The 55,209-nt window shown below is 51.4% G+C and carries 65 protein-coding genes and 4 pseudogenes (2 of these 69 only partly in view); 13 read left to right on the top strand and 56 right to left on the bottom strand.

Annotated features, from left to right (window positions below; genetic code table 11):
- The 4 genes and pseudogenes from potF to nfsA form a co-directional block, all read right to left on the bottom strand.
- Positions 1-822 carry the 5' portion of a spermidine/putrescine ABC transporter substrate-binding protein PotF gene (potF, locus tag K6K13_RS08600; protein ID WP_222160417.1) on the bottom strand. The gene continues 288 nt to the left of window position 1, outside the view, so 822 of the gene's 1,110 nt are visible here — the first part of the coding sequence; it begins with the start codon at positions 820-822; the stop codon falls past the left edge of the window.
- A gap of 384 nt (positions 823-1,206) precedes the next feature.
- Positions 1,207-1,686, bottom strand: a complete 480-nt coding sequence (locus tag K6K13_RS08595; RefSeq protein ID WP_222161021.1) for a YbjN domain-containing protein — start codon at positions 1,684-1,686, stop codon at positions 1,207-1,209.
- Between the two features lie 89 nt (positions 1,687-1,775).
- Positions 1,776-2,672 (bottom strand): annotated as a pseudogene (gene rimK, locus K6K13_RS08590) (30S ribosomal protein S6--L-glutamate ligase).
- A gap of 18 nt (positions 2,673-2,690) precedes the next feature.
- Positions 2,691-3,402: pseudogene (nfsA, locus tag K6K13_RS08585) on the bottom strand (oxygen-insensitive NADPH nitroreductase).
- A gap of 263 nt (positions 3,403-3,665) precedes the next feature.
- Between nfsA and K6K13_RS08580 the strand changes: the two are divergent.
- On the top strand, positions 3,666-3,929 hold the full coding sequence (locus K6K13_RS08580; protein WP_195312865.1) for a GrxA family glutaredoxin: 264 nt from the start codon (positions 3,666-3,668) through the stop codon (positions 3,927-3,929).
- Between the two features lie 63 nt (positions 3,930-3,992).
- On the opposite strand, the gene K6K13_RS08575 is transcribed toward K6K13_RS08580, so the two are convergent.
- Entirely contained in the window at positions 3,993-4,361 is a 369-nt protein-coding gene (locus tag K6K13_RS08575) for an inner membrane protein YbjM (protein WP_222160416.1), read from the bottom strand.
- A gap of 361 nt (positions 4,362-4,722) precedes the next feature.
- On the opposite strand from K6K13_RS08575, the gene K6K13_RS08570 reads away from it, so the two are divergent.
- Both K6K13_RS08570 and deoR read left to right on the top strand, forming a co-directional pair.
- Complete coding sequence (locus K6K13_RS08570) at positions 4,723-6,411, top strand: aspartate:alanine antiporter (protein WP_222160415.1); 1,689 nt, start codon at positions 4,723-4,725, stop codon at positions 6,409-6,411.
- A gap of 239 nt (positions 6,412-6,650) precedes the next feature.
- Positions 6,651-7,424, top strand: coding sequence for a DNA-binding transcriptional repressor DeoR (gene deoR / locus K6K13_RS08565; protein WP_222160414.1), 774 nt, complete (start codon positions 6,651-6,653; stop codon positions 7,422-7,424).
- On the opposite strand, the gene K6K13_RS08560 is transcribed toward deoR, so the two are convergent.
- From K6K13_RS08560 to K6K13_RS08545, 4 genes are all read right to left on the bottom strand, one after another.
- The gene (locus tag K6K13_RS08560; RefSeq protein WP_222161020.1) at positions 7,421-8,590 is read right to left on the bottom strand and encodes a serine hydrolase; all 1,170 of its coding nucleotides are present in this window, start codon (positions 8,588-8,590) and stop codon (positions 7,421-7,423) included. The genes deoR and K6K13_RS08560 overlap by 4 nt on opposite strands.
- A gap of 431 nt (positions 8,591-9,021) precedes the next feature.
- A complete protein-coding gene (locus tag K6K13_RS08555; protein ID WP_222160413.1) occupies positions 9,022-9,681 on the bottom strand; it encodes a methionine ABC transporter permease in 660 nt (219 codons plus the stop codon).
- A complete protein-coding gene (locus K6K13_RS08550) occupies positions 9,674-10,690 on the bottom strand; it encodes a methionine ABC transporter ATP-binding protein (RefSeq protein ID WP_222160412.1) in 1,017 nt (338 codons plus the stop codon). The genes K6K13_RS08555 and K6K13_RS08550 overlap by 8 nt, the downstream gene beginning before the upstream one ends.
- Before the next feature lie 88 nt (positions 10,691-10,778).
- The gene (locus tag K6K13_RS08545) at positions 10,779-11,630 is read right to left on the bottom strand and encodes a MetQ/NlpA family ABC transporter substrate-binding protein (RefSeq protein WP_222160411.1); all 852 of its coding nucleotides are present in this window, start codon (positions 11,628-11,630) and stop codon (positions 10,779-10,781) included.
- Positions 11,631-11,880: 250 nt separating this feature from the next.
- Here K6K13_RS08545 and K6K13_RS08540 point away from each other — a divergent pair, with 250 nt between their 5' ends.
- On the top strand, positions 11,881-12,498 hold the full coding sequence (locus tag K6K13_RS08540) for a glutathione S-transferase family protein (RefSeq protein ID WP_222160410.1): 618 nt from the start codon (positions 11,881-11,883) through the stop codon (positions 12,496-12,498).
- A gap of 41 nt (positions 12,499-12,539) precedes the next feature.
- On the opposite strand, the gene K6K13_RS08535 is transcribed toward K6K13_RS08540, so the two are convergent.
- The gene (locus K6K13_RS08535) at positions 12,540-13,673 is read right to left on the bottom strand and encodes a PQQ-dependent sugar dehydrogenase (protein ID WP_222160409.1); all 1,134 of its coding nucleotides are present in this window, start codon (positions 13,671-13,673) and stop codon (positions 12,540-12,542) included.
- 231 nt (positions 13,674-13,904) lie between these two features.
- Here K6K13_RS08535 and rimO point away from each other — a divergent pair, with 231 nt between their 5' ends.
- A complete protein-coding gene (gene rimO / locus K6K13_RS08530) occupies positions 13,905-15,242 on the top strand; it encodes a 30S ribosomal protein S12 methylthiotransferase RimO (RefSeq protein WP_222160408.1) in 1,338 nt (445 codons plus the stop codon).
- Positions 15,243-15,419: 177 nt separating this feature from the next.
- Complete coding sequence (gene sanA, locus K6K13_RS08525; protein ID WP_222161019.1) at positions 15,420-16,193, top strand: outer membrane permeability protein SanA; 774 nt, start codon at positions 15,420-15,422, stop codon at positions 16,191-16,193.
- 40 nt (positions 16,194-16,233) lie between these two features.
- Here sanA and yeiB read toward each other — a convergent pair whose 3' ends face one another.
- Together yeiB and folE are read right to left on the bottom strand one after the other, a co-directional pair.
- Positions 16,234-17,400 (bottom strand): DUF418 domain-containing protein YeiB, encoded by a 1,167-nt coding sequence (gene yeiB, locus K6K13_RS08520; protein ID WP_222161018.1) that lies wholly within the window; start codon positions 17,398-17,400, stop codon positions 16,234-16,236.
- 68 nt (positions 17,401-17,468) lie between these two features.
- Positions 17,469-18,137: a GTP cyclohydrolase I FolE gene (folE, locus tag K6K13_RS08515; RefSeq protein ID WP_222160407.1), complete on the bottom strand. Its 669-nt coding sequence runs from the start codon at positions 18,135-18,137 to the stop codon at positions 17,469-17,471.
- A 748-nt stretch (positions 18,138-18,885) separates the two neighbouring features.
- On the opposite strand from folE, the gene K6K13_RS08510 reads away from it, so the two are divergent.
- A complete protein-coding gene (locus K6K13_RS08510) occupies positions 18,886-19,986 on the top strand; it encodes a glycosyltransferase family 9 protein (RefSeq protein ID WP_222160406.1) in 1,101 nt (366 codons plus the stop codon).
- A 237-nt stretch (positions 19,987-20,223) separates the two neighbouring features.
- On the opposite strand, the gene K6K13_RS08505 is transcribed toward K6K13_RS08510, so the two are convergent.
- From K6K13_RS08505 to K6K13_RS08300, 42 genes and pseudogenes are all read right to left on the bottom strand, one after another.
- Positions 20,224-20,889, bottom strand: coding sequence for a tail fiber assembly protein (locus tag K6K13_RS08505; protein WP_350338151.1), 666 nt, complete (start codon positions 20,887-20,889; stop codon positions 20,224-20,226).
- Positions 20,886-21,287 (bottom strand): phage tail protein, encoded by a 402-nt coding sequence (locus K6K13_RS23725; RefSeq protein WP_434064607.1) that lies wholly within the window; start codon positions 21,285-21,287, stop codon positions 20,886-20,888. The genes K6K13_RS08505 and K6K13_RS23725 overlap by 4 nt, the downstream gene beginning before the upstream one ends.
- A 51-nt stretch (positions 21,288-21,338) precedes the next feature.
- Positions 21,339-21,956, bottom strand: a pseudogene (locus tag K6K13_RS23175) (tail fiber domain-containing protein); the annotation flags it as partial.
- A gap of 358 nt (positions 21,957-22,314) precedes the next feature.
- Complete coding sequence (locus tag K6K13_RS08495) at positions 22,315-22,908, bottom strand: YmfQ family protein (RefSeq protein WP_222160404.1); 594 nt, start codon at positions 22,906-22,908, stop codon at positions 22,315-22,317.
- A complete protein-coding gene (locus K6K13_RS08490; protein WP_222160403.1) occupies positions 22,905-24,047 on the bottom strand; it encodes a baseplate J/gp47 family protein in 1,143 nt (380 codons plus the stop codon). Before K6K13_RS08490 ends, K6K13_RS08495 begins: the two co-directional genes overlap by 4 nt.
- The gene (locus tag K6K13_RS08485) at positions 24,037-24,489 is read right to left on the bottom strand and encodes a phage GP46 family protein (RefSeq protein WP_222161016.1); all 453 of its coding nucleotides are present in this window, start codon (positions 24,487-24,489) and stop codon (positions 24,037-24,039) included. The genes K6K13_RS08490 and K6K13_RS08485 overlap by 11 nt, the downstream gene beginning before the upstream one ends.
- Positions 24,486-25,064, bottom strand: coding sequence for a phage baseplate assembly protein V (locus K6K13_RS08480; protein WP_252120455.1), 579 nt, complete (start codon positions 25,062-25,064; stop codon positions 24,486-24,488). The genes K6K13_RS08485 and K6K13_RS08480 overlap by 4 nt, the downstream gene beginning before the upstream one ends.
- A complete protein-coding gene (locus K6K13_RS08475; RefSeq protein WP_222160402.1) occupies positions 25,061-26,119 on the bottom strand; it encodes a phage baseplate assembly protein in 1,059 nt (352 codons plus the stop codon). Before K6K13_RS08475 ends, K6K13_RS08480 begins: the two co-directional genes overlap by 4 nt.
- Complete coding sequence (locus K6K13_RS08470) at positions 26,116-27,519, bottom strand: DNA circularization protein (protein WP_222160401.1); 1,404 nt, start codon at positions 27,517-27,519, stop codon at positions 26,116-26,118. The genes K6K13_RS08475 and K6K13_RS08470 overlap by 4 nt, the downstream gene beginning before the upstream one ends.
- A 66-nt stretch (positions 27,520-27,585) precedes the next feature.
- Positions 27,586-28,062, bottom strand: a complete 477-nt coding sequence (locus tag K6K13_RS08465; RefSeq protein ID WP_222160400.1) for a hypothetical protein — start codon at positions 28,060-28,062, stop codon at positions 27,586-27,588.
- A gap of 12 nt (positions 28,063-28,074) precedes the next feature.
- The gene (locus K6K13_RS08460) at positions 28,075-30,207 is read right to left on the bottom strand and encodes a hypothetical protein (RefSeq protein ID WP_222160399.1); all 2,133 of its coding nucleotides are present in this window, start codon (positions 30,205-30,207) and stop codon (positions 28,075-28,077) included.
- A 138-nt stretch (positions 30,208-30,345) separates the two neighbouring features.
- Entirely contained in the window at positions 30,346-30,615 is a 270-nt protein-coding gene (locus tag K6K13_RS08450) for a phage tail assembly protein (protein WP_252120454.1), read from the bottom strand.
- A 1-nt stretch (position 30,616) separates the two neighbouring features.
- Complete coding sequence (locus K6K13_RS08445) at positions 30,617-30,985, bottom strand: phage tail tube protein (protein WP_222160397.1); 369 nt, start codon at positions 30,983-30,985, stop codon at positions 30,617-30,619.
- Between the two features lie 9 nt (positions 30,986-30,994).
- Positions 30,995-32,485: a phage tail sheath subtilisin-like domain-containing protein gene (locus K6K13_RS08440; RefSeq protein ID WP_434064596.1), complete on the bottom strand. Its 1,491-nt coding sequence runs from the start codon at positions 32,483-32,485 to the stop codon at positions 30,995-30,997.
- Positions 32,485-32,652 carry a DUF2635 domain-containing protein gene (locus K6K13_RS08435; protein WP_222160396.1) on the bottom strand — a complete coding sequence of 56 codons (168 nt, stop codon included), beginning with the start codon at positions 32,650-32,652 and terminating at the stop codon, positions 32,485-32,487. Before K6K13_RS08435 ends, K6K13_RS08440 begins: the two co-directional genes overlap by 1 nt.
- 3 nt (positions 32,653-32,655) lie before the next feature.
- A complete protein-coding gene (locus K6K13_RS08430) occupies positions 32,656-33,201 on the bottom strand; it encodes an ATP-binding protein (RefSeq protein ID WP_222160395.1) in 546 nt (181 codons plus the stop codon).
- Positions 33,198-33,557: a head-tail joining protein gene (locus K6K13_RS08425; protein ID WP_222160394.1), complete on the bottom strand. Its 360-nt coding sequence runs from the start codon at positions 33,555-33,557 to the stop codon at positions 33,198-33,200. The genes K6K13_RS08430 and K6K13_RS08425 overlap by 4 nt, the downstream gene beginning before the upstream one ends.
- Before the next feature lie 2 nt (positions 33,558-33,559).
- Positions 33,560-33,910, bottom strand: a complete 351-nt coding sequence (locus K6K13_RS08420; RefSeq protein WP_222160393.1) for a hypothetical protein — start codon at positions 33,908-33,910, stop codon at positions 33,560-33,562.
- A gap of 1 nt (position 33,911) precedes the next feature.
- On the bottom strand, positions 33,912-34,961 hold the full coding sequence (locus K6K13_RS08415) for a major capsid protein (protein WP_222160392.1): 1,050 nt from the start codon (positions 34,959-34,961) through the stop codon (positions 33,912-33,914).
- A gap of 97 nt (positions 34,962-35,058) precedes the next feature.
- Complete coding sequence (locus K6K13_RS08410; protein ID WP_222160391.1) at positions 35,059-35,463, bottom strand: head decoration protein; 405 nt, start codon at positions 35,461-35,463, stop codon at positions 35,059-35,061.
- On the bottom strand, positions 35,463-36,038 hold the full coding sequence (locus K6K13_RS08405; RefSeq protein ID WP_222160390.1) for a hypothetical protein: 576 nt from the start codon (positions 36,036-36,038) through the stop codon (positions 35,463-35,465). Before K6K13_RS08405 ends, K6K13_RS08410 begins: the two co-directional genes overlap by 1 nt.
- 1 nt (position 36,039) lies before the next feature.
- A complete protein-coding gene (locus K6K13_RS08400; RefSeq protein WP_222160389.1) occupies positions 36,040-36,909 on the bottom strand; it encodes a S49 family peptidase in 870 nt (289 codons plus the stop codon).
- Positions 36,906-38,543, bottom strand: a complete 1,638-nt coding sequence (locus K6K13_RS08395) for a phage portal protein (RefSeq protein WP_222160388.1) — start codon at positions 38,541-38,543, stop codon at positions 36,906-36,908. The genes K6K13_RS08400 and K6K13_RS08395 overlap by 4 nt, the downstream gene beginning before the upstream one ends.
- Positions 38,543-38,806 (bottom strand): gpW family head-tail joining protein, encoded by a 264-nt coding sequence (gene gpW, locus K6K13_RS08390; RefSeq protein WP_222160387.1) that lies wholly within the window; start codon positions 38,804-38,806, stop codon positions 38,543-38,545. Before gpW ends, K6K13_RS08395 begins: the two co-directional genes overlap by 1 nt.
- 8 nt (positions 38,807-38,814) lie before the next feature.
- Positions 38,815-40,938 carry a phage terminase large subunit family protein gene (locus K6K13_RS08385; RefSeq protein WP_222160386.1) on the bottom strand — a complete coding sequence of 708 codons (2,124 nt, stop codon included), beginning with the start codon at positions 40,936-40,938 and terminating at the stop codon, positions 38,815-38,817.
- Complete coding sequence (locus K6K13_RS08380) at positions 40,880-41,437, bottom strand: hypothetical protein (protein ID WP_222160385.1); 558 nt, start codon at positions 41,435-41,437, stop codon at positions 40,880-40,882. The genes K6K13_RS08385 and K6K13_RS08380 overlap by 59 nt, the downstream gene beginning before the upstream one ends.
- A 249-nt stretch (positions 41,438-41,686) precedes the next feature.
- A complete protein-coding gene (locus K6K13_RS08375) occupies positions 41,687-42,328 on the bottom strand; it encodes a hypothetical protein (RefSeq protein ID WP_222160384.1) in 642 nt (213 codons plus the stop codon).
- 145 nt (positions 42,329-42,473) lie between these two features.
- Positions 42,474-42,698: pseudogene (locus K6K13_RS23720) on the bottom strand (hypothetical protein); the annotation flags it as partial.
- Positions 42,699-42,793: 95 nt separating this feature from the next.
- A complete protein-coding gene (locus K6K13_RS08365) occupies positions 42,794-43,480 on the bottom strand; it encodes a Rha family transcriptional regulator (protein WP_222160383.1) in 687 nt (228 codons plus the stop codon).
- 163 nt (positions 43,481-43,643) lie between these two features.
- A complete protein-coding gene (locus tag K6K13_RS08360; protein WP_222160382.1) occupies positions 43,644-44,069 on the bottom strand; it encodes a lysis protein in 426 nt (141 codons plus the stop codon).
- The gene (locus K6K13_RS08355) at positions 44,066-44,593 is read right to left on the bottom strand and encodes a lysozyme (RefSeq protein ID WP_222160381.1); all 528 of its coding nucleotides are present in this window, start codon (positions 44,591-44,593) and stop codon (positions 44,066-44,068) included. The genes K6K13_RS08360 and K6K13_RS08355 overlap by 4 nt, the downstream gene beginning before the upstream one ends.
- On the bottom strand, positions 44,593-44,847 hold the full coding sequence (locus K6K13_RS08350) for a phage holin (RefSeq protein WP_222160380.1): 255 nt from the start codon (positions 44,845-44,847) through the stop codon (positions 44,593-44,595). Before K6K13_RS08350 ends, K6K13_RS08355 begins: the two co-directional genes overlap by 1 nt.
- 196 nt (positions 44,848-45,043) lie before the next feature.
- The gene (locus tag K6K13_RS08345) at positions 45,044-45,532 is read right to left on the bottom strand and encodes an antiterminator Q family protein (protein ID WP_222160379.1); all 489 of its coding nucleotides are present in this window, start codon (positions 45,530-45,532) and stop codon (positions 45,044-45,046) included.
- Between the two features lie 300 nt (positions 45,533-45,832).
- A complete protein-coding gene (locus K6K13_RS08340; RefSeq protein ID WP_222160378.1) occupies positions 45,833-46,195 on the bottom strand; it encodes a RusA family crossover junction endodeoxyribonuclease in 363 nt (120 codons plus the stop codon).
- Entirely contained in the window at positions 46,192-46,482 is a 291-nt protein-coding gene (locus K6K13_RS08335; RefSeq protein ID WP_222159418.1) for a DUF1364 domain-containing protein, read from the bottom strand. The genes K6K13_RS08340 and K6K13_RS08335 overlap by 4 nt, the downstream gene beginning before the upstream one ends.
- Positions 46,483-46,484: 2 nt before the next feature.
- A complete protein-coding gene (locus K6K13_RS08330) occupies positions 46,485-47,000 on the bottom strand; it encodes a phage N-6-adenine-methyltransferase (RefSeq protein ID WP_222160377.1) in 516 nt (171 codons plus the stop codon).
- A complete protein-coding gene (locus tag K6K13_RS08325; RefSeq protein ID WP_222160376.1) occupies positions 46,997-47,452 on the bottom strand; it encodes a YbcN family protein in 456 nt (151 codons plus the stop codon). Before K6K13_RS08325 ends, K6K13_RS08330 begins: the two co-directional genes overlap by 4 nt.
- A 9-nt stretch (positions 47,453-47,461) precedes the next feature.
- Positions 47,462-47,629: a hypothetical protein gene (locus tag K6K13_RS08320; protein WP_222160375.1), complete on the bottom strand. Its 168-nt coding sequence runs from the start codon at positions 47,627-47,629 to the stop codon at positions 47,462-47,464.
- Between the two features lie 22 nt (positions 47,630-47,651).
- The gene (locus K6K13_RS08315; RefSeq protein ID WP_222160374.1) at positions 47,652-49,028 is read right to left on the bottom strand and encodes a replicative DNA helicase; all 1,377 of its coding nucleotides are present in this window, start codon (positions 49,026-49,028) and stop codon (positions 47,652-47,654) included.
- Positions 49,025-49,840, bottom strand: coding sequence for a replication protein (locus K6K13_RS08310; protein WP_222160373.1), 816 nt, complete (start codon positions 49,838-49,840; stop codon positions 49,025-49,027). The genes K6K13_RS08315 and K6K13_RS08310 overlap by 4 nt, the downstream gene beginning before the upstream one ends.
- A 184-nt stretch (positions 49,841-50,024) precedes the next feature.
- Positions 50,025-50,303: a CII family transcriptional regulator gene (locus K6K13_RS08305; RefSeq protein ID WP_222160372.1), complete on the bottom strand. Its 279-nt coding sequence runs from the start codon at positions 50,301-50,303 to the stop codon at positions 50,025-50,027.
- Between the two features lie 105 nt (positions 50,304-50,408).
- Entirely contained in the window at positions 50,409-50,618 is a 210-nt protein-coding gene (locus tag K6K13_RS08300; RefSeq protein ID WP_222160371.1) for a transcriptional regulator, read from the bottom strand.
- Positions 50,619-50,728: 110 nt separating this feature from the next.
- On the opposite strand from K6K13_RS08300, the gene K6K13_RS08295 reads away from it, so the two are divergent.
- Entirely contained in the window at positions 50,729-51,325 is a 597-nt protein-coding gene (locus K6K13_RS08295) for a helix-turn-helix domain-containing protein (RefSeq protein WP_222160370.1), read from the top strand.
- A 760-nt stretch (positions 51,326-52,085) separates the two neighbouring features.
- Here the strand turns inward: K6K13_RS08295 and K6K13_RS23165 are convergent.
- Positions 52,086-52,169, bottom strand: coding sequence for a CII family transcriptional regulator (locus K6K13_RS23165; protein ID WP_252120500.1), 84 nt, complete (start codon positions 52,167-52,169; stop codon positions 52,086-52,088).
- 295 nt (positions 52,170-52,464) lie between these two features.
- Positions 52,465-52,701: a transcriptional regulator gene (locus K6K13_RS08285; RefSeq protein ID WP_222160369.1), complete on the bottom strand. Its 237-nt coding sequence runs from the start codon at positions 52,699-52,701 to the stop codon at positions 52,465-52,467.
- Between the two features lie 102 nt (positions 52,702-52,803).
- On the opposite strand from K6K13_RS08285, the gene K6K13_RS08280 reads away from it, so the two are divergent.
- From K6K13_RS08280 to bet, 5 genes are all read left to right on the top strand, one after another.
- A complete protein-coding gene (locus K6K13_RS08280; RefSeq protein WP_222160368.1) occupies positions 52,804-53,178 on the top strand; it encodes a helix-turn-helix domain-containing protein in 375 nt (124 codons plus the stop codon).
- A 477-nt stretch (positions 53,179-53,655) separates the two neighbouring features.
- The gene (locus K6K13_RS08275) at positions 53,656-54,021 is read left to right on the top strand and encodes an antitermination protein (protein ID WP_222160367.1); all 366 of its coding nucleotides are present in this window, start codon (positions 53,656-53,658) and stop codon (positions 54,019-54,021) included.
- 213 nt (positions 54,022-54,234) lie between these two features.
- Positions 54,235-54,417: a hypothetical protein gene (locus K6K13_RS08270; RefSeq protein ID WP_222159472.1), complete on the top strand. Its 183-nt coding sequence runs from the start codon at positions 54,235-54,237 to the stop codon at positions 54,415-54,417.
- Entirely contained in the window at positions 54,410-54,718 is a 309-nt protein-coding gene (locus K6K13_RS08265) for a hypothetical protein (protein ID WP_222160366.1), read from the top strand. The genes K6K13_RS08270 and K6K13_RS08265 overlap by 8 nt, the downstream gene beginning before the upstream one ends.
- Positions 54,715-55,209, top strand: partial view of a phage recombination protein Bet gene (bet, locus tag K6K13_RS08260; protein ID WP_222160365.1) — the 5' portion only. It continues 246 nt past the right edge of the window; only the first 495 of its 741 coding nucleotides appear in the window; it begins with the start codon at positions 54,715-54,717; its stop codon lies beyond the right edge, outside the window. The genes K6K13_RS08265 and bet overlap by 4 nt, the downstream gene beginning before the upstream one ends.

Below are 55,209 nucleotides of genomic sequence, written 5' to 3'. Positions count from 1 at the left end.
TGCCAGAGCGCCTTGCTTCGGAATGCTGTAGCCGATGTTCACACCGTTATTTGCTTCTTTGGCGCGGTTAGCCGCCTGTTTCACGTCTCCGGCCCAGCCGATAGCAACGCAAATGTCGCCGTTGGCCAGATCGTTAATGTACTGCGAAGAGTGAAAATAGCGGATGCTCGGGCGCAATTTCAGCAACAGGTCAGTCGCACCTTTGCTGTAATCATCAGCCTTGGTGCTGTTCGGATCTTTCCCCTGATAATTCAGCACCGTCGCGAAAATCTCTTCTGGTGCATCCAGGAAAGCCACGCCACAGCTTTTCAGTTTTTCAAGATTCTCCGGCTTCAACACCAGATCCCAATTATCGATTGGCGCATCTGCACCCAACGCAGCTTTGACTTTATCGATGTTAAAACCGATCCCCGTGGTGGCCCACAGATAGGGAATCGCATATTTGTTGTCAGGATCGTGCTGAGCAATCAGCTTCATCAGCTCAGGATCGAGGTTTTTGTAGTTAGGCAGCTTGCTTTTATCCAGCGGCTGGAAAACGCCGGCGGCAAGTTGGCGCTCAAGAAAGCTGGCAGAAGGCACGACCAGGTCAAAACCGGTGCTGCCTGCCATCAATTTGCCTTCCAACACTTCGTTGGAGTCAAACACGTCATAAACGACTTTGATGCCTGTTTCTTTCTGGAAATTGCTCAGGGTGTCCGGCGCAATGTAATCTGACCAGTTATACACATGCAGCGTTTTTTCTTCCGCAGATGCGGTGACGGACGCGGCCATCATCAAGCCGGCAACAACACCCGAGAGCCATGTTTTACGTTGGGTGAACATCCGTTCCTTCCTCCATACCAGGGGTGAATCATGGAATAAAATCCGTATCAGGACGATACCGGACACATACCTGAATTTTTCGCGCCGACGGACGGGGATGTTGAATGGCTATGCACTAAAAATAATCATAGTACACACAGACATAAATGCATTGTCATCGCCTGACGGTCACAGGAAGTTAGCATAACCGCCTCGTGTTCGCGGTGCTATATGTACAACGTAAAAAACGGCTTTTATCGATTAATTATGCAGGAGTTGGCGCGGTGAGCGGGAAGTCTTTACTCTGGGCGGTGGAATATATCGAGAAAAAGATTTTTAGCAGAATAAACCAAAGGTAACGGAAAAATAAGAAAAAATGATTGCTGCCCACAGGCAGCAACAGAATCAATGCAGACTGTGTGACAGAGTGCGCGCAGGAGAGGTCTCTTCTTCTTCACCGAGAAACAGCATATTGTTAGCACAGGCTTCCAGAATAACCATGGAGATCTGCTCTTCTGATTGCTGCATAAAGTGGCGGAACTGCTCAATGACCACGCCGGCCGCCACATCGAGAGTCTGACAAACGATAAGCTTTGGCAGATTATCGTCTTGCACATCAAGAAAGGCTTTCACCGTCAATGAACTGGCATTAATTTGGCTCAGGTTACCCGCCAGCGAAATCAAGGCGCTGGGCTTCACCTCGGCCAATGCAGAAAATAAAACAACGCCGTCTACCAGATCGACCTTGGCATCGAAAATGCCATCGAAATTCTGCATATGGGGCAAATGCAACGCCTGACAGGAGTCACATTCAAAATAGAGAATATTGAGTTGATCCAACCACCGCCGCAGCAGATTCAGATCCGGAACGATGAGTGAATCCATCATAGTTTGCCTCATTTGCACCTGTAACGTAAAAACCTTACTAGCTTACGTAAAATTTGCGCGCGATACCAATAGAAAAGCGGGATTGCCTATCTTGCTGGCGATACTCCGTTGCATGCATGCTGCTCAATGAACGCCATCATCATGTCGGCAATATCCAGTTGGGTGGTTCGTTCAATCCCTTCCAGACCGGGAGAGGCGTTTACCTCCATCACCAGCGGCCCACGCGTTGCGCGCAAAATATCCACGCCCGCCACGCTCAACCCCAGCGTTTGCGTCGCTTTCACCGCAATGGCACGCTCACGCTCAGTGATAATGACTGGGCGCGCGGTGCCGCCGCGGTGCAAACTGGAACGGAAATCCCCTTCTTTGGCCTGACGTTCGATGGCCGCGACCACTTTATCGCCAATCACCAGACAGCGGATATCTCTCCCCTGCGCCTCGCGCACATACTCCTGAACCAGAATGTGTGCATTCAGGCCGCGAAACGCATCAATCACGCTCTCAGCCGCCTGACGCGTTTCCGCCAACACCACACCAATCCCCTGAGTGCCCTCCACCAGTTTAACCACCAGCGGTGCACCGCCCACCATATCGATCAAGTCGCTGGTATCGTCCGGTGAATGCGCAAAACCGGTAATAGGCAAATCGATACCCTCGCGCGCCAGCAGTTGCAGCGAATGCAACTTGTCGCGCGCACGGGTGATTGAGAGCGCATTGTTCAACGCAAAGCTTCCCAGCATTTCAAACTGGCGCAACACTGCGGTGCCTTAAAAGGTAATTTGCGAGCCGATGCGTGGAATTACCGCATCGTATTTTACCAACTGGCGGCCGCGATAATGCACCGTGGGCGCAGCAGAGTTGATGTTCATGTAGCACGAGAGCGGGTCAATAATATCGACAACGTGCTTGCGCGCCTCTGCGGCCTCACGCAGCCGCATGCAGGAGTACAGACTGCCGTCCCGAGATAAAATGGCGATCTTCATCAGTTCCTCACCCACGCTTTAGCGGATTGCCCAACCTTGCTGATGCAAATAGTCCAGAATAAAGGGCCTCAGCTCTTTTTGCAGCGTGCGCACTCCAGGTATCGCGGCGACGATTACTGCCACGCTGTTGGTAGTAATCGCCCAATTGCTGGTCATACTGTGCCAGCGCGGCCTTATCTAAGGGTTGATAGCCATTCTCATGCACCACCAGCGAAGCGGGCAGGCGCGGTTTGAGGTCAGGCATCGCCGCAGGGTAGCCCAGACAGAGACCAAACAGCGGCAGCACCTGCTGTGGTAACGACAACAGCGTAGTGACATCGGCAATGTGATTACGAATACCGCCAATGAACACGCCACCCAGCCCCAGAGATTCCGCCGCAATCAGTGCGTTCTGCCCCATCAACGCCGTATCCACGCATCCCAGCAACAATTGCTCTGCCATCCCGATTTGCGCCTGCGGAAAAATGTCCAAGTGACGATGGAAATCGGCGCAAAATACCCAAAACTCGGCGGCGTCGGCCACATGCTGCTGATCGCCACAGTAATGGGCTAACGTCTGGCGCAGCGTGGGATCGGTAATGCGAATAATGGAGCTGCATTGTAAAAAACTCGAGCTGGATGCGCTCTGGGCAGCGGCAATAATGGCGCCGCGCGCCTCCGGCGCAATAGGCTGTGTGCTAAAAGCACGAATGGAGCGATGGTTTTGCAGCAAATCGATAGTTGGCGTCACACTTCGTGTCCTTATGATGGTATGTCCTGAAGGCAGCGGGATAGGTTCTGTGAACCAGATAGCCAGGCGCTTAACAGGCAGTATAAGCCAGCCGTCGCAACTGACCAATGCTGCTCAGCGTATGTTATGCGGCTTGATAGCCATCACATATTAATGTAACAGGAATTTACTGCTTTTTTTTCATAGCGGATGGGGGCATAGTACCCACACAGAAAGACGAGAATACTATCGTTTACAGCCTTTTGTTTTGATAAGGAGTTAACATGTTTGCTGTTATTTTTGGCCGCCCTGGCTGCCCTTACTGTGTTCGCGCCAAAGCGCTGGCAGAAAAACTGACTGAACAACGTGACGACTTCAGTTTCCGCTACGTTGATATTCACGCAGAAGGGATCACTAAAGATGACCTGTCTAAAACCGTGGGTAAGCCCGTTGAGACGGTTCCACAGATCTTTTTGGACGAAAAACACATCGGCGGTTGCACCGATTTCGAAGCCTATGCCAAAGCGAATCTGAACCTGTTTCAGTAAAACGGCAACGCCTCGACAACACCCTGACCAAAGGCGCACTCTGCGCCTTTGGTGTTTTTATCTTTAGCGAAAATAGCGCTGGCACGAAACATAGACGAACAAAAAGCCCAGCGCGCCCATCAGACTCCAGAACACCGCACTCATCACGTAAGCCAGTTCCTGCCAGAACGCGTTCATCGGCGTGCGCCAAAAGTGCAGGATAATCAGGCATAGCGGCATGGCCATCAGTGCGCCGAGAAAGGGATAACGCAAACGACCACGCGCTGATAAACCGCTGGCTACAATGCCGGGCAACAAAAATAACAGCATTCCAGGCTCTCCCCGAAATCCCGTTTCCGTTGCGGAAAAGACATCCATTTTTTGACTCAAAAACACCACGGTAAACAACAAAAAACAGCAGGTTGCACCGACACACCCCTTATTGCTTCCCATATTCGCCTCTCTTTGCCCCACACCCACGTCGCAAGACGAGGTCGAGTGAGGCGTATTTAATCGGAACAACATCGGAATATCCCTGATATAACAACAAGCAAGGCGGCATCACTTTTTATAAAATAAAGGCTGGCTGTAACACAAACACCCAACTAAAATGGCAGCACTCTTGCTACGCGTCGGGCAATTTATTTTTAGAAAACGGGTGACACCTGTGCCGAATCACGCATTTTCCTTGCCGGATTCTTCACGCCCTGTTCCACTATTGCCCTACAGTGAGTATTCTGAGTGAATGGCAATAAATTTAGCCCTTACCTTCATTAATATCAAGAACTTACTAGTAAACAACACGTTACAGGTCATGAATATAAACGTCGCTGAGTTGTTAAACGGGAATTACATACTGCTGTTATTTGTGGTGCTTTCGTTGGGGCTATGCCTGGGGAAAATACGGCTAGGCAGCGTTCAACTGGTTAATTCTATTGGTGTTTTAGTGGTGTCGTTATTATTGGGGCAGCAACACTTTGCCATAAATACCGATGCGCTGAATCTTGGTTTTATGCTGTTTATTTTTTGCGTTGGCATCGAAGCAGGGCCCAATTTTTTCTCTATTTTTTTTCGTGACGGTAAAAACTATTTCGCCCTGGCATTAGTGTTGGTCAGTTCAGCGTTGGTGCTGGCACTGCTGTTGGGTAAGCTTTTCGGCTGGGATATAGGGCTGACGGCAGGCATGCTGGCTGGGGCAATGACCTCAACACCCGTACTGGTCGGGGCGGGCGATGCGCTGCGCAATGCCAACAGCGTCAATCCGCAGCTCAGTGTCGAGTTGGATCACCTGAGCCTTGGCTATGCGCTTACCTATCTGGTCGGGTTGGTGAGCTTGATCTTTGGCGCACGCTACCTGCCAAAACTGCAACATCAGGATTTGCCAACCAGCGCGCAACAAATCGCGCGTGAACGCGGTCTCGACCCGGACAGCCAACGTAAAGTGTATCTGCCCATTATCCGTGCTTATCGCGTCGGGCCAGAGCTGGTGGCCTGGGCTGACGGGAAAAACCTGCGCGAACTGGGCATTTACCGGAAAACCGGCTGCTCCATAGAGCGTTTGCGCCGTAACGGCATTCTCGCCACGCCCGATGGGGACGCGACCTTGCAACTGGGCGATGAAATTGCGCTGGTGGGTTATCCCGATGCCCATGCGCGCCTCAACTCCAATTTCCGTGACGGCAAAGAAGTGTTCGATCGCGATCTGCTTGATATGCGTATCGTTACCGAAGAAATTGTGGTCAAAAACAACAACGGCGTCGGCAAACGCCTTAGCCAGTTGAAACTGACCGACCATGGCTGCTTTTTAAATCGCATCGTGCGCAACCAGATTGAAATGCCGATCGATGACGGCGTGGTGCTGAACAAAGGGGATGTGCTACAGGTGAGCGGCGATGCGCGGCGGGTGAAAAGCATCGCCGATCGCATCGGATTTATTTCCATCCACAGTCAGGTTACCGACCTGCTCGCGTTCTGCGCTTTCTTTATCATCGGCATCATGGTCGGGCTTATCACCTTCCAGTTCCGTAACTTCAATTTTGCGATTGGCAGCGCAGCCGGGTTGCTGTTTGCCGGGATCATGCTGGGCTTCTTACGCGCCAACCACCCGACCTTTGGCTATATCCCACAGGGTGCGCTGAATATGGTAAAAGAATTCGGTCTGATGGTGTTTATGGCAGGTGTTGGCCTGAGCGCTGGCAGCACCATCGGCACCAGTTTTGGCTCGGTGGGGATACAAATGTTGTTTGCCGGGCTGGCGATCAGCCTGATACCGGTAGTTATCTGTTTCCTGTTTGGCGCCTATGTACTACGCATGAATCGAGCGTTGTTGTTTGGCGCCATTATGGGCGCGCGTACCTGTGCGCCCGCCATGGATATCATCAGCGATACCGCACGCAGTAATATCCCGGCGCTCGGCTATGCGGGCACTTATGCCATCGCCAACGTGTTGCTGACATTGGCCGGTTCGTTGATTGTCATTATCTGGCCTGAACTGCCGTTTTAAGCGGTTTGAAAAAAATTGTCACTATTCTTTAAATAAAACCGAACTTTTTCGCATGCAGAGCGTCTGAATAAGTGCTGCTGCTTTTCTTTGAAATCCCCTTATTGAGGAGCCCGTCGTTCCCGCCTTTTTAGGTTCAAGAATGATGGGCCTTTTCTTTTCTTACCGACCAGACTTCTCTTTGCGACCCGATTCTATTGGATGGTACTATTTACGCCGGACTCACAGGGGATAACCACACGATGGAAACACGGCGCGCAGCACGGATTAACAAACTGACTCAGGCATTGAAAAATGGCGATCGGCTGCACTTGAAACAAGCGGCAGAATTGCTGGGCGTATCCGAAATGACCGTGCGCCGCGATCTGAACGCCACGTCAGCCAGTGTGATTCTGTTGGGCGGCTATGTGGTCAACGATCCACAGAGCAGCGCTATCGGTCACTATTTTGTGTCCGATCAGCAGAACCAGCAGGTGCAGGAGAAACGTGTGGCGGGCCGTCTGGCGGCGCAACTGGTCGAGGCGGGTGATACCGTTTTTTTTGACTGTGGCACCACCCTGCCCTTTGTTATCGATGCTATCGACGAAGATCTGCCTTTTACCGCGGTCTGCTATTCCCTGAACACCTTCCTGGCGCTGCAAGCCAAACCCGCTGCCAAAGTCATTTTATGCGGCGGAGAATTCCACCCCGATAATGCCATTTTCACGCCGCTGACGCGGCAGAGCGAATTGGACCCGATCTGCACCAACAAAGCCTTTATCTCTGCGGCAGGGGTCGATCTCAAGCGGGGAGCGACCTGTTTTAATTTTGCCGAACTGGATATCAAACACCGGGCGATGGCGCTATCGCAGCGCGCTATTCTGGTGGCCGACAGCAGCAAGTTTGGCCGAATACAGCCTGCCGCTATCGGCGCATTGACGCAGTTCGATACGCTGGTGACCAACTGCGCTCCGCAAGGCACCTATCAGGATTTCACGCTAGACAATGGCATTATGCTGATCTATCCCGGTTGTTAAAACCAGCCACCAAACCATTTGGTCAGGGTTAACCAAATGGCATCCCATAGCCGCCCGAACAAACCGGCCTCAGGCACTTCATCCAGCACCACCAGCGGTCGCTGGGCGATCACTTTGCCATCCAATTGGAAATCCACAGTACCGACGGCCTGATTTTTTGCCAACGGGGCCTGTAAATGTGGCGATGTCAGAGTAAAACTGGCTTTCAGATTGCGCATTTGCCCTTTAGGCACCGTGAGTGCAACATCGTCTGCAACTCCTAACCGCGCTTCACTCCGCGCGCCGTACCAGACACGCTGGGTGGTAAACGTGGTATTGGCCTCAACCGGCGTGACCGTTTCGAAGAAGCGGAAACCCCAGGTCAGCAGCTTTTCACTATCGCGAAAACGAATGGCATCCGTCGGTGCGCCCAGTACCACAGAAATTAACCGCATATTGCCTTCCGTTGCGGAAGCCACCAGATTATGTCCCGCACCGTTGGTATGTCCGGTTTTGATGCCATCAACATTCAGGTTGCTGCTCCACAACAAACGGTTGCGATTGGGCTGTTTGATGTTATTAAAAGTGAACTCTTTTTCTTTATGCAGGGCGTACTCTTCCGGTACATCGCGAATCAACGCCTGCCCCAACAGTGCCATATCACGCGCCGTACTGTATTGGCCGGCGGCATCCAATCCGTGCACGGTGAGGAAATGGGTATTGGTGAGGTTAAGTGATTTGACGTAATAGTTCATCAGGCTGACAAACGCATCCTGACTGCCAGCCACGTAGTCGGCCAACGCAATGCTGGCATCGTTGCCCGATTGAATAACGATGCCTTTATTCAGTTCCAACACCGGAATTTTATCGCCGGGTTTCAAAAACATCAGCGACGATCCTCGCAGCGCCGGATTACCCGTTGCCCAGGCATCTTTACCGACGGTAACCAGATCGTCGGGTTTAATTTTTTCCGTTTTTATCGCCTGACCGATAACGTAGCTTGCCATCATTTTCGTCAGGCTCGCGGGGTCCAGTCGCTCATCCGCTCGCTGTTCCGCCAGCACCACGCCACTGTGGTAATCCATGAGAATAAAGGCTTTGGCCTCAATCTGCGGTGCAGCAGGTGCCTGTTCGGCATATACGTGTGGGGTTAGCGTCAGCCACAGCAGCGTTGCGCTGCATAGCATCAAGCGGGAGCATGCGGCCTTGGGAAATCGAGCCTGGGGGAAATGGGCCGTAGTGTTCATGCGTCCTCCATGTCGTAAGTCGTGCAGTTAATCTGATCAGATTTCGATATTTTTTGCAACGAATGGCAATAAGCTGTGTACCCTAAATACGTCGAGTTACAGGAAGGCGACAAGGGAGCTAATCCCAATGAGCTTACATAAGTAAGTGATTCGGGTGAACGCGCGTCGCCAACGCACCTGTAACTTGAAGTATGACGGGTATAGACGTTACCGTCCGCCGCCCGACATTAAAACGCCCTACTCTGTAAAGATACTCAAAGAAATGCAAACGTCTAGAAAATACGCTGATTTATAAATACGTTATGAGAGTTTTCTCATGGAAGGTAGGGAAAACCGGCAAGCGGTACGGACCGCTCGCCGGTAACAGACTGTTAGCGACGATCGCGTTTATCCGCGCGCTTGGCAAACCAGTCACCCAGCATCTGCACGACTTGCACCAGAATAACCAGCGCTACCACGGTCACCACCATCACCTGCGTTTCATAGCGGTAATAACCAAAGCGGATCGCTAAATCACCGACGCCACCACCGCCCAAAATGCCTGCCATCGCAGAGTAGCCAATCAGGCTGACCAGCGTGATGGTCAGTCCACGCAGCAAACCTGCCTTGGCTTCCGGCAACAGTACGGTCGCAATAATGCGCATTGGGCTGGCGCCAAACGCTTCCGCTGCTTCAACAATGCCGGGATCGACTTCGCGCAGGGCGCTGTCCACCAGACGCGCATAAAACGCCATCGCAGCCACCGACATCGGCACCGATGCCGCCACCGGGCCGATGGTGTTACCCAGCAGAATTTGGGTAAGCGGCAACAGCAGCACCAGCAGGATGACAAACGGGATAGAGCGGATGATGTTGACCAAAATGGTGCTAGACAAATACACCGCACGGTTTTGCCAAAACAGGTTTCTGTCGGTGACAAAAATCAACAGGCCCAACGGCAGGCCACCGACAATGGCGCACAGCGTTGCAATGCTGACCATCTGGAAGGTTTCACCAAACGCAACGGTCAGGTCGAGCCAAAAATCACCCATGTAACACCTCCACGCGCGCGGTGCGGGTCTGAACATAATGGATAGCGGCGGCCAGTTGTTCGCTGTCCGTCGGGTGGGTCAGCAACACCACCAGAATACCTAATGCACGGTTGCCGATATACTCAATCTTACCGTGCAAAATATTGACCGAAACGCCATAACGCACCGCCACATCGGATAACACGGGCTGCTCGGCGGAATCGCCGATAAACAGAATTTTCAGCAACGTGCCTTGCAGTTCCTCTTTCAGACGCGCGGGCAATTCCAGATTCAGCGTGTGGGAGACCAGTTGTTGCGTGAACGGATGTTGGGGTGCAGCAAACACATCGAACACATCACCCTCTTCCACTACGCGGCCTTGCGTCATCACCGCCATGCGATCGCATACGGTTTTGATGACGCTCATTTCATGAGAAATCAGCACAATGGTGATGCCCAGGCGCTGATTAATCTCTTTGAGCAGCACCAGAATGGCGGCGGAGGTTTCCAGATCGAGCGCCGAGGTTGGCTCATCGCACAGCAGCACTTCGGGATGGTTGGCAATCGCGCGTGCAATACCGACGCGCTGTTTCTGCCCACCGCTCAGGCGGGAAGGATAAACATCGGCCTTATCACACAATCCGACAAGGCTCAGCATTTCAGGCACGCGCTGGGCTATTTCCTGCGCAGATTTGCCCGCTGCTTTCAAACTGAACGCGACGTTTTCCGCTACAGTACGCGTTTGCATCAGGTTGAAATGCTGAAAAATCATGCCAATGCCCTGACGGGCACGACGCAGCTCACTGCCGCTTAAATCACTGATCGTGACACCATTCACCGTGACACTGCCGCTCGTCGGGCGTTGCAACAGGTTAATGGTACGCAACAGGGTACTTTTTCCCGCACCGCTGGTGCCCACAATCCCGAAAATTTCACCCTGCTGGATACGCAAACTGACGTTATCCACCGCCGCCGTTGCGCCCGCTTTGCCCTGCGAAAAATTCACGCTAATCGCGTTGAGTTCTATCATCACCTATTCTCTGTTTTATCCCAGCCAAAAATATTATCCCGGCCAAAGGCCGGGATAATAGCACGCTGTCGCAGTCGCTTATACCGACTTACTGTGCGGCACGCGCCTTCATCCATTCTGGCTTCTGGAATTCACTGAACACGCTGCCCGGTGCGTTGATCGCAGCAGCATACTCCTCGGATTCCACGGCGGCTTTGATATCTTTGGCAAACGGTTTATCAATATCGTCCGCACGCACGGCAATCACGTTTTTCAGGTTTTCGTCCAACGTTTCCAGCTTGAGAGCAGTAGACAGTTTCAGTCCGGCGGCAAACGCAAAGTTACCGTTAACCAACGATGCGGTTACGCTATCCAGCGTGCGCGGCAGTTGGGCTGCTTCCAGCGGTTTGAATACCAGACCACGTGGGTTATCAACAATATCTTTTTCTGATGCTTTGGTGGCATCAAGCTCCGGTTTGATGGTGATCAACCCAAGCGATTGCAAAAAACGCAGTCCGCGTGCCAGATTGGTCGCATCGTTGGACAGGGTAATCACATCGCCTTTTTTCAATTCGTCCAACGAGTGGATTTTTTTAGAGTAGAACCCCATGCTCGCCGTCGGCACGATGATCAGTTTCTCCAGCTTCAAGCCTTTGTCAGCTGCAAACTTTTCCAGATAGAGTGAGTGCTGGAACAGGTTGGCATCGATACTGCCGTTCGCCAGCGCCAGGTTGGGCTGCACGTAGTCGCTAAACTCACGTACCACCACTTTATAGCCCTTTTTCTCGAGCTGCGGTTTGATGGTCTGATTTACCATGTCGCCATAAGGACCGGGTGCCACACCAAACGTCAGCGTCTGCGGATCGGTGCTGGCCAATGCCGTGGAAGTGCCCGCCACAAACGGCAGTGCGGAAAGAAGCGCCGCGCCCAGCAACGCGCGAAAACGATGGGTCAAAGTCATTGTGGTTTCCCTGTTTTATATTGTGTACTGCATTATGAAAAATCCGCTTTGGGATGATAAAGATTAAATTGGCATATCTTTATGTCGGCGACACGTTAGCACAGGCAAGGCAGGATCAAAACAGCATGCTAATCAGGACGATAATTCCCTTTTCTTATCTCCCGCGCCGTTGAAAAAACGGTATAGTGGTCAGTGCTGTTGCTGCCGGGGCGTGAAGGCGCGTCCTCCCATTCGTCATCAGAGGGTTATCATGCTTACTTTATGGGGCCGAGAGAATTCGAGTAATGTCAAAAAAGTCCGCTGGCTCGCCGCAGAACTGGGGTTGAGTTATCAGCACATTCCAGCAGGCGGTCAGTTTGGCCGTAATCGCGAGACGGATTATCTGGCCATGAACCCCAAAGGGCTAATCCCCTGCCTGCAAGACGATGACCTGGTGTTGTGGGAATCCAACACCATCGTTCGTTATCTGGCCGCAAAATACGGTCAGCAGAGCCTGTATCTGGCCGATCATGGTCAGCGCGCCAATGCAGAAAAGTGGATGGACTGGGCAATATCGTTGGCCGTACCGTTTGGCAGCGTATTTATTGGCCTGGTGCGCACTGCGCCTGAACAGCGTGATGTTGCCCTGATTGCCAAACAGAAAGCAGAGTGCGAACGCCTGCTGGCTATCGCTGACGATGCGCTCTCCCGTCAACCCTGGCTGTCCGGGCCGGCATTCGGTATTGGCGATATTCCTCTGGGATGTATCGCATATGGCTGGTTTAACATGGACATCGAACGCCCGTCATTGCCACATCTGGAACGCTGGTATCAGCAGTTGACCGCGCGCCCCGCCTTCCGCGACACGGTCATGCTACCGTTAACTTGATGCGATTTATCCGGCGTCATTCTTTAACGGATGTGCGCCGGTTATTGCAGCCCGACACGTAGTAATTTGCCATCGCTGTCATCGGTCAGCAGGTACAGGTAACCATCCGGTCCCACCCTGACGTCGCGGATACGTTCATTACGATCCGTCAGCAAGCGCTCCTCAGACAGGATTCGATCGCCTTCCAGCGTTAAACGGATCAGATTGCGTTCTGCCAACGCGCCGATAAACACAGAATTTCTCCACTGCGGGAAGCGCTCGCCCTGATAAAATGCCATACCGCTGATACCGGGTGATTTTTCCCACACGTGCACCGGATCGGCCATGCCCGGCACGCGGGTTCCCTTCGCTTCCGGAATTTTCAGCCCAGAGTAGTTGATACCGTGCGTCGCCAGCGGCCAACCGTAGTTTTTACCGGCGGCGGGAAAGTTGATTTCATCACCACCGCGCGGACCATGCTCGTGCTCCCACAGCGTTCCGGTAACCGGGTTAAAGGCCAGCCCCTGCGGATTTCGATGGCCGTAAGACCATATTTCCGGTCGCGCCCCGGCCTTGTTCACAAAGGGATTATCGGCTGGGACTTTGCCTTCGGCCGTCAACCGCACAATCTTCCCTTGCAGCTTATCCAGATCCTGCGCGGTGGGGCGTTGGTTATTTTCACCGAGCGAGATAAACAGCATACCGTTTTTATCGAAAGCCAACTTGCCGCCAAAGTGATTGCCGCTGGAGAGTTTGGGCTGTTGGCGGAAGAACACGGTGAACTGATCCAAACGACGATAATCCTCAGATAAACGCCCATAGCCCACGGCAGTGCCGGCGTTACCGTCATCGCCCACTTCGGCAAAACTCAGGTAGATACGCCGACTTTGCGCAAAATCCGGGGCCAGAGCGACCTCCAGCAAGCCCCCCTGAGATTTGGCAAATACCGCCGGTACGCCCTCAATCGGTGCGGAAAGCCCTTTTCCCTCCTGCCAGTGCCGCAATTGTCCGGCGCGTTCGGTGATCAGCATGCCGTTATTTCCCGGTAAAAAAGCCAGTGACCAGGGGTGGTTCAGTTTATCTTGCAACTCGGTCACCGCAGGCTGCGCCGCCAGCAACGGCGTGGCAACAGTAAGTGCAAGCAGCAGCAAACCGCGAGCAAAGGCAGTAACGATGAGGGTCAATGAAAACAGCATGGTAGGGCTCCTTGGCAAGGCATTTCACTAACTGTAGGCAGCACGGTCACGGCACGCAAAAAAAGCGGGGGCGTTTTACTTTTCTTGACGTTAGCGCGACCAGAATACGCAAAACACGCGCCAGATAGCGCATGTCGCCACGTTCTCGCATTACCCCCACACTTAGCTGTATAATGTTTGTCGTATTGTCATTAAAATCCCGCGCCATTGATGCAAAGTGAGTAACGTTGAATGTCCCACACAAAAACACCTGCCGCCGCGCCGAAAGTCGGTTTTGTCAGTCTCGGTTGCCCGAAAAACCTGGTCGATTCCGAGCGTATCCTGACCGAATTGCGTAATGAGGGCTATCAGGTTGTGCCAACCTACGATGACGCCGAAGTGGTTATCGTCAATACCTGTGGTTTTATCGACAGCGCGGTGCAAGAGTCGCTGGAAGCCATTGGCGAAGCGCTGAACGAAAACGGCAAAGTGATCGTTACCGGTTGCCTTGGTGCCAAAGAGAACCAAATCCGCGAAGTGCATCCAAAAGTGTTGGAAATCTCTGGGCCGCACAGCTATGAGCAGGTGATCTCGCATGTGCATCATTATGTTCCCAAACCGGCGCACGATCCCTTTACCAGTCTGGTACCGGCGCAGGGCGTCAAACTGACCCCCAAGCACTATGCCTATCTGAAAATTTCTGAAGGCTGCAACCATCGCTGCACCTTCTGTATCATCCCGTCGATGCGTGGCGATTTAGATAGCCGCCCCATTGGTAGCGTGCTGGATGAAGCCAAACGTCTGGTCGAAGCCGGTGTAAAAGAGCTGCTGGTGATTTCGCAGGATACCTCGGCCTACGGTGCTGATGTGAAGCAGCGCACTGGATTTTGGAACGGACAACCGGTAAAAACCAGCATGGTCAGTCTGTGTGAACAGCTTGCCTCACTGGGTGTGTGGGTGCGGTTGCACTATGTTTACCCCTATCCACATGTGGATGACGTGATTCCGTTGATGGCCGAGGGCAAGATCCTGCCCTATCTGGATATTCCGTTGCAGCACGCCAGCCCAAAAATTCTCAAGCTGATGAAACGCCCCGGTGCGGTAGAACGTACGCTGGAGCGCATCAAACAGTGGCGTGCGATCTGTCCCGAGCTGACACTGCGCTCCACCTTTATTGTCGGCTTTCCCGGTGAAACCGAAGACGATTTCCAAATGCTGCTCGATTTTCTGAGCGAAGCGCGGCTGGATCGCGTGGGCTGCTTCCAATACAGCCCGGTAGAAGGCGCAACTGCAAACGCCCTGCCGGATCAAGTGCCGGACGCTGTCAAAGAAGACCGTTTCCACCGCTTTATGGCACTGCAACAGCGTATCTCCGCAGAACGCTTGCAGGAGAAAATCGGCCGCACAGTGCGCGTGCTGATCGATGAAGTGGATGACGAAGGCGCGATTGGACGCAGCATGGCCGACGCACCGGAAATCGATGGCAGCGTCTACCTTAACGGCGAAACCAGCGTCAAAGTGGGTGATGTTGTGCAGGTGCTTATCGAACACGCCGATGAATACGATCTGTGGGGCAGCCGGGTAAGCTAACCGGATCTCACACCGCACAAACCGGCCCGTTGGCCGGTTTTTTTTGCCTGCTTTTCGCGCAATCGCACAACAATCAATCAATAATCGGCTATTAGCTTGGCTATGGCTTGCTTACGCCAGACGGGTAAAGTAGCCTTTGCTCATGATCATTTTTCTCATTTTGATACCCGTATGAGCATATGGAAACGCCTGATCGTCGGTTCAGGTATTGTTCTTTGCGTATCATTACTGTCAGCATTCGCTCTGGACCGGTGGATTGGTTGGAAAACGGCCCCCTACATCTATGACGATTTAGCGACGCTGCCGGAGCGTCAAGTGGGCGTAGTGCTGGGCACGGCAAAATATTACCGCGTTGGCGCATTGAATCAGTACTACCTGTTCCGTATTCAGGGGGCTATCAATGCATACAACGGCGGGAAAGTCAGCTATTTGCTGCTCAGCGGCGATAACGCGCTGCAAAGTTACAATGAGCCGATGACCATGCGGCGCGATTTGATCGCGGCGGGCATTTCACCCAGCGACATTGTGTTGGATTACGCGGGATTTCGCACGCTGGACTCGATCGTGCGCACGCGCAAAGTGTTTGATACCAACGATTTCACCATTATTACCCAGCGCTTCCACTGCGAACGCGCGCTGTTTATCGCTATGCATATGGGCATTCAGGCACAGTGTTATGCGGTACCCTCACCGAAAAACATGATGACGATCCGCTTGCGTGAGGTGGGTGCCCGGCTGGGGACGCTGTTCGATCTCTACATTCTCAAACGCGAACCCCGCTTCCTGGGCCCGCTTGTGCCCATCCCGGCAGAGCATAAAATTGCCAAGGATGAGCCTGATTATCCTGCTGTCCCCCCCGAATTGCTCAGCACGTTAGACAATCCGCCCGCTGAAAAAGCGCATGACGGCAGCGCCGACGCGAATGGCGCGTCGGCGCCACAACAGCCGTAATACCGGTGCCAACGCTAGCAGACGACGTTATCGGGCCAGATTAACGCGAAGGCCCGGCAATCAGCCTGGTTAAACGCCGCCATCCCCATTCCAGTGGGCCTTGTTCAAAATTACGCAGCCAGTAGTGCGCCACTACACCGTTAATCAGCCAGATAAACGGCACGATACCCAGCAATTGCAAACGGTCGAACTGCATAAAACCGCCCCAGTGATAAAAGAACCGTGTACAGATCAGCGTCTGCAACAGATAGCTGCTTAACGCCATCCGTCCGATGTCACCTATCCAGGAGGACACTCGCCATTGCCGCAGCGTTGACCAATACCCGTAGCAGAGCGCCAGATAACCGATGCCCTGAATGGGCGCGGCAATATCGCGAGGAATTTGCAGCAACAGCCCACTCCAGCGATACTCCCAGGCAAGATGCCACTGTAACACTATGCCGACAGCGTCAATCAGCAGTCCCCCAGCGATGAACCACAGCGCAACCTTGCGATAATGTGCCGTGCTGAATTCACCACGTAGCCAACCGCTGCGCATTAACCCCGCACCCAGCAGCAATGAGCCTGCCAGCATCCAGCCATATTGCACACCCAGCGACAATAAACTCTCGACCAGCAGATCCACACGATTGCGCCACGCTTCAACGCCACCCAGTTGGAGCCAATAGGCTTCATACGCCATGTCAGCGTCACCTGGCAACCAGTAACGCCCCGGCTCCGGGCTGAGAATCTGGCTTAACACCACCAGCATGCCAACGCCTACGGCGTACATCACCACGCCCATACGCATCAGCATGCGGCTACTGTCCGCCTGTCGGATCAGGGTAAAGCAAAGCAGTCCGATCAGGCCGTAATCCAGCAAGATATCGCCATCCCACAGGAAAATACCGTGCAACAACCCAATAAGCATCAACCAGAACAGACGAGCATGCACCCACCGCGTACCGCGCGGCAGCAGCAACTGTAAGCCTGCACCAAACAACAGAGCGAACACGGTCAGAAACTTCGCCTGCGCCAGCAGATCCATCACAGCCCAGGTCAGGGCATCATGCAATGCAGGGTAACCGGCATAAGCGGGATTGAGATAAGCGGCCTTGGGCAGGCCGAATGCGGTGATATTGAGCAATAAAATGCCCAATACGGCAACGCCGCGCACAAAATCCAACGTGGCGATACGGCGAGACGATGACGGAGAGAGAGGCTTCATAGGCGTTTGTGCCAATCCAAAGGGCCGCATGCCGCCAACAGCCACACCCGGTGGCTGCGGCACAACGATCAGTGCTGGTGGTGACGCACAGCGCGCAAGAATTCCTGACGCGTATTCTGGCTCGATTTGAACAGGCCACCCAGCGAAGTGGTAGTGGTCGCACTGGTTGCATCACAAATACCGCGCGCTTTGACACAGTAGTGCACAGCATCAATCGATACTGCAACATTGCTGGTACCCAGCAGGGTTTGCAGCGCGACAAGAATCTGCTGGGTCAAACGCTCCTGTACCTGCGGACGCTGTGCAAAAAACTGCACGATACGGTTGATCTTCGACAGGCCAATCACCCCTTCCTTCGGGATATAAGCGACAGTTGCCTTGCCATCGATGGTAACAAAATGGTGCTCGCAGGTGCTGGTCAGTGTGATATCTCGCACCGTCACCATTTCATCCACTTTCATTTTGTTTTCAATGATGGTGATTTTAGGGAAATTGGCATAGTCCAGCCCGGCGAAAATTTCATCCACATACATTTTTGCGATGCGATGGGGGGTTTCGGCCAAACTGTCATCTTGCAGATCGAGGCTCAGCAGATTCATGATTTCGGTCATGTGTTCGGCGATGCGTGCCTTGCGAGTGGCGGCATCCAGCAGCGCGCCGCGCAGCGGGGTTTCCAGACCGCGCGCCAGCAACGCTTCATGAACCAGCGCCGCTTCGCGACTCAACGTGGGGGTCATTCTCTTTCTTCTCCGGCAGGTGTGACATTCCAAGCGCGTTCACTCTAGAGGAGTGACGCAGGATTATCCAGTGATTGTACTTAACGGGAGAGAAAAAGTGAAAGCTTGATGATGTAGATTTAAAGCGGGTTTAAAGCAGAGTGTTAGCGCAAGACGAACCATGCCAGCGTGCTGATGTGAGTTGTTTTGCGCTAATTTTTTGTCCCATATATGCCCCATAGCCATCCTTGGCATTCACACGTCACAATCTGGCACAGTACGACACGTGCACGGCACTCAGATCTTAGTGGTTGGAATCGGTTGACTATTGGTTTCATTGATAGGTAAAATCGCTCGACCTTATAGCCGAGCAGCGTGGGCTTTTGCTTAACTTTATATTTAACAATTAATCAACAAAGCCTCCGGCTTCCTGTCCCGTGTGGGGCATGATAAAGTTATTGGCCGAGAAAAACGGTGAGCCTTGAGAGGGGCAAGCGATAAGCACGGTTCTTCTTTAACAAGGCTTTGTTGAATAAACAGATTTTATGCTGGCAGCCCAGTGAAACAACGGAGCCTCGCAACGCAAAATCATGCAGTTAGGCCTCATGAGAAAACTGTACACCTGAGGTGACGAGCTTTTTCTACCAAAACTTGCTTGGCAAAACAGCATGATTACCTATTATTCAACAAAGCCTGTCAAGGAAAAACAGGACAGAGAACTGATAATATTCAACTTAATTAGAGAAATATTTGAAAAATGAATTTTTATTTGGAATTAAGAAAATTAAATAGACAAAGAAACATTAAAACAAAAGCATTAAAGAAAAAACTAAAAATTTTTTTTCTTAAGCTATTCTATCGAAAAAAAAGCACGTTTATTAAAAATGATTACAAAAATATATGTATATTTATGCATTCTCAGGCCATTGGAGATGCTATTGTAACATCAGGTATAATTAAAGCACTTAGAGATAATGATTTTAAGGTTTACGTAATAATACCTCCCAAGATATCATTCTTATTCATAGATATGATCAAAATTGATGGTTTTTTTATATATCAAAAAAATGATTTTAAGAAAATCAGAAAATTATTAAAGTTTAACATTGATTTGGTTATTGATCTTGCTGACTTTGATACATTTTCTTATTACAGACTTAAAACGCTATCATATATAAAACCAAAACACGCAATCAGTTTTAATCAACCTCAAAATACGATATTTGACACGAATATTATCACGCATAAGTCTGAGCACATTACAACAAGAATGATAAGCATCATTAAATTTTTTTCTATTGATAGTAAGTGCCAACCTTACCTCACATTCAATGAACATTATGTTTATGATGCATATATCTTTTCTCAGCAAATTAAAATGAAAAACGAAAAAATAATTATATTCAATCCATTTGCATCCCAAAGAAACCGTAGTTTATCGACTAATCAAATTAATATAATACTAACTTACTTAAACACATTGGTAGGATATAAAACTATTGTTTTTAATTTAGGTAACGAAATAAATAATCGTTTGATGAAGAGCATTGAGATTAATCCTTTCGAGGATGCAGAGCGCTCATTCGCTCTTGTTCAATATGCAGACATTGTTATTACAGTAGATACTGCAGTTGTTCACCTTGCTAGTGCGCTGAATAAGCGGCAATTCTGCATTTATAATAATCGTTTGTTTAATTCTGTTTTTGAGAATAATATAGTGTGGGGGCCTAATAGTAACAAAGCCACTCAATTGACAACAACTCAGTTTTTAAAAACTGAGATAGGGGATGATATAACATCATTTGATACTTCAATTCTAATAAAAGCATTAAGAAAAGAGTTAAATAAAATACAAGAATTTAGATCGTGACTCAGATTGTTTGATAATAGAAGATAGTCATATGCCATTGAGTTTTCCTGTCATGTATCATTTCTTATTTTTCTAAAACAGATTCGGGTAAATAGTATGATTCAATATCATTCAACAGAGTCAATTACATTTTAAATGTGTTAACGGCATAGAAATAATAAAGTGAGATAAAATAACTCGGCCAGTTCGCGCAGAGGCACTGATGACTGTCCCGGCTCTTTGAGGGGGCCGGGGCAGTTATGGTGCCGACGCTAATTCCCCGTTTTTTTCACCTTCAGGCGCTTCCGGCCATTCAATATCCGACGCTGTATCCAACTCGAGGCGGTTTAGCAACACGCGGTAGGTTTTCCACGCGACAAGCTGCGCCCTTTCTGCCTCAGTGGCCATATCGAGGTCTGTTGCATCCTGTAGCGGCTGAATACGCGCACTCGCAACGGTCAGCCGTGAAGCTAATTCCTGCTTTGCCGCCTGCTGCGCCGCTTGGACTTCTGCTGTGTGTTGGGCGGCTTTGTCTGTTACCCATTTCTTGTCGTTCCAGGTATCAAATTCCGTTGCCGGAGACAGTAGCGTTACCGCTTCGGGGAGCTCACCCATTTCCGAGACAGTCGAGGCTTCACGTGTCCCGGTGTTGTAAACGGTTTTACCCCGATAATCGGGTACATGCTCCCAAGACAACCCGTCAAGGCTGCGCCGTAATGCCTGACCCGCCGGCGGCAACACCGGTTTATCGGGGTAACTGTGCGCAGGTAAACCTACGTCCGCCATCAGATATTCATCACTGGCACTCAAGTATTCCCGTGTGTCCGGATGCACATGATAGACCGTGATCCAGCCAGCCTTTTTGCTGAGGCCGTTTTCGCCTAATTCGGCAGTCTCAATATCCGTTGAATAGTGGCTCATCATGCTGCTCTCACAATGTAGTTAAAGGCGATATTGCGCGGGCGGGTTTCGTTAGCGGTTCGTGTTTGTAGCGAGGAATCAAACACCCCGCGTGCGCCACTTCTCGCACGTGTTGATACCGCGTCGAAATTAACCGTCGCGGTGCTGTCGATGTATAACGCCCCGGAGGGAGGATAATCGATAGCTCCATCAGCCGCCATATCGTCTAGAACCCATTTTGCTGTTATCGGTTGCATCGCATCATTCTGCGCCGAGAGCAGTGAACGCCCCGTATCAACACCGCGCCCATCATCCCAGCCACGAATAAACTCGCCGCGCAGGTCGGGCAGCTTGCCGGTGGGGTAGAGAGAGGCTAAAACCGGATAGGTGGTTTTGTTAAAAATTTGCCCTTTGCATTTCAACCATCCAGAAGGGGGATCTTCGCCTGGGAACGGCAGCGGAATACCCGCCAGTTCATTGGCGGTGAATACCTGCGCCCATGCAGACCAGGGCGCACTCCCAAAATCCCGACGACTGCGAATATAAAGCGGGGCATGAGCACCACTGGTGCCGATCCAGCCCATCAGCAATTCACCCTCCCCGCCAGCCGATGCGCCTTTGAGATGGATAACATTACCGTAAGGGATCGGATAACCATTGTTGTAGGCTTCATACAGCTGGATACCGGGCGTACCCTGATCGTTGCCACTTAATGCCGGAACCAGGCCACGGGATACCAGCGTATTGACACTAATGTCAGCCGAACCGTCAAACGGCACGCCGTTAATCTTTCGCGCCGTTGCCAGTTTGGTTGCAGTGGCGGCGTTGCCCGTGGTAGCTTGACTACCGGCAGCATTAACGCCGGGAAGGTTAATGTTGGCCGTGCCATCAAAAGATACGCCACCAATGGTTCGCGCCGTTGCCAGCTTGGTGGCTGTATCTGCCGCCCCACCATCGGCAGTCGCAGTAACAGTGATGTTTGCTGTACCGTCGAACGCTACACCATTAATCGTTCTCGCTGTCGCCAGTTTAGTCGCGGTAGCAGCATTACCCGATGTTGCTTGCGTGCCAGACGCATTAACACCAGGGAGGTTAATATTAGCTGTGCCGTCGAAAGATACACCGCCAATGGTTCTTGCCGTTGCCAGCTTGGTCGCAGTGGCGGCATTACCGGTGGTAGAAAGAGTGCTGAATATTTGTTTCAACGCCGTCAGTACCTGTGTATCATCTGACGCATCAAGTTCATTGCCAGCCTCTTCAATGATATTGGCGAGTTCTTCCTGCATTGCATTAAAAGCAGCCGCACGTAAGCGTGTTGCTGAAATACCGCTAGCAACATTGCCGTCAGTATATTTCCCGTCTTGAGCCGTACTCTCTACCTGCCCTATTCTCAGCATGGGTTATCCTCACTTATTGATAAGCGATTGAAATGTGACGTAGTGGTGTTAACTACTCGTAATTAAAAATAAGTCGTAAATGGGAGGGGGCTATTTTGGTGATCGCACATTCAAGTTGCTTATTTCCCCATGATGCCAACGGGTCAGTGCAATAGGCTCCACCCGCAACAGCATATTTCATCGTGGTCAGCGGGGAATTGATGCGCCAGGTAAACGGCCACTCATCGCCATTAAGCGCATCACCGCATACCGTCATGCCTGACATGGCAGGCCGAAATTGCGAAATAGTGATGGTGTAGCCCAATGCAGCGGCTACCTGGATATAATATTGACGGCTGAGCCCTCCGGTACTGATTAACTTGGACACCACCGCCAGTTGGCGATCGCTGATCCCACCGATTTCACCAATTGCGCAATCGTCTGGCAGACCCAAGGTATTTTCCCATTCAGTGAGCAGGATCGTCGCAGCAGAAGGGAATGCGCCCACCAGCAATCGCTGAGCATCATCATCTGAACGTGCGAACGAACGCGCCAGCGCCCGGATCACGGCAGCCTGCACGGTTGTTGACTCGCGCGGCCAGGCGCGCCCCTGCGGTAATAGGTTTTGTAGCGCGCCGCTATAATCTGTTTTCGAGAATAGACTCATATAAAATCTACCTGGCCTAGGACCGGGATTTCCCCCACACCCAGTACAATATTGGCGGTCGGTGCATTGAGAATGTATCCCGCGGTTCCCGTGACATCACCGATGCTTTGATTGATATCCGACAAGTACACTTTGCCGGTGCCGTCTGGATTGGCATTATCAAAAAAAACGTCCGTTAGTGCATCCTTGATCGCCTGTACCGTGGTGCTGTCAGCACTGGTTAAACCCGAAATCTCAAAATCAATAATGCGCTTCACCGGGGCACAAACAAAAACTATCGCGGTATCGGTCTGGCGCGGGTAGATGTAATCAGCAACAGTAAGCTGGTCACCCGTTGCATTGATCGCTCCCCAGTCCTCCAAAGGCGAAATACCGTCTGTCCCAACTGGAAAGCCCTCATTGTTGTTCTCATCACACATGATATAGACCCCTACGGTTCCCGCACCGCTCAAACGCCGTTTTACCCAGGCGCGGGTGACACCTGACACGGCCAGCGCCCATTTTTTATAATCGGCATCGCTCCCACCTTGGGGGGCGTTTTGGTAGGCATAGAGTACGCGGGAGCGGAAAACCTCTTCATCTTCAATATCCGTACCTCCGGTAGCAGCCGTGTTTAGGGTCACCGTGGAGTCAATGCCCAACCATGAAATATCCAGGGATAGCAAGGTACCGGCATCCGCGTTACCCTTATCGCCACCGGTGGTTGCATCTTCTTCCGGGTCGAGCAGCACAGCAGTAATGCTCCCGCCAGCCGTGCCATCACTGCCCAGAGTGATCGCTTTATCCAGGGTGTACTGATAGCCATCGCTGCGGTTGAGGATGGCGCCGGCAGTCACCGTTGATCCCTTGGAACCGGTGAACACCACGGATGAGCAGGTCGCCGCCACCGCCGCTTTACGGTAGATAGCTTTCAGTGCCCCCCAGGCGGCAAGGTATTCATCCGTGGCGGTATAGGGCACAGCCTGTTTGGCAATCCAGTCCAGATAACCGTAATGCAACCAGGCCATACCCGCGTCGGCATCTGACAGTACCCGCAGATTGGAGAACCGCAGTAGTGCACCAATGTCCTGTAATTCAGATTCGACAAATGCTTTGTTTCGTTCACGTAGCTCTGTCAACGTCGGGCGGTTAAATGGCATTGTTGATTTGCTCCCATACCCATGAGAATTTTATTGATGTGCTGGTTTGGTCAGGCATTTGATAAGTGATCGTTAGATATAATCTGGCCGGATAGACAATCTGAGCTTCAACGCTGAACGCAGAGACCACACCATCATCAATTAGCCACTGCAACGCCTCGGTGGTGTAATCTTCTGCCCGTTGTGCGGTGTTGGTGGTTAGTTTTTGTCGATTAAGTAGCCACAGCCGGGAGCCAATGTTATCAGTAGACCCCGTGTCGCCCCACCAACCGCGCCGCGCTTCGCCATCATAATCGTCATCACTGCGCGCCTGGCGGTCAGTGAACAAACTGATCAGAATGGCGGTTTGGAGGTCATCGCCACTGGCCAGATCGCCCATTGAGGTTTGCCAATCCCCCCGCGCTTCATCCACCACCCATAGGGTTTTAATATCAGCCATCAGACAGACTCCGTGGGCTTATCGCTGGTTAACGTGGCGCTACCTGGTTGTACCCCGGAAAGGGCGTGTTCGTGGTGGTTAAAGGCTTCCCGTAATTGTTTTAGCGTGGCAGATTGCGTATCGCAGTTATCCGTAATATTTCCGGTCACCTGCAGCTCGGGGGTTTCCAGCCGGATTTTTTCTGATGCCGTTACCGTCACTGTAGTGGCATTGTTGACCACTACCGGTTGGTTTTTGGCTTCCACTTCAATGCCGGTTTCCGTCAGCTTGATGTGCATGCCCCACTGGTTATAGATAACCGTCTCGCCCGGATTAAGCCCAGTATGGCGATAATCCTGATTATTGGTGGCAATCACTACCGCATTGGAGCGATCACCGCCCAGAAACGCTAGCAGCACATCACTGCCTGCAGGTAAGCCAGAGGAAAACCCGAATTCCGCCATGCGCGGCGTATCACCGCGAATTTCCAACGGCACCTGATACTGAATTTTCTGCACTTTCCCGGAATCAGAACAGGCGGTAACGGTGCCGATCCCCAGCATCATCAATGCCCGCCGGAACAGATCATGCATGTTCATTGGGTAAGCTCCTGCAACAAACTGTAGAACTGATAGGGTTGGACAATGAACGCTTCTGGCGGCATCAACAGCATTTGCGCATGGGTGCCGCTGTCATCACGGGTAAAAGTGACCTCGCCCAACAACCAGCTTTCATCCTCCAATCCCATGACTGGGATCGAAATTGGAATTAAGGTGTTTGGCTGCCATAGCGCACCGGAACTGTCCCGCCAACTGTCAATGGTGACCTGCAATTGTCTAGAGCGGCCATAGCGGCGGTTCATTTCCCAGTTAATGCATTGTTCTGCCAGTTTGTTGGCCGCCATAGTGCTTTCGACAATAGTGATGTGCTTGCGGTAGCGCATGGTGGCCACATCAGGATCTTGTGCCGTAGCCAGGGTGAGAGAACTGTAATCACCTTCCAACTTATTCAACGACAACGACAAGCCGACATAATCAGAGAAACGCTCATCAACACTGGACTGAAAAAAGGCTTGTTCAATATTGACGCCCTGTTCTACCCCACTTGCGGCGGATTTGGCACCCACGCGGGTCAGGTACAGATTACCATCAGGTTTGTCGTAATAAAGGAAGGCCGAATAACGCGAAATTCTATCGATAATGGCCTGTGGTGACTCGCCAAAATTGATTGTGAACTGGGGCACCGTCACCATATCGGTCACGTCGCTGGTCACCGAGATGCCGTAAGGCGCCGCCAGTTTTTTGGCGATGTCCAGTGCGGTCGAGGTGTTGATGACGTTATTTTGCCATTCGGCAGAGCAGTCCACCAGATCCTGGCATTTGCTACGCCCCATGGCACGAACCTCATGCTGGGAACGAAACAGGCCAGATGTCCAGCGGTCGAGATAGCCGGTGATCACCAAGTCATCGCCAAGCGCTACCGTGCATTTATCACCTGGGTTGACGATCTGCCGTTCTTTATCGCCTGTGGCGTAATAGTCCATCAAGCCAAGGTCAAAATCGGACGGCAAGCGTTCAATGCTGCGCGTAACACGCACGCGATCCCAGCCGGTAATCGCACGGTTTTCAACGGTCAGAATTAATTCATCATTCATGACGTCAGCGCCTTAAGCGTTGTCGGCATAAATGCCGGATGCACTGGATTGGCTGATTTAATCAGTGAACCGGCACGAGAGGCATCCTGATAGAGTTGATTGGAGAGAGTCAATGCCGGGATGGGGTGCGGCAGCGTCACCGTTTTGACCTCTGCCAGATCGGCACCCGCAGCACGCATCACATCCGTAATGTCGGTCCTTAGTACCAGCAATGCCTGATAGACCTCGATGTATCCCGCATCCGCAGCGGTCACCGCTGCCACATCCAGCGCAGTACTCACCCGACTCAACACCGCTGTCGCATCATCACGACTGGTCGGGGTATAGGTCGAGGCCACATAGGCCATAGTGGCGGCACAGGTAATATTAAGATAATTCAATGTCGCGGTTTGAATGGCGGTGTCCTGATCATCACCATACAGGGTGGTGTCAGTTGTTGCTGACAGGCGTTCAAACACCCGCAGCAAATCGGCAACATTGGGTACCGCCGCCATTACCGCAGCGATCGTCTGCTGCGTGTTATCAGTTAGGCTATCAATCTCTTCTGTTGCCAGCAGGGCACTGATTGTGGCGGCAATAACCGCGCGATCCTGCACCACCGTTGCCATTTTATTCGCAACCAGCCCATCGTAATCAGTGGTATCACCCTCAGTTGTCGATGTTGCTGCAACACCTGACGTATTTCCCCCGACACTGCCACTGTTATAACGACCATAACGTTCACTGCCGAAAGTACTTGATAGCACATTGCCCAAATTGGTGACTTCATTAGATAATGACGTGACTGAATTGATCCAGTATGACAGGGTGGCCTTTATGGTTTTTATTGCCTGGGTAACGGTTCGCAATGCCCCTTTAACCGTCGCAATATAAGTGGTCGCTGTTTTTGAAATAACGGACGCCCAGGATTCAGTCACGGATGACTTCGCTTTAGCAGCATCAGTAATAGCAAATCTTTTTGCACCTGATTCAATAACCGAGAGAGTGAATGAAAACATGCGCCCCTGTTCCATGCTTTCGGAGAGGCGAAGCCCACCAGCGGGAATACTGACGATGATCTCTCCCAATGTGGGATGAACCAGGGTACCGGCTTCCCCGGTTTCGCAGGCAGCAATCAACGAATCGCGTTGCTTGAATACATCGGATGCGGTGTAAAGCTTGCTGCTCTGGACAATAAAGCCCCGGAGAGTGATTTTCCGGTTGGAACGCCCCATATCCTCGATCCATGGTACATCCCGGTATGGGTATTCGTGCACAGCCTGACGGCGGCCAAAGGAACCATCAGCAGAGATCACCGCAAAGGGTACCCCACGGAACGACGCTTTTTGCAAATTTTTGGTCCAGTCCCAGCTGTCACCACCAGTAGATACCAGACTTTGCAGCGATGGAATAACTGACATTTACTTTCCTCCGAGCAAAAAAAAAGCCCCGACACGCGGAGCTGTTGTTTCGCAAATTAACTGACGCTACAGGGCAATATTGCACAGTTTGGTAAATTTTTTGACACTGGAAACCGGATCATATAATCCAATTTTATAAGGGCGATAGGCGTACTCCAACTCTTCCAGTACATAAAACCCTTTCGGATTTTTCGCAAGAAGTTTCAAAATGGTCAACAAAGTTTCATGATCATCGAGTGTAATACCAATCGAGAGAATATTTTGCCGGGTCAGCGGTCCTTCCATTCTGAATTCGGCACCGTCTATTTTAAATATCAATGCGCCATAAAGGTCTTTTTTCAGCAGTGTGCGCTGGTCTGAAAAGTAATAGGTCAACGACAACCGGCCTTCTTTGCATTTGAAACCGATCATTTTACTCTCACTAACCGGCAAGACCATTATGGCGTTTTCATTGCCTTTCAGTTCTTGTTTGTTAGTCGTGATGTTCCATGAGAGCGCCTGGGTAGATAATAGGGCAAGCAACAACAAACACCATTTACGCATTTTCAACCACCATTACCATTGCATAGCCGTTGATATTTTTGGACCTGTGCCGGAGAACGTTTTCTTTTCTCCGGTTTTGTCATCCACCAGCGTGACCTCGATCTGCATCTTGTTGTCCACCAGCACAGAGCGAATCGCATTGGATACCTTATCAGCGATAACATCCCCACGACCTTGATCTTGCTGCCTGAAAATGGAATCGCTGGCATTCTGTTGATTTTGTTGATTCACTGTAGCATCAGACTGCCCAACCTGGCGTTCATCTTCCGGCACTGACGGGCTGAATATCGGATCATTGGTGTGCTGCTTGCGCTCAGGGTAGTGGTCGTCGTTATCCCACCGCACGGGGCTCTGTTTACCCAAGGAGAAAAGATTTGTGTCACGCAGAGGGTCTTCTCCCCCGTTGCTCACCTGTCTTTGTGATCTCCACTGTGGATCATCCAAGTTCTGATTACGCACAGGCGACAGTGTGTCACGCCCACCCAAGGCGTTCCAGCGTTCATCCCGCTGCCCCTGCTCTTTACCGGTTGGCGTAGACAGGTTTTGATTACGCTGAGCGTAAAGGTTATTGCTATCACGTAACCCGCTCCAGCGAGCATCATGTGTTGCGTTAGCGATCCCGTTCATTATATCGCGGCCACTGAATGGCTGAGCTTTATTCTCATGCTTGATCATCGCTGCCATTAACGTCTGTAGCGTGGCGGGATCATGCAGGTTCAGCGGTTGTGACGGTTCATACCCTGTTGTTTGCGAAACGGCCCTAATATAAGATCGAGTGTCATTTTCACGAGGGGGGGCGTAGGTAGAAATAATATCGTTTAACCTGCTGGTCCCGCGATCACCATATAACATCAGTTGGCGCGCCATCGCCGCCAAGCCATCGTTTGGAGAAGCAAAGGTGGCAAAACCGCCATTGCTCCCGGTTGTATTGGGTGCAGTTCTCAGATTGCCCGGATTATTATTTCGCAGCCCCAGTGTCTTACTGCTTGGTTCGTTGAAAGGGCCATTGGCTGGATTGGCAGGTTCATAAACTCTGGGGGGGTTAACCGTTGCCATATCCTTTTGCAATTGCTGTGCCGTCCAATCTATTGAATATTTACGGTTCAATTTATCTTGCAACGGTTTACCTGGGCGCCCAATGGCCAGCTCGACCCCTTCTTTAAACGTTAAAGCATCTTTAAATTCTTTATCCCTTCTTGCTCGGGCCATCATGTCCTGTTGTTTATCGCCATGATAAAACTGATTTTCATCATCCTTATCATGTTTTTTCATTTCTCTGAGGGCCTTCGAGGTTGGATTATCTGATTCTTTTCCCAACCATGCCTGAGATTTTAAAATCAACCCATCGTAACGGGATGAAATTTCATTAATGTTTTGCCGAAAGGCCACGGCATTTTGCACGTCTTTATCGCTGAGAATCAGCCCATCACGTTGTGCCTGATCCTTAAGTTTTTGCACCTGCTCTGTGGTATTACGCAAATAACTCAGTAATTCGGGAGATAAAGCCAGTTTCTGGCTCCACAACGCCTGTTTTCCGGGAGACAGGGTCTGCATTTTTTGGTTAATGTCATCAATCAATCGGCCAATATCCACCAGCCCTTCTTTAGTGGGATGGATGTCTATTCCTTCCTGCAATAACAACCCCATAAACCCAGCGTTTTGCCCGCGCTTGGCATCACCGGCCTTATTAAACAGGTCTACCAGTGCATTTTCTGCATCCTCACGCTTCGATCCATTTTCAACCATCGCACCGGTCAACTCTTGGAGCGCCCTGGTAGACATACTTATATTTTTTGCTGTGGTATCCATACGATACCCATAATTAGCAAAATTGGTCATGCCCTTCATCGCTGCATTTATGGCTGTAGCCACACCACCCAACCCGGCCGTCAGACCGGTGATCATCTTCAACGGTGGGACTATGTCGCCGATAAACTGAACGCTATCCTTCGCCGACCGGCCCAAGCCGTCCATAACTTTATTGATTTTAGCCACACTATCAACTGACTCACTACCTCCCAGTTTTAAACCATCCTTGGTTTTATCTAATTGTGGGTTAATACGACGAATGGCTTCTTCTATGCGAATAACCGTGGCACTAGCTTGATCATTAGCTGTCAACTCAAAATCGAATGCATTAGCCATTATTATTCGCCTTTATTTTTGCAATACGTTTTGCCTGGGATGCCCACCATTGTAGCTTTGTGTAGGTCATCCCCCAGGCGACATCAGGTTCCCAATGGAAATATAACGTGATATCAGCAGCCAGTTCGCGCCACGCTTCTATTTCTCGTAGGTCAAAAAACCCAACAAAAAACCCTCACACTCGCGATAATCGGTGAATGCCATTCGCCCCAGTGCAGACTCAGGCACACCAGAAACCAGAGAGATAAGTAAGCGCATCGCAGCCAGTGAACTTGATTTGGTCTGTTTGTCGTAGAACTGCTCAACTTCCAACAAAGCAGGTTCACGCAGTTCAATCTGTTCCCAGGCGGTTTTCTGCGTCTTATCGTCTAACGGTTTCGATAATGGAATGATTTTGGTTTTTTCCATCTTAGTACTCCTTGACGCTACCACCTTCGAAACGAAGGGTAAGCGTGGCATTTTCTGATTCAACGTCTTGGGTATTTACCGACCACATAGCGGTACCCAGGATAGTTTTCCCGTTCGCCAGTTCAGCGCTGACCGTGACGTTGGTCATGCCATTAAAATCGGAAACAGTGGTACCACCGCTATCTCGCACCTGAATCGAAATAAACCCGGATGTGGGTTTTTCGCTATAACCATGGATCCCGTCCATACCGACTAACGTGGTGCGTTCGACACCCGACGGGCGATATTGAAACTGGCCAGCAACCATAATACTGAGGCCATCCACGGTAACGTACGCCGTTCCCGCCAGACGATTTGATGTATCTGCCATGGTGACTCCTTAAGCCGACGCTTGCAGGCGGAATTGATTGAGCACGGCGAAAATGCGTAACTGGTTGATCAGCACACCATCCCACAACACATTGACCCGATTCGGGTTGCTAGTGTCTTGCTCCACCAGTAGCCCATCGGCAAATCCGTCGGTGTCCTGGACATAGCCGTTATATTCCAGCGTGGTGTATTGCGCGATCAATTCTGCCTTAATGATTTTGGGCGTCACGATGGCCTGCCCTGGCGCAAAACGTGTGCCATCCGCAGCCAACTTCATGCGAGGAAATTTGGAGGTGATCTGGGTTCTCAGATAGCGGGTGACGAACATCAGCAGATACAGGGTTTCGATCTGCAGATAGCTGTCATCCTCCGCGCCGTAACTGTTTTTCTGGTAGGTGGTAATGATATTTTCCACCTGCACACTGTCATCATCCGCTACGGTAAAGGTTGAGATACCACTGAACAGCAAGTTATTGCGTTCAGCCCACTGAAAGCGACTTTCCTTGGGCGGTGCCAATACACCGGAAATATCCAGCGTTTGAGTCGGTCGGCCCGGATCGTTTCGTACTGAGGGGGCAATGGCACCCACCAACGCGGCAGTCCATACATAGGCGGGGGTTGGTGAACCATAAACACCCAGCAGGGTTTCATGCTGATTGTTACGGGCCTCCCCCTTGGCGGTTAACACGCCATAGCTGCCTGCCACACAGCCGAACGCATGACCATACAGCAATTGGTTATAGCTCCAACGCCCCGTTGAATCGTCCAGGAAGCTTTTCACCGCATCCAGTGAGGTGGTGTCTGTGTAGGGGTTGACGATAAAGTCGTAGCTGGTATCCCCCAGGTTAGCCAGTGCATCATCCAGTTCTGGCGCACCCAGCCCACCGGCCATCGCGGTAATGGTCAGCGTCAAACCGCTAGGCATGGATTCGCCGCCGGTGCTGCCCTGATAATTCAAACGCAGGTCAATATCATTGCCATGCGCGCCCCGGTTTTTTGCCGTTAGCGTAATCACCGCAGCAGCGGCGATTGCCGTTACCGGCATTCCCGATTTGGCATTGATCTTTGCCGCGAGTGCCGTGGCTATCTCGCTGACAGAATCCGTTGCCGTTACCGTTAACTGGACGCGCGCCCCAGCGATATACAGGGAAATGACGCCCGTTGCGGAGGGTGCGGACGCCACCGTGAGGGTGCCGGTCGCCGCTGTCATGGCCGTTGCATCATCTGCCAGCGGCAGAACATGAATGATCGCCGAGCTATCGTTAGCCAAATAGGCAGCAATCAGGGAGTGGAGCATTGATCCATCGCCGTATAAACCCGCCACGGTAGACGCAGAAGACGCTAGCGCCGGAATATTGGCGGCCTGGCTGCTACTGTCCAACTGTTGCCCAATAATCAGCGTGCGCTGGGTAGCCGTGGCGGTATTAGCCTGCGAGTTATCAAACTCGGCATAGAACAACGGAACCCGAATCTGGTTGGGAATTTTGCTGAATGACACCATTATTGGTCCCCTTTGGTACTGGTTTTGGTCGTCACCAATTCCACATCACCGTCACGCAGACGGCGACGCCAGAACGGCGAATCCTGCACGTCTGCACCGGATTCGGGCAAAAGCGTGCCTTTAACCGGATCACGCACAGCGCGCCCGGCGGTCGGTTTGACTTTCATGGATTACTCCGTGAGATCGATGTTTACGATGGGTTGGTTGGTGCCCGTCGGCATCTTGATAGTGATATCAACGCCCTGCAGCGTATGGGTTTCGACGGGGTAAAAATCTTCCGGCCCCTGGTAGTATTCAATATCGATCTCCAGCAGCAGTTGGGCCAAGTGGCCTTCGCCGCTGGCGTCGATATCTATCGTTGAACGCACTTGGGAAAATTGCTGGATGTGCCGGGTAAGGTCATAACTGTTGATAACCGCCCGCTCGACTTGCTCTCGCAACGCTTCCAACGCTAACTCCGCCTCCATTGCGCCATCGTCTTCGGTTTCACCGTCATATTCCTGCACGCGGCCAGTAATACGAACGGTGGTGACGGTGGTAAATGCCGGGGTGTTGCGTCCCTGCGAATGTTTAAGGTCAAAGGGGGTTTGCACCAGTAGAATCGGGTACATATCACGGGTGGTAGGCAAATCACGCGGCGAATACACGCGATCCGCCGCGTCCGTCGCCCCTTGCAGCGCCTCCACCACCAGTTGGCGAACCGTGGCTGCATTCATCGTTTTTTCACCAAGTTGAGCACCAACTTCGAACCGCCATGGCTGTCCGGCTGCACATCCGCAACGATAAAAAGTTGATTCACCGGCACACCGCCGACGGTATTGATAAAGACGCGATCACCCTGTACCGGCAAGGCGTAACCCGAGGAAATAAAGTCGGCATCACGCACACCCAACGCCGGATTGGTGGTATTAATTTCCGAGTCGCCATCCAGGTTTTCCGCAGCCTGAACATAGCCACGATCAAAAATCCCGTTCACTGTGAACGGGACGCCATCTTTTGGCCGGTACTCGTGTTCATCGCCGAAAATGCCATGCAGGGGTGCAAGAAGATGCAGGTCCCAGTTAACGCCCATAGTTACTCCGTCGAAACACTGACTGCTGGCTTAGCCGATAGCGTACGCTGGCGTAGCACCTCGATATCGCCAATCACCCCAGCGTTCATCAAGCGCACAGCATCAGACCCGCTGACTGGGATGGTATCGTTCTCACGGTATACCTCACCATCATGCCGGACGTGATTACCCTTCAACACAACATATTGTGGAGTAGTCACATCTTCACTGGTTAACGGTGTTTCAGTGCTATCACTATTGCTGCCTTCAACCATGGTTGACGTTTCAGCGCTGTTGTTAGCCGCCACCGGCGTTGTTTCCCCACCGGCGTTCAGGTCTTCGTCTGCTACCTGGGTTTTGTCAGTTTTCGCCATTTCACACCACCTTTGCACAAAGAGAGGCATTTACTCGGCTGGGGATTACCAGAGGGGAGGACTGCGTTAAAATCAGTCGCTGTGCTGGGTTCTTTTCAACCCAGGATTTAGGTGCATAGGCCATGGGGCCGTAATTAAACTCAGGATCCAAAATAACGCCAAATGCGCGGGTTCCCATCAAGTCGGCACCACTCATTATGACGGCACCGTCCGGGATCATGGGTTTTTCAATATTGTCCAGCGGATCAATATACCAATCGTTATACAGCCACAGATCAAAGTTACCCCAACGCCCTTTGTAAACGGCTCCCTTATTTGCCTGAGGTCCCGCATTGATCTGATTACCGAATGGACTCATATTCGGGAAAGTGATCGCGTTGTCTTTGATGGTGGTATCAAGACGGAACGCCTTCCACGATTTAGTGGTGAACACCAAGTCCGTAGGGACTGCACCGGAGTTTTTCAGGATCAGGGTCTGCCACTCTTCAATGTCGTCGGAAGGCTGTGTGTTGGTTGTGCCTGCAGCGACACTCAATGGCCATTTATCAGAACCACTCAGGGTAATGGTCAGATCAGAAGAGCGCCCAAAGTTCACCACCTGGGTTTCATACCCTTCTCCGGTAACTGTGACCGTACCGGTGGTCAGAGCACTGGATGCCATCCACTCTAGGCGACGGTTAATCATGTCAATTTGATCGGCCATCTCAAACTGTAGGTTGATCATTTCCCGCTCTGCAGCCGTATATTCACCGCCGATACGCTCACCAATCTGGCGACGAATCGGTTTCCGAAGGTCGGGAGCACGTAAGTCTTTGACGTAGGCAGGTTTAAAACTGTTGGTCTGGTATTTTTTGGATTCAACCAGTTTTCCCTCCACCAGCGGGGAAACAAACGGGGCCATACGACGCAGGCCGACATCAACATCAATGGCAACTTCTTCGGTATCAGAAGTCACTACGTTTGGGAAGAAGCTATCAAGTAGCCAGTTCTGGCTGGTCAACAGATTAGGAACAACCTGAACCAACACGCTGGTATCAAAAATATTATCCATAGTCAGTCTCATGGTAATGCCGGAAAGGGTGCCGGCATGGATTGGAAATGCGCGCACGTCTGCCGATTAAAGCATTGTGCCGGGATGATGAATTAAATCAGGAAGCAGATACTGGGGCTTGAATGCTGTCTTTCAGGAAAATAGCCAACGGACGCAGCGCGCTTTTCATGCTCGCGAGTGTCCAGGAATCATCGGTGATGATACGATTTTGGTTAAACTCACCCATCAGATACACACCTCCAGCTTGATCAGTGGTGGAGGCATCAACATTATCTACCAAGATCGCCACTGGCGTTTCACTGCCATCAGTAGCCGTCTTGACGCATGCCGTGTATTTCCCGCTTTCTGTGACCATACCGAGCACGGTACCACGCTTAAACGCGCCACCAGTTACTGTCACCGTGTCTGTGATCAGTTGTAACGGACCGGCAATAAGCTGATCGGGAACAAATAGCGAACTGCGCATGCCCGGCGAAAATGGATTTTGACCAAACTGATCCATTATTTATCTCCCTTGGTGGAGTTGTAGAGACTGGTCATGGTTTGCACCAGCGCTGATTTACCGGTTGGTTTGGTGCCATCCTGCCCCAGGCGTACCTGTTCACTGGACTGCATGCGGTCATCCAAGGAGCGACGGCGAGAGCCTTGTAGTTGCTGTTGCCGGTTGCCTTTCAACACATCAATCGCCGCAGTTGAACTCATACCGGTGTTAAAGGCCAATGATGCCGCCAAGGAAATATTACCTGCAGCGTATTTGCTGCCAAAGATGCGCGCACAACGACGGCGTTCACCCAGTCGAGCCTGGCGGCTTGCCTTGTCGTCTTTACGGTCATCACCGTCATCGTCTTCGGCATCCGTGTCGTTGTCGTCATCCTCAGCATCCGGATCGTCGTCTTCTGCGTCAGGATCATCGTGTTCATCTTCTTCGGCGCCAGTGTCATCCTCGTCGCGATCGTCTTCTTCCGCGCGACCTTTGGCCTTTTTGGCTTTTTGCGATTTTTTATCTTCATCCTCTTCAGCGGCTTTCGCGCCACCACCGAAAAGGTGAGCAAAACTAAAGGGTTTGGTCTTAGCCATATCAGGCTCCTGTTAATGAAAGTAACTTTCTGAACGCAGCATCTGGGGTCATCACTCCGTCAGCCAGTCCAAGCTCTACACCACCCGCAGCCATAAAACAGGCTGCTTGCGTATTTTCGATAATGTTTGCGCTAATGCCGCGATTACGGGCCACGGTGTTAACAAACAGTTCCCCCATGGTGTTGATATCACTCTCGATAGCGGCCAACGCTTCAGCAGACAGTTCGCGATAGGGCGAGCCCTCTGCCTTGCGTTTTCCGTAAGTCACAATGGTGACTTTCAGCCCGTCGTCCTTGATACGCTGCGTCCAATCCAAGTGCATGGTGATAACGCCGATCGAGCCAACGCCCCCGGTGCGCGGTACGTAAATCTTGTCGGCCGCGCTGGCGATGGCATAGGCCGCCGAATAGGCGTTTTCCGACAGAATCGAATAGATCGGCTTATCACCCCTGGCATGATAAATTTCATCCACCAAATCAAAACAGCCAGCGACCTCGCCACCGGGTGAGTCGATATCCAGGCAAACGCCGCTAACATCAGGATCATGCATCGCAGTAAGAAAGGATTGACGAATGCCGTCATAGCCAGTCATGCCGCTATAGGGTCGCAGGCTGCCCAACTTTTGAACCAGCGTGCCGCAGATAGGAATGACTGCCACCCCCGCTACGTTGTCGTAGCCTGGGTCACGTCGCGTATTGCGTTCACGGTTGTCGTCATAGCCGTAGTAGTCGTCATCCTCCATCGCCAGCGCGGCTTCAATTTTGGAAATGCCGAATCGGTCCATAACCGCCGCCATCATGACTTCGGCTTTGTTGGGATGAATGGCCAGCGGTGTATTGAACATCCGCTGCGCAAGGTGGGGTAAATTCACTTTTCCTCCGGATCAGTAATCGTTTGGCTGGCGAACTGGTCGGCCTGCGCCCAACTGGGTAAAGGGAGGCCCCGCTTAACACAAGACTCAATTTCCCGCTGACGCTGGTCCAGCACCTCTTCCCAGTCTTCGCCGACGTTTTCCCCCACCTCAATTTCGAGGGTGGAGAGCCCTGCATCCAGGCCAAGAATTGCCCCTTTCTTCTCTGCCACTGGGTCAACCCAACCTCGTCCCGGCCCCATCCAACGCGCACGAGAATAGGCTGCACGCGCATCGACAAAATCCGGTGCGCCCGCGGGCAGCGGCAAATCCTCGTTGTCGTGAACCTCTTCGGCAAACGCGGTGAGGATCGGCTGAGCAAATCCAATGGAGAAGTCATCCCGGCGCCGTGTCAGCGTTTTCCAGGCTTCCAGTAAGGAAGATCGCGCCGAACTGTAGTTCACATCAGACCAATCCTGTGTCACCTGTTGCGGTGAAAGGCCGGTACCGGAAGAGAAATTACGTAATACCGCCGATTCAAACACCTCAAAATTACTGTAAGGTCGAGCGGCATTCACCGTGGTGATTTTTTCGCCCGGATAAAGAATGGGCATCCGTGCGCCATTTTGCAGCGTCAGGCGGCGATCTTTGTGAAATTCAATACGGCCATCTTGATAAGCGCCAAGGATGGAATCGTCAACGCTTTCCCCCATGGCGGCCTGGACCATTTCCGCGTCATAGGGGGATTCGATATAGGCGGCAAAGATGGCATTGAGGATCGCCGCCTCCAGCTCGCTTTGATCATACTTGACCAACATTTTCAGGCGCTGTATCACCGGCGTCAGTATTCCATTACCCCGATGTTGCGCCCCGCGCTCATGGTCAAAGTCATGCACCACATGCGGACGGCCCCAACCGGTTTCGCGCGCTATACGCTTCCAGGTCATGGTTTTCTTGCCGCTCCACCAGTCGCCGATATGCGCTTCGCGAATGTGATAGGCCACCGGCGCGCCATCGTCGTCTATTTCGACACCACCACGGATATTAGGCATATCAAAATTTTGCTGCGGGTTGCTGAGCCGGTCAGGATCGACAATTTGCACCGTGGTGGCGTAGCGCCCCTTACCCCGCCCCAACCTATCGAGTCGGTACTGAAGTACCGCCAGTGCGTCACCATCAATCAATTTGTGGCGAAAACCCAGGCGTAGCATTTGTGGTACGGTCAGCTTGCGTTCCACATCGCAGTAACGCCCGGTGTCATAAGCCCAGGTGCGCCAGTGTGCCTCCAACGCTTTGCCGTATTCCTCAGCCCAGGTGGAATCAAATTTTTTATTGCCGGTGATCATTTTGAGCACACGGTAATCAGGCTTCATGATCGGGCGAAAATTGGCCCCGACCGCATTATCTAACAATCGTGTGACCGCACCGTTGGCCCAGCCATCGTTACGCACCAGATCACGTGCACGGGATACAATGCGGTCGCGATAAATATTGATCTCATTGTCCGGCGACCACAATGCCGGTTGCCAGTTCGCCAATTGATCGCTGAAGGAGTCGGCAGCATCATAAGGAACACGGCTACCACCGGTCAGCATACTGGGGCGCGCTGGACGCAAAGGGCTACCATCCGGCCCGAGAATGTGTACTTTATTCATCAGAATCGAAACCTCGCTGGTCGCCTTGGCCGCGCCACAATCCCCAGTTGCGCCTGCAACAGTTGAATCAATGCCAGCAAATCGGCCAAGGTGCTCTGTTGGTAAGACACAGAGCGCGTCCCGTCCCCCATACCGTAGGAAAACGAAACACCGTGGGTTCCGGTCGCTAAATCAATGTAAGCCTGCTGGGCCTTGGTGAGTGCATCTCTTAATTGGTCATCCGTCATCGCGCCAGCCAGCAAACTGGTGTTTCGGTTAAACATGGTGATCCTTATTGCGGTAGGAGTTTTGACAGACGCTTACGCGGCGGCGGCGCTGGCTCTTCGACAACGGCGCCGGGTAACTCGTAATTCACTTTTTCTTCTGGTTGCGCGGCGGGGGGTAACAACTTGTCGGGGTTGGCCTCAAGATTCGCGGCGCGAACATTCAGTTTTAACCCGATATGCATCAACCCACAGAGCGCGGCGTAGCCATACACCCGGCAGTCCAACGCTTCGTTAGCGCGCCCGGCGATAGCCTCCCAGACACTGAAACGCTGACCAGCAACCACTTTATAGACCAGACGTTCAGCCAGCAGTTGATTGAAATACCCCACGTCCCGATCATCAGGGAAATGCATATAGCCCGGTGCGGCTTCCTGTTGTTTAGGTGGTTCGAGATGCAATCTGCCACGAATCACGTCTTTCGCGGCATTGACACCGATAATGATCGGCCTGAATTGCGCCTTACTTTTCGATGAGGGGCGCTTGGTCGGCCAGACTGGGTTACGCTTGCCGCCTGGTGCGGATTCCCCCTTGATCGCCCATATGCGGCGGCCAAGGCGCTCTTTGGCAAATTCGTACACTTTCTGCGTATGATGCCCGCCGGAGTCATGGCAGGCGGCCATGATGGTGAGCCCCCGCCCATCCCCACGGCGCCAGACCTGTTTCAAATAGGCATCAAGGCGTTTCCAAGGTTCGTCAGTTTCCAGATCGCCGTAAATAACATCATGCGCCACCGACCAGGACTCTTCGTTTCTGCCCCAGCCAATCACTTCAATCTCGAAGCGATCATCCTGGGTATCAATACCGGCAGTCAGTACCGCCACAGCGTCAGCAACTGGGGCCGCGAAAACTTCACGGCGTGCCAGCAGAATATCTACCGGTAACTGCTTGCCGTGGTTAGGCCGATGCGGTAAGCCCATCTGAGTATTCCACCATGCCAGTTCCTTGTCGGGGTCCCCTTTGGCACGTAGGTATTTCTCTGCGATATCGGACGGTTTGTCCTTCTGCCAGGGGCTGAAAAGCTTGGATGCCTGAAATCCGGCGTGATGATTGTCGAGCGCTTCCCGGCCACAATCCGGGCAGCAGGCACGGTAAACGGCATGTCGATCAGATTCGGACCAGTGCCAGACCTTTTCTACTGCATCCGCGCCACCCGCGCGCCATTGCTGTTCATATTCCATCAGCGGTGCATGCCTCTCACCGCAGCATTCGAAGGGCTTGGTTTGATGCCAGCGTAGGGTACGCAGCGCACGCAGTCGCTCACCCTCTGACCATCCAGCGCCGCAGCATTCGCAATAAATCATCGCGGATTTGCTGATGTGCCGATCACCGTCTTTCGGCCACTGGACGTGTTTGAAGAAATCCAGAAATTGGCGGTGACCACAATGCGGGCAGACCACCGATGCCCGACGTTGATCGGACTCTGCGTAACTGTCTGCGATACGGCTTTCATCTTCCACCGTGGGCGAGCAGGCACGCACCGATAACCAATTCAGGCCAAAGGTTGCGGTACGCTCCTCTGCCAGGGTAATCGGGTCCCCTTCGCGGGTTTTCGGGTATTTATCGATTTCGTCCGCCAGCAGAACGCGGATCGGACGGCGCGCCAGGTTATCAGGGCTACCGGCCCCGGCCAGCGCCAGAAAACCACCGGTAAAGGCTTTATACAGTATGGTTTCTTTTGACGTTTTCTGTTTCGAATCACCAATGATTTTACGCAGCACCGGCGTTACACGCACCAGCGGGCTGATGCGCTCTTTTGAGAATTGTTCTGCCGCCTCTTCTTTCGGTTGCAGCAACAAAATAGGGCACGGATCAAGATGCGCGAAATAGCCAAACAGGTTTTCTAACAACGCGGTTTTCATCAACTGGGTACAGCACATCACCGTAATCACATGAACACCTGACTCGGTAGCGGCAAGCATAGGGCCACGGGCTATTTCAACCGTCTCGGTTTCCCAATTGCCTGATGTGCTACCGGCTTCACGTGCCAGTTTACGGTAACGATCTGCCCATTCGGGCACACTGATGCGAGGCGGCGGTGTCCAGGCTTTGCGAACACTTAAATAAAGGCGATCAATCTTCTCCAGGGTTGAACTCGGGTTCTCCGAGGACAGAAATGTGTTTGTGGACATGTTCGATCAACACCTCTGTCATTTTATCCGCTGGCACATCCAGATCAGCGGCCATCAGCGGCGCGACTCGTGAAGGCCAGTTGAGCCATGCATCCCTTTGTTGACGAAAGGCGATAAAAAGGACCTCCTCGGCTTTGACCATATCGATCAACTGACCGCTCTCTTTTTCAAACTCCAATTTGGTCAGCATGGCCAGGTAGTTCTCTTTTATCCTGGCGGCTTCTTCCCGTGACAGGCTTGCTCCTTCTACCAGCAGCATTTCCTGAGCATCATTTTCAATTCGCTGTTCGGTGGAAACGTCAGCCGTTTTTTTCTTTTTGGCGTTGGACGTACGTAGATCTTTGCCATCCCGGTTTTTTGCCAGCGCCGCGTCGGTAGCTTCAACGTCAATCAGCTCACCATCCATCACGATGAACTTGCCTGACTTAATCCAGCGGCCAATAGTTTTACGGTCGACGCGTGCGTGTTGCGCGTAGGCGCTCTGGGTCATTGTGGTCATGGGACATCCTGATGGGACATTTTCAGTGCTGGGACATTACCTGGGACATTTTTTGTGTCCCACACCAAATGTCCCAGGGTAAAGATCGCCAGCACCCCGCAACCGGCAAGGGCTGGCACGTTTTTCGTCAGGGTGGGACATGGGACACAAATTGAAAATTTGTCGCTAGGAAAACACCGCGGCTCGCAATGCCCGTGCCTTACAAAAGTACCAGGAAGGACCCAAAACCCTGCACCGGGTTGGTGCGGGTCATTTGGCGGTCCTCAGAGCCTGATCCAGCGCCCTAGCCATTGCTGACGGCATCAACGCCGCCGCCATGGTGTTGGCTCGGTCAAAATACCCCAGGTGCTGACGCACTGGCAGCGCATCACCAAACCGGATTAACAGCTTTGGTGCGGGCTGTTTCTGTCGTGCGGCGCGCGTACCATTGGGGGATCGTTTCGCCCGCTTCTTGGCCTTCTTGCCTTTTCGGGTTTTCTTTCGACGCCATAGCCCCTCGACACCGCCCACTTCGCCAACAAAAGTATTATTGTTTTTGCGCTGGCTCATCTTGCGATTGCCAAGGTTGCCGTATTTGTTGAGGCGAATGTTTTTGGGGTTCAGTAGCGCATGGCCGTTAAGCTTGTGCTGCCCACCGATTTCAAACGGTTCCAGGTATTCCGCTGAGGTATCCATGATAAAGACGCGGGCCTTTAGCGTGTCTTTTCTGGCACCTTGTGATCGAACTGAATTGGCGGTGAACGGGGTTGGATTGTCGAACGTGCGTTTAATGGCTGTCGTTTGTGCGTCTTTTATCTGCCTGGCTACGCTGGTTAGCGCCTGAGCAGTAGCAAACGGGATTTGCTTTCGTACCCGTTCTAACTGGTTTAGGAGGTCGTTTAGCCCTGGCATTTGCCCCCCAGAACATTGATAACGCATGGTGGCAATAAAAAACCGCCCGTAGGGGGTAATGCCACTAATCAAGTTGCAATAAGCCATGATCCAGCGATTCGGAGTACGCGATCAGCCCCGTGTATTCCGGGATAATTTCGCCATCGCCAGATTTAACGGGGCTTTTGGTGGTACGCACGCTGTTTTTTTGCGTACCGCTTTTGCGTACTTGCGTACCATTTTTCTTATTGCGTACCCAATCCAGCTTTGCCGCCTTTTTCCGTATGGCTCCCTCGGTGATGCCGTCGCCGTACTGTGCTGCTATTTCACGGAGGGACAACACTCCGGCCCGGTATGCCGACTCGATGGCCTCCCAGTCCGGTTTTGCCATGGTTATTTCCTTTCTTGGTGCTTAATTTTTTTGCAACCATTTGATTTTAAATAGGTAATTGTAGCAATGACCTCGATCATTCTTGGAGAAAACTTTCAGGCTGCCAGTCGTTGTTGTTCTTCAATCAGTGGTTGGCGATGGTTTTTGGTGAATATTCCCATCAGCGTGGCCTTGCGTTGTTCAAAGTCCCAGCCCATGCCAATGAATACTGTGTTGGCGCGTTGCAGTTCGGTAATGCAGTGGATTTGCTCTGGCGTCAGATAGTCACGGATGGATTCTTTCTTGCCTATTTCATGGTGGACTCGAAATTTTGCGGATGTCATACCCAGCGCAATGCGGTTTATTAAATCGGCCTCGTTGCTGAAGTGGTGTGGCGCAATGGTTTTTCCCTGTGCCTCACGCTCGTGTTTGATGGCATCGGTCAATGGGCGGTACTCAAGTCGGGCGGTATTGCGATCCATTTTCTTGCTCGCCAGTGCTGAACGCATACGAAAGAATTCAGCAACAAGACGCTTCTTAAAAGCACGCACAGCCTCATTGTTTCGCATGTAGGTAATCAACAATGTCGTTTGCTGCTCGTTAAGCAACGCTATTTCTTGCTTCTGCGTCCCGCCATCCGTTTCAAAGGGTCGCATTTCAAATTCTACCCTTCCGAACTCTTCCAAGTCCGACTTGTACTTGCGAACTAGCTGGATCACGGGTTTGTGATCCTTCTTAATGCCTTGTGCAACAGCGCAAGACGTGGTTACTAAGTCAAATTTTTTTATTTCCACTAATTGCATCACTATTTCCTTTTGGTGATAGAGCCTGCCTCGTAGACATAAGTGGCCCAAGAGTGGTTAGCGATGAAACCGCCACTCTGTCTCAGGCTCATATCCCGAAAGACTCTTGGTTTTGTGCGCACGAGGATGCGCAGGCGAAAAAAATACCGGATTAACGGGGTGGTTATTTCAAGCACTGCTCACGGACGTATTGCTGCAATCCGGTCAGTTGCTTGGTGATGGTTTCTATTCCGGCTCTGAGACGGAAATAATCCCGTTCAGCATATGGAGTAATTCTGGCGGTTCCTGCATTAGCCACGCCGGGGGTGGTGGGATTATTGCTACAGGTTGCGGAGATGAGCAGCCGCTTACGGCCAGCAGCGACATCCCGATGCAAATCGCTAATGATTTTTTTCGCATCGGCTAATTCCTTCGTGTATTTGGCATCAAGCGCCGCAACATCACGCTGACGGGTTTGCATGTCGCTGATCGTGGCGTTCGCCAGTTTTAATGTGCTGGATGTCTCGCTGTAGGCGTCGTGGTAGTGGTAGACACCGAATGACAGCGCAGCAATGAGGACAGCGAGAACGGCGTGGAGATGCAGCTTCATGCACCTAACCCCCAACACGAAAGTGCTGATTCCTGGTCACGCCGCGCTATCTGCCCGTAACAGTTGTTGGCGCGGATACGGCAATCTTTGCCCCCGTCCCACATCCAGCGCTTAATCTCTTTGCAGGCACCCCTCAGATCGCCTGCATTCAATTTGCGGTAGAACGTTGAGGTGAAGCATTTACCGGGGCCGATGCTCCACGGACAAAACGAGGCAATACCGACTTTTTGCACCTCAGTGAGCGGCACGTTAACGTTGCGGGCCACCCAATCGAGCGCCTTTTGCTGCTCTATGGCATCAATCTTTGCGCACCGGTCAGCGGTCAGCTTCATGCCCTTCACGACCGGTTTGCCTTCGACCCACGTCACACCACCGCAAATCGTCCAGAGGCCGCCGCCGTCAGGATAAGCGGTTAACCGCATACCCTCTTTTTCAGACTGGAATTGCGCCATCATCACCGGGGCTAAGGCACCAGCAGCGATGAGCGCCAGCATGGCCGCACTGAGTTTGCTTGCTTTTGACATCACGCACCACCTGTTTCCCTTAACTGGTATTCCTTCCTGCGGTAGTACCAGTTGACTGCAAAAGTGCCCATTGTGCAGACCATGCCGACGATGATCGCCCAATCACCGAGCGTTAATCCAGCCATTTTATCCGCAAGCAACCATACGCTTTCTGTAGTTGATGCGGCGTAGGCTCTGGCAGACGCGCCAAGGCCCATTAAGCCCGTCCCGCTTCCATATGAAAGCCTGCTGTAGAGAGTGCTCATTCGTGTCATACCCTCACCTCCCGGCAGGGATGGCGATATATTATTGAAAGGGGAAATAAAAAAGCTACGCGCCATGCCCGGCGCACAAATAGAAAAGCCCCTGCATTTCTGCAAGGGCTTGAATGAGTTTGGCAACACCCTATGAACACACGAATACCACCATACACCCAAAGTATTGCTCATTTGCTTTTTTAGGTCAAGCCCTTTATGCGACTTTACGTATTTTAGGAACACGTTTGCGGTTATTCATCGCAATTCGCAGCGGTTCATAGAGAAAATACTGGCTAGACTCCAATTTCTCTTTAACGATGCGACGGAAGAATGACAGCGACGGATTGATAACCCTCTTCCCTCCCCTTGTTCCCATTTTGCGTGGCGTTGCGACCTTGTGCATGTAGACTGCAATTGAGTATTGAGATGAGCCGTGAGCGTAGTAACTGAGAAGGATTTTGTAGGCTTCTGGATCAATGCACATGACGGAATCTACAACCTGAGAAATCAACATCCCGTCATCATCGTTGCACATGGGCCTACTCATCACCCTGCCTGGCTCTACTCTCTCCATGAACTGCGCAATTACACTGCTTTGCCGCTTCTCTAGCCTCCCTGAATAAACCCACGCGCCCCATAATTCCAACCACCCTTCAATCCATCGATGCTGGTCATCCGTGAGCTTAAGTTCAGCTATTGGCATTTCTTCCTCCGAGGACTGGCATCCCAGCACTGATAATGCGTTAGCTGGATAGTTGGGGTGATGGGCGTGAAGAGGTTGAGGATGTCGTGAACGCATTTCATGTCACTTCCACCGTATTTACCGTGCCGAACCTGTCCTGCCGTGTGGTGTATAATTTACGGAGTCTCTTTTCCCTTGCCGCGCCAATTTCCTGGCGAACGCTCAGTGTTCCATCGCGCTTTTGGTGAATGCAGTGGTGATGTCGCGTGAGGAGGCGGAGAAATCGCGCCTCTTCTATCGCTGCGTTGATGTCAGTAAACATCAGGCGTCCTCCAATTCCGTGATGACGATATCCAGACTGCCCCCGCGTTCTTGCTGCCCGCGCCTCACCCTGAAATCGTCTATCTGTTCGTCATCCAGCATGAAGCCCGCATGCGTGAGCGAATCGAAAACCGCCTTTTGCAGGTTGTCGAGGTCACGGCGTCGCTTGTCTGGCGCGTTGGCGATGATGGAAATTTTCAGTCTTGCGGGCGTGTTGATATCGAGGTTTTGCTGCTGGATTATCTGGATGATTCTTTGTCGGTATGCTTTGCCTTTCTCGCTGATATAGTGCCTGTGTCGCGCGTGTCGCCAGTAGGTGTTTAGGCTTGGCGGCCACGGCAGTTTCAGGTGATATTCGGTCATCGCTTAATCTTCCCCTGCGCCAGTAAAATCGCCTGTGTACGGATGACGCCTTCCAGATGATGCAGCCGGGCATAGTCGGCATCGGTGATACGCGTACGGCGGTCGATTTCGTCATGACACCCTGAACAAGCCCATGCGCCGAAAAGGTCGTCAGGCTTCATGCCGATGCCGCAAATGCCGGACATTCGGTAATGGGCCAGCACTACAGTTTCAGCGTTGCCGTTACAGATGCCCGAGAGCCTCACCTGACACTCTCGGCCTCTGGCCTCTTTCCTAAGATTCGCCATAGCTACCTCCACATCCGGTTAATCAGCGTGTGTTTGCTTACCACGGTCATCCCTTTAGGGGTTGTTCGCCACGGTCGCCAGATGAACAACACGCTGCCCTTGCTGTTACCCGCCTTGCCTTTTTTGCCCGTTTCAGCGCTGATAAATGACAATCGGCCCTCGGTGATGAAGCGCACCTCATCAACCGTTTTCTGCGCCTGTGCGAACCATGCCGTCGAGGTATCAGCAGGCAGCAGCATAACGACCGTTTTATTCTGCTTGCGGCTCTGCTCAGCAGCTTTATCAACCCAAGGGCGGATATTGCTGTACGGGGGATTGCAGAAGATGGCTCCCTTGCTGCTCCAGTCACAGGCCAGGGCATCATCCTCTGGCGTCAGATACAGACGGCACAGGGCATTGTCGTGGTCAGCGGCGGCATCGAGGTAGAAGCCAAACTCCGCATCCAGCGCTTGGAAGACCTCGGGCGGTGTTCGCCATAGATCCTTCATTTCTTTTGGCGTGTTTGATTTATCTGTCATTCATTCTGCACCTGTTTGAGTTTTTGATATTCGCAGTCGTTAGGTATCGTCAGGTTGCACCCCATTTCACGCGCCCAGCCTTCCACTTGCGTTAGGTAGAGATGCATGTCGCCCGTATCGAGGTCGGACGTATGCCGCAAACTGCTCACCGTTGTTTTTGCACCCGTCACCACATCAACCATTTCTCTATCTGCATAACCCAGATACGTGTGTTTCATAGCGTCCTTAACCCATTCTGGAGACGCAAAAGGCTTGCCGCGCTTAATGAGATAGGCGCTGATTTCTGCGTACCACATGTGGGAAAGACTGTTCTGGGAGAGGCTGCGCTTGTCACGCCACGGCTTGATTATGAGGCGGTAACATTCGCCAGATTCGAGAAGGGGTTGTAACTGTTGGCCTATGGCCTGAAAGTTAGATTTGTGGAGACGGACGCCATCTTTCGATAGCGCCAAACTGACTCCTTACGCATACCATTTCGTCATGCCCTCGAATGCATCCATCGCTTCATGAAGCCCCTGTTCGCGCAGATATTTGACCATCAAATCGTCAGCGTCACCGTGGTCAGATTCCGGGTCGGAGAACCCGCCTACGATTTTCAGCATCCGCTCTGTAAATTCTTCCTGCGACATATCACTCCTCCTGTTTGTTTGCCTAGACGTCAGCGCCTTTTGCGTACCTGCGCACCCTGGTTTCTGTCTGCTGCCTTGTCGTGCACTTCTCCCGCGCTTCGTCTTGGTCGCACTCAATGAAATGACCATTAACGAATCGTTGGTAGACTGTGCCAAGTGAGCCGAATCGGTTTTTTGTGACGATGATTTCTGCGAATGGAGCGGCGGGTGAATTCTCGTTATACACCGCATCGCGGTAGAGCATGATGATTGAGTCGGCATCCTGTTCAATGCTGCCAGAGTCACGCAAATCGGCGTTGGTCGGGCGCTTGTTAGGCCGCTTCTCAACATCTCGTGATAACTGACTAAGCGCGATCACTGTCGTTCGCAGCGTCTTAGCCATTGCCTTTAGGCTCCATGAGATATGGGCTATGGCAAGGTCGTTACGCTCCGCTTTCGGTTTGGCTATCAGCCCGAGATAGTCTGCCATGATTAACGATAGCGCCGGGTGCTCCTGCTTGTGCCGCTTGGCAATGGCTACGATTTCCTCCACCGTCAGGCGGCAAGCGTCGACTACCCACACGTCCAGATCTGCCAGTCGGTTAATGCCGTCCACAATCCTAGCCCATCCCTCATCGTCAAGGTTTGAAGGGTTGCGCAGCAGACTTACCGACATCCGCCCTGCCCCGGCTATCGAACGCTCAACGACCTGTAGAGAACTCATTTCCATGCTGAAAATCAGAACGCCCCTCCGCTGGTTCTCCCCAGGTAACTTCCGGTTTGCAACGCCTTCGGCAACCTTAAGCGCCAGTTCCGTTTTCCCCATGCCGGGCCGGGCGGCGACGATCACTAAATCCTCAGCGTTCATCCCACCGGTGATCGCGTCCAAGTCGTCAATCCCTGTTTTCAGCGTGTCGGACTCTTCCCCGTTTTTCAGGCGGCGCTCTAACGTGTTGGTGTATTCGGAGATGATGTCTCCAAGGCGAACCGGTTTCACTTCCTGCTTCGGCTTTCGAATGCCTGACAGTCTGCCGATAAGTTCGTCCATCGCGACGGTAGCCACTGCAATCGATGAATTTCCGATTGTCCCGCGCATCTCGTCAACAGCCGAAACGAACATCCGGCGCTGGTACATTTCAGCAACCACATCGGCATAGCCACGCAAGTTTGCTGCGCTGGGGCAGCTACGCGCCGTTTCCATGATGTCGGCAAAATACTCATCGCCACATTCCTCGGCAACCATCAGAGAATCAATCATGTTTCTGGTGCGAGCCTGTTTACGGATCACCTCATAGGCGCGTTTGTAAATCGGGATCGCGAAGGTTTCCGCATCCAGCGTTGCCAGAACGTCAGTTGCCGTTGGCGTTAAACCGCCGATCAGCAAACCACCAATCACGCTGGCCTCGATATCCTGTCTCATAGCGTACCCTCCCTGATTTTCGTCAGCGTTTTGCGCTGAAGCAGGTAATCAAAATTAGCCACCCAGCCGCGATCGTTGTCGCCAAAGTGGAACGGCCTAGCAGCAGCCATAAACGCCCTGACGTATGACCTAAAGCCCTCCAGGTTTGGCGTAGCCAGAGATTTAACCAGAGCAGCCAATTTCCGTTTTCGCTCGTCATTGGCTTCAACAGCGTGAGGCAGCCTGTCACCCACAGCTTCGTTGTAGGCGTTCAGGTAGTCGTCGTATTGGATTGGGTTTGATTTTCGTTTAGCGGGTTTACCCCCCTTCACACTTTCACCCGTAGGGGGTAAGGGGGTATTATTTATTTTATCTTTAAAGATATCTTTTGTGTGTTCCGTTTTGGTAACACTAGGTGTATCCAATTTGGTAACATTTTTTGTTCCCGATTTGGTAACAATGTTATCTATTTGGGAACACTCCGGGATCTCCCATTCTGATATGTTTTTGTTTGGGCCAATTTTGCTTCCGTCTTTCACCAGAACTTTCATGGCGATAAGCTCATTTTTGGCAATGTTGGCCTTTGGTCTGCTGATTCTGCAAATCTCAGCTAATTGACTGTCAGCAATGCGATCCATTTTCTTCTTGAAGCCGTATGTCTTTCGGCATACAGCGTGTGCCACCTTGGCTTGATTGCGTGTCAAATTAGCGCCGATCAGTTCTTCGTAAAGCTCCATCGCCAGCATGATGAAGCCATCATCAGTGTCAGCCACGCGATGCTCCACTACCTCAAGTTGAGGTTTCTGGTAGTCTGATATCCTAGCGACGCTCATCCTTTTTCACCCCTGCTTTAGCCAGTCTGAAAACATCGATAAGCCGCTCAGCGAACGGCCTGTTATTAACGGCAGCGACAACTAATCCATCAGGTGAATCGGGATGCATACGTTCCTCTTTCTGCTTGAAATTCCGGTTATTTCGTGCCATAATTCCTACTGAAATTAATTAGTTATTGCAGTTTTAAGCCGGAAAAGTGCTTCCCCACTGACCGGCTTTTTCTTTGGTCAAATACCCCGCCAGCCGTTTGGCTAGCTCAGCCATTTCATCATCGGCAATGCCGTAGTTCAGCACGGCCAGCATCAGGCTCACCTGTTGAAACAGACCGTTCTTCCAGCGACTAACCTGGTACTCCGGTACGTTCATGGCGGCGGCAAAGGCTTTCTGTCCCATCAGGGCTAACTTGTTGAGTAATGCCGACTCGATGTGAGCGGCTTTCTTGCTTTGTGTTGCAGTGTTCATTTGTGATACTTCTCCGTATTGTTAAGACATGACAACCCTGTGGGGTGCCACTGTGTTATTGGGGGTGAAGCACCCACCGGTTAAGTTTGTAAAGAGCGGTGAAGATTATTGGTTTTTTGCTTTTGCCATTGAGTTGAGAAGCTCAGCAGAACTAATCTTTCCGTCAGTCGCCATCACGATTGAGGATATGAAGCGTGCGCTTATCTCTGAACCTTTAAGCCACTTGCTAATTGATGGCTGGCCCGTTCCTACTCGGCGAGCCAACTCAGACTGGGAGCCAGCAATCTCAATAGCCCTTTTGATAACGGCATTCATAGCGGTATTCCCTTTTACATAAATTAGAATGAATTATTCTCTTGAGAATTGAAATAGTCAAGTCATTTTAGACTTTGACATAAAATTCCTTAGGGAATATTTTGCGTAATATGAAAACACTCAAAGAAAGACTGGCTTATGCCATGCATACGACCGGGAAAAACAACCAGACTGAACTGGGACGACAAGCCGGTGTACCTCAATCTTCCATATCAAAAATACTACGGGGGGATAGCGAAACATCGCGCCATACAGGAAAGCTCGCGGCAGCTCTTGGAGTTAGTGCTGATTGGTTAATCAACGGCACAGGTTCCATTTTTGGTGAGGCAAACCAAACCATACAAGCAATTGATGTTTCAAAAAATGTAAAAGTTTTCGATTTTAATGGTTTTACAGGAAACCATGTTTCGTGGTTTAGCACATTACCAGAACACTTTAGAGCCTACGAAATTAAAGGGAGGACGGGTATATCACAGGCTCCTGCTGGAGCTATTGTTATCGTTGACCCAGAAGAGCTACCGGCATCCGAAGATTTAGTTTTGGTCCTACTAAAAGATACAATCTCCGTTTTTCGTTATCACATAGGTGGTGATGGTAAGGGATATTTGTCAGTAGATGATTCACGAGTTCCTCTAGCACCAGTTTCGGATCTCTCCTCAGTGCTTGGTCCAATCGTCCAGGTTTTCATTCCAGAATTGAATAAGTAAACAACCATTATATCTTGTGCCTGAGCGCTGTAATAGCTACCAGGCCCAACTCTTACATACAGTTCCCCCATACTTCCTCCTGACAAAAAACCATCCATTACTGTGTTTTCATCCGGCATAGATCGTAAAATTTACTATTCCAGTAAAAAAAATTCTCTTGAGAATCACCGATAAAATACCCTTTAGAATTATTTTAACAATACTCTATTGACTTATATTATTCTTTATTGCATAGTTAGTCCATCAGCAGGACGCTGGGTAACTCAAACGGATGTGTGCTCTTTAACAATAGACTTGTGGGTGATTCACCCCGCCAAAGTGGTTTGCTTTGGGATGATGACACGAAAGTGTGGTGTAAAAACTCTCCTTGCAGCGGAGAGAACCGTGCGAAAAACACCGCCGCTATTCAGGTGTAGCCATCATCACCAAAGCTAACCAGTTGGAGAATTCAAATGCCAAGAAACAGACACAAGAATCTAGCTCGTGCCATCGCGCACCGGGCGGAGAAAAAAGAAACAATAGCTACAGGGCAACTTACGGTATGTAAGAGAGTCGGAACGGCTGATGTACTGGCTCAGCTGGTAATTCAGTTGCGCGACAGAAAGCTGCAAGAAACAGTCGGCTCAGTATGCATACCTGATGTAGCGCTCTTTCGAGCTGGACATCGCAGCAAGCCTAAAAATCCGTTTCATGTTCAAAAGTGAGGTAATTATGAAATTTAAAGATTTTCCAGATGCACTAGCTCGTCGTCGTTAACTCCTCACTCCAAAATTGCCAGAAGTAAGCTCATGCGCGGTATCAGTGTTTCTTTCCAGCGTGAAATCTGTGATTCGTGTACGCCCATCAGGTCAGAAAACTTTGACTATCCCATCAGGGCTAACTTGTTGAGTAGCGCCGACTCGATGTGAGCGGCTTTCTTGCTTTGTGTTGCGTGGTTCATGTGTGATACTTTCCTTCTAGAAACAAATAAGTAATTAAATGCGCATGTGGATACACGGCACCTGTATTTTGGTGATCAACAGACGTGACGAAGCCGTGAGCCAGTCACAGTGAATGTGTTACTGTAGGATGTTGAGTTCGCCACGTTGTCGGTGGCTTCCGTAGGACGACTGTCCGTTGTGAAGAGCGGGTACTGCTGGTTAGGCTGCGTGTTCCCTGTGAGCAGGAAGCGCATCCGTCGGGTTCGGGTAAATATCTGGACGTAAATCATGGGGAAGAATCCCCGTTACTTGATGTATAGCCAGTACCCTATTTGCTGGAACGATACCCTTGCAATGTGTTTTCCAATTGCTAACGGCCATACCTGAAACACCAATCATTGCACCAAGCTTTCTAATCGAACCGGCTTTTTGGATAGCTTTTTCAAGCGCATTCATTCAAACCTCCTATAACCACAACACAAGAGTAAAGCATAGGCTTACAAATATGTCAATATTTAGATGATTGCTTCTGCAAAGCAAAGGTTTACAATGAAAATCATGGAAAAAGAAAAGACATCAAAACTCTCTACTGCAACAAGGCTGTTAGAGCTTATTGCAAGAGGTCACTCTAAGTCCGATATAGCTAGAATGGCTGGAGTGAGCAGACAGGCCGTCACTGGGTGGTGCATTACCGGGCGCATAAGCAAGGAGGCTGCTATACGCTTAGCCAATGCTACGGGCGTTTCTCTTTCATGGCTTCTTGGTGAGCAAGTTGATGAGCATTCTGGCCTGCGCCCAAAGGAACGAGAAGTATTAGAAATATTTAATCAATTACCTGAAAATGAACAAGAAAAAATGATATCCGCTTTCAAGTTAAGGCTACAGGAGTTGGATGATTTCGTGGAAAAATACATTACCAGAAGGAAAAAGTAATACAGAAATGCCGCCCTACCTATACCAGCAACACCTCAAGCCTTCTCAATTTTAGCCCTCCTTCTAAGCAATAACTGAATACCAGCACAGTTAATACCAAAACCCTTCTAGCAAGGTGCTTTTTTCCTCGTTTATCACGACAAAGTAAATCATAGATTGACAAAATAATCATTCAATGATTAACTCTACAACACCAACCCGCAACGGCAATACCCCGGCAGGCAAGACCTCGAGTTACCCGCCGATTGTCTGAGCGTAAGTAGCCAGCCCGAGGCACACGAACATGACGGCGGTTGCAGAAAATTTCAGATACATGCTCCTTCAAAACGAGCCTCGCGCTCTACGGAAGGCACCGACAACGTGCCGAACCTTTACCCAGATGTTTTTGGGGTGTGGTGGGCTGAATAAAAATTATAGCCAACACCAGGGGCCACCACTGGCTCACCACACCACCAAAACCATCTATTGGAGGGGAGCATGGCTACTATCATTTACCGTAAATCCGTTAATCCTGTTAGCAAAACCAACGCCGCCATTCGCCGTCATGCCAGACGCAAGGCAGAAGCCATCCGGCGTGAACTGGTGACATCTCGTATTGATAAGGTATTGGGGCAGAAGCCAGAAAAACGCAAAGTGCTTAACCGAATCGAATTAGCCTTCAAGCGCAAACGTGCGCCACGAGTTAATTTCAATTTACTGACTAAGTTCAGGAAGCAAATTAACCGTTTCGCGGAAATGTACGACATGGCTAAACGTCTTAACCATCGCATCTGGTACAGCAAGCCGAAAACGGAGTATGGCATTACCGCCAGAGCAAAACAGAGTATGTCGCTACCGATGTAAAACTGGCCCACCTGCCGATGTAAATTTTACCCACTCAGGGTGAAAAAGGCCGCTCTCGCATTAAGCATACATAATGCCGCCTATCGTTAATGCTCTCACTGCAAATACCTGCATTAGCCGCGAGCAGGCAATTAAAGCATTAACCGCACTGAAAGTGCAGCCTTCTCCCGCACACCCGCATCACCTACTCATTAATCAATCAGGAGTTACCCAATGGCATACATCAATGTCAGGGCTATCCCTATGGGTAGCTCAGGTTTCGACGCCATTAAAACAATCCAGTACCACAAGATAAACACCCTCAGCAGCGCATCGTTTGTGCCTAAAAGCTGGCTGCAACGGTTATTCGAGCAGCTTATTGCAACGGTTAATCAGAAGGGGAACCCCAATGCTTAATCCATCAAAGATACAGGCTATTCGCAAAATCATGGAAGAAATGCCGCCTGAAATAACCGAAGACTGTTACGCAGAGGCTGAGCAATTGGCGGAGAAGTCTATCGAAAGGTTTCGTGACTCGCTCAGAAGGCACTGGCCCGACGCTTACACCGAGCAAGCCTGTGAGTACATGGAAGATAGCGATGTTGATTATCAGGAAACAGAAAGCCACCGCATATTTGACGCTATTTTCCACCGTGTAAAGGTTGAGCGGGCATTTTGGATTTATGACAGGCAGAACAGCACGGAGGATGCAGCATGAGCACGGCATTAACAACCATGGCTGGGAAGCTGGCTGAGCGTCTCGGTATGCAGCCAGGTACGGACTTGATGAATACCCTTAAGAATACGGCGTTCAAGGGGGGTAACGTCACTGATGAGCAATTTACTGCCCTACTTATCGTTGCCAACCAGTACGGGCTTAACCCGTGGACGAAAGAGATTTACGCATTCCCTGATAAGGGCGGCATTGTCCCGGTTGTGGGTGTAGATGGTTGGGCGCGGATCATTAACGAACATCCGCAATTCGATGGCATGGAATTCAGCTACGATAAGGACCAGGGCGCATCGACTTGCAGGATTTACCGCAAAGATCGCAAACACCCCACTGTAGTCACCGAATACATGGGCGAGTGTAAGCGCAATACCCAACCGTGGCAATCACACCCTACCCGAATGCTGCGCCACAAGTCGCTCATTCAGTGTGCACGCATGGCCTTTGGCTTCGCTGGCATTTACGACAGCGACGAAGCA

The organism is Symbiopectobacterium purcellii, from assembly GCF_019797845.1.
GTDB classification, from domain to species: Bacteria; Pseudomonadota; Gammaproteobacteria; order Enterobacterales; family Enterobacteriaceae; genus Symbiopectobacterium; species Symbiopectobacterium purcellii.
The sequence above is the reverse complement of the archived record's forward strand: the minus strand, read 5'-3'. Positions and strand labels throughout refer to the sequence as shown.

Excerpts from the sequence above, each read along its gene's own strand:
- deoR (WP_222160414.1), top strand. The coding sequence starts at position 6,651 with ATGGAAACACGGCGCGCAGCACGGATTAACAAACTGACTCAGGCATTG.
- K6K13_RS08380 (WP_222160385.1), bottom strand. The coding sequence starts at position 41,437 with ATGACCACAATGACCCAGAGCGCCTACGCGCAACACGCACGCGTCGAC.
- K6K13_RS08305 (WP_222160372.1), bottom strand. The coding sequence starts at position 50,303 with ATGAACACTGCAACACAAAGCAAGAAAGCCGCTCACATCGAGTCGGCA.
- K6K13_RS08475 (WP_222160402.1), bottom strand. The coding sequence starts at position 26,119 with ATGAATGATGAATTAATTCTGACCGTTGAAAACCGTGCGATTACCGGC.
- K6K13_RS08555 (WP_222160413.1), bottom strand. The coding sequence starts at position 9,681 with ATGGGTGATTTTTGGCTCGACCTGACCGTTGCGTTTGGTGAAACCTTC.
- K6K13_RS08435 (WP_222160396.1), bottom strand. The coding sequence starts at position 32,652 with ATGAAAGTCAAACCGACCGCCGGGCGCGCTGTGCGTGATCCGGTTAAA.
- K6K13_RS08490 (WP_222160403.1), bottom strand. The coding sequence starts at position 24,047 with ATGCCATTTAACCGCCCGACGTTGACAGAGCTACGTGAACGAAACAAA.
- K6K13_RS08350 (WP_222160380.1), bottom strand. The coding sequence starts at position 44,847 with ATGACACGAATGAGCACTCTCTACAGCAGGCTTTCATATGGAAGCGGG.
- K6K13_RS08320 (WP_222160375.1), bottom strand. The coding sequence starts at position 47,629 with ATGTCGCAGGAAGAATTTACAGAGCGGATGCTGAAAATCGTAGGCGGG.
- K6K13_RS08535 (WP_222160409.1), bottom strand. The coding sequence starts at position 13,673 with ATGCTGTTTTCATTGACCCTCATCGTTACTGCCTTTGCTCGCGGTTTG.
- K6K13_RS08415 (WP_222160392.1), bottom strand. The coding sequence starts at position 34,961 with ATGGATAATATTTTTGATACCAGCGTGTTGGTTCAGGTTGTTCCTAAT.
- K6K13_RS08470 (WP_222160401.1), bottom strand. The coding sequence starts at position 27,519 with ATGTCAGTTATTCCATCGCTGCAAAGTCTGGTATCTACTGGTGGTGAC.
- K6K13_RS08480 (WP_252120455.1), bottom strand. The coding sequence starts at position 25,064 with ATGAACATGCATGATCTGTTCCGGCGGGCATTGATGATGCTGGGGATC.
- K6K13_RS08445 (WP_222160397.1), bottom strand. The coding sequence starts at position 30,985 with ATGGCAGATACATCAAATCGTCTGGCGGGAACGGCGTACGTTACCGTG.
- K6K13_RS08265 (WP_222160366.1), top strand. The coding sequence starts at position 54,410 with ATGCTTAATCCATCAAAGATACAGGCTATTCGCAAAATCATGGAAGAA.
- K6K13_RS08560 (WP_222161020.1), bottom strand. The coding sequence starts at position 8,590 with ATGCTATGCAGCGCAACGCTGCTGTGGCTGACGCTAACCCCACACGTA.
- K6K13_RS08410 (WP_222160391.1), bottom strand. The coding sequence starts at position 35,463 with ATGGATCAGTTTGGTCAAAATCCATTTTCGCCGGGCATGCGCAGTTCG.
- K6K13_RS08285 (WP_222160369.1), bottom strand. The coding sequence starts at position 52,701 with ATGAATGCGCTTGAAAAAGCTATCCAAAAAGCCGGTTCGATTAGAAAG.
- folE (WP_222160407.1), bottom strand. The coding sequence starts at position 18,137 with ATGACCCCCACGTTGAGTCGCGAAGCGGCGCTGGTTCATGAAGCGTTG.
- K6K13_RS08270 (WP_222159472.1), top strand. The coding sequence starts at position 54,235 with ATGGCATACATCAATGTCAGGGCTATCCCTATGGGTAGCTCAGGTTTC.
- K6K13_RS08460 (WP_222160399.1), bottom strand. The coding sequence starts at position 30,207 with ATGGCTAATGCATTCGATTTTGAGTTGACAGCTAATGATCAAGCTAGT.
- yeiB (WP_222161018.1), bottom strand. The coding sequence starts at position 17,400 with ATGAAGCCTCTCTCTCCGTCATCGTCTCGCCGTATCGCCACGTTGGAT.
- K6K13_RS08540 (WP_222160410.1), top strand. The coding sequence starts at position 11,881 with ATGCTTACTTTATGGGGCCGAGAGAATTCGAGTAATGTCAAAAAAGTC.
- K6K13_RS08335 (WP_222159418.1), bottom strand. The coding sequence starts at position 46,482 with ATGGCGAATCTTAGGAAAGAGGCCAGAGGCCGAGAGTGTCAGGTGAGG.
- K6K13_RS08345 (WP_222160379.1), bottom strand. The coding sequence starts at position 45,532 with ATGCCAATAGCTGAACTTAAGCTCACGGATGACCAGCATCGATGGATT.
- K6K13_RS08430 (WP_222160395.1), bottom strand. The coding sequence starts at position 33,201 with ATGAATGCAGCCACGGTTCGCCAACTGGTGGTGGAGGCGCTGCAAGGG.
- K6K13_RS08450 (WP_252120454.1), bottom strand. The coding sequence starts at position 30,615 with ATGGAAAAAACCAAAATCATTCCATTATCGAAACCGTTAGACGATAAG.
- K6K13_RS08365 (WP_222160383.1), bottom strand. The coding sequence starts at position 43,480 with ATGCAATTAGTGGAAATAAAAAAATTTGACTTAGTAACCACGTCTTGC.
- rimO (WP_222160408.1), top strand. The coding sequence starts at position 13,905 with ATGTCCCACACAAAAACACCTGCCGCCGCGCCGAAAGTCGGTTTTGTC.
- K6K13_RS08360 (WP_222160382.1), bottom strand. The coding sequence starts at position 44,069 with ATGAAGCTGCATCTCCACGCCGTTCTCGCTGTCCTCATTGCTGCGCTG.
- K6K13_RS23165 (WP_252120500.1), bottom strand. The coding sequence starts at position 52,169 with ATGGGCGTACACGAATCACAGATTTCACGCTGGAAAGAAACACTGATA.
- K6K13_RS08495 (WP_222160404.1), bottom strand. The coding sequence starts at position 22,908 with ATGAGTCTATTCTCGAAAACAGATTATAGCGGCGCGCTACAAAACCTA.
- K6K13_RS08395 (WP_222160388.1), bottom strand. The coding sequence starts at position 38,543 with ATGAATAAAGTACACATTCTCGGGCCGGATGGTAGCCCTTTGCGTCCA.
- K6K13_RS08505 (WP_350338151.1), bottom strand. The coding sequence starts at position 20,889 with ATGATGAGCCACTATTCAACGGATATTGAGACTGCCGAATTAGGCGAA.
- K6K13_RS08295 (WP_222160370.1), top strand. The coding sequence starts at position 50,729 with ATGAAAACACTCAAAGAAAGACTGGCTTATGCCATGCATACGACCGGG.
- gpW (WP_222160387.1), bottom strand. The coding sequence starts at position 38,806 with ATGTTTAACCGAAACACCAGTTTGCTGGCTGGCGCGATGACGGATGAC.
- K6K13_RS08375 (WP_222160384.1), bottom strand. The coding sequence starts at position 42,328 with ATGCCAGGGCTAAACGACCTCCTAAACCAGTTAGAACGGGTACGAAAG.
- K6K13_RS08420 (WP_222160393.1), bottom strand. The coding sequence starts at position 33,910 with ATGGCGAAAACTGACAAAACCCAGGTAGCAGACGAAGACCTGAACGCC.
- K6K13_RS08280 (WP_222160368.1), top strand. The coding sequence starts at position 52,804 with ATGGAAAAAGAAAAGACATCAAAACTCTCTACTGCAACAAGGCTGTTA.
- K6K13_RS08385 (WP_222160386.1), bottom strand. The coding sequence starts at position 40,938 with ATGTCCACAAACACATTTCTGTCCTCGGAGAACCCGAGTTCAACCCTG.
- K6K13_RS08340 (WP_222160378.1), bottom strand. The coding sequence starts at position 46,195 with ATGACCGAATATCACCTGAAACTGCCGTGGCCGCCAAGCCTAAACACC.
- K6K13_RS08355 (WP_222160381.1), bottom strand. The coding sequence starts at position 44,593 with ATGTCAAAAGCAAGCAAACTCAGTGCGGCCATGCTGGCGCTCATCGCT.
- K6K13_RS08440 (WP_434064596.1), bottom strand. The coding sequence starts at position 32,485 with ATGGTGTCATTCAGCAAAATTCCCAACCAGATTCGGGTTCCGTTGTTC.
- K6K13_RS08465 (WP_222160400.1), bottom strand. The coding sequence starts at position 28,062 with ATGCGTAAATGGTGTTTGTTGTTGCTTGCCCTATTATCTACCCAGGCG.
- K6K13_RS08570 (WP_222160415.1), top strand. The coding sequence starts at position 4,723 with ATGAATATAAACGTCGCTGAGTTGTTAAACGGGAATTACATACTGCTG.
- K6K13_RS08595 (WP_222161021.1), bottom strand. The coding sequence starts at position 1,686 with ATGGATTCACTCATCGTTCCGGATCTGAATCTGCTGCGGCGGTGGTTG.
- K6K13_RS08330 (WP_222160377.1), bottom strand. The coding sequence starts at position 47,000 with ATGACAGATAAATCAAACACGCCAAAAGAAATGAAGGATCTATGGCGA.
- K6K13_RS08580 (WP_195312865.1), top strand. The coding sequence starts at position 3,666 with ATGTTTGCTGTTATTTTTGGCCGCCCTGGCTGCCCTTACTGTGTTCGC.
- K6K13_RS08575 (WP_222160416.1), bottom strand. The coding sequence starts at position 4,361 with ATGGGAAGCAATAAGGGGTGTGTCGGTGCAACCTGCTGTTTTTTGTTG.
- K6K13_RS08545 (WP_222160411.1), bottom strand. The coding sequence starts at position 11,630 with ATGACTTTGACCCATCGTTTTCGCGCGTTGCTGGGCGCGGCGCTTCTT.
- K6K13_RS08425 (WP_222160394.1), bottom strand. The coding sequence starts at position 33,557 with ATGGGCGTTAACTGGGACCTGCATCTTCTTGCACCCCTGCATGGCATT.
- K6K13_RS08405 (WP_222160390.1), bottom strand. The coding sequence starts at position 36,038 with ATGGCTAAGACCAAACCCTTTAGTTTTGCTCACCTTTTCGGTGGTGGC.
- K6K13_RS08315 (WP_222160374.1), bottom strand. The coding sequence starts at position 49,028 with ATGAGACAGGATATCGAGGCCAGCGTGATTGGTGGTTTGCTGATCGGC.
- K6K13_RS08300 (WP_222160371.1), bottom strand. The coding sequence starts at position 50,618 with ATGAATGCCGTTATCAAAAGGGCTATTGAGATTGCTGGCTCCCAGTCT.
- K6K13_RS08275 (WP_222160367.1), top strand. The coding sequence starts at position 53,656 with ATGGCTACTATCATTTACCGTAAATCCGTTAATCCTGTTAGCAAAACC.
- K6K13_RS08550 (WP_222160412.1), bottom strand. The coding sequence starts at position 10,690 with ATGATAGAACTCAACGCGATTAGCGTGAATTTTTCGCAGGGCAAAGCG.
- K6K13_RS08310 (WP_222160373.1), bottom strand. The coding sequence starts at position 49,840 with ATGAGCGTCGCTAGGATATCAGACTACCAGAAACCTCAACTTGAGGTA.